Source organism: Nocardiopsis alborubida, assembly GCF_012396365.1.
GTDB classification, from domain to species: domain Bacteria; phylum Actinomycetota; class Actinomycetes; order Streptosporangiales; family Streptosporangiaceae; genus Nocardiopsis; species Nocardiopsis alborubida.
In genome coordinates this window covers 170615-221107 of record NZ_JAAXPG010000008.1, presented here as the reverse complement: position 1 = coordinate 221107, position 50493 = coordinate 170615, and the positions used below count along the sequence as shown (strand labels likewise).

The following is a 50493-nucleotide window of genomic DNA, read 5'->3' as shown; positions in this document are numbered from 1 at the left end:
GGTTGCGGGCGATTATTGAGGAGGTGTTGTTGTCGGTGATGTATGAGGTGCCCAGTCGTGAGGATGTGGGTCAGGTGATCATTACGCGGGAGACCGTGATCGACAACGTCAACCCCACCATCGTCCCGCGGGCCCAGCTGCGCCGGACCCGCCAGGAGAAGTCCGCCTAGCAGCATCCCCCGGATCCCCGCCAGACGAAGCTCCGCGCAGACGAGTCCTCCGCGCGTACGACGGGTCCGGCGGTGCCTTGCCGGGGCCCGGCCCCGTGCTCCGGCGGTTCGCCCGTACGGACGACGAGGCCCGGGTACACGCGAGGGGGCGCCCCGACCGGGGCGCCCCCTCGCGTGTACCCGGGGCCACTGTCCGCCCTCCGCGGGGGGCGGGGGTGCGCGGGCCCGCCGGGCCTAGCCCTCCAGCGCCTGCTCCATACGCGCGATGTCGGCCTTCTGCTCGGCGATCACGTCGTTGGCCATGCGCATCACCGTCTGGTCCTTGCCCTCGGACAGCACGTCCTCGGCCATGGTGACCGCGCCCTCGTGGTGGGTGGTCATCAGTTCCACGAAGAGGCGGTCGAACTCGTCGCCCTCGGCCGCCGCCAGCTGCTCCAGCTCCTCCTCGGTGGCCATGCCCGGCATGTCGCCGTGGTCGACCTCCAGTTCGCACGTGGGCACGTCACCGCTCTCGTCGTGATGGGTGCCGTCCCCCTCCAACCCGCAGAAGTTCTGGTGCGCCGGGTTCTCCCTGGCCGGGCCGAAGATGTTCTCCTCCAGCCAGCTCTCCATCGCGGTGATCTCCGGGCCCTGGGCGTCGGCGATGCGGTCGGCGATGAGTTCGATGTCCTCGCGCTCGTGGCGCTCGGGGACCAGGTCGGTCATCTCCAGGGCCTGAGAGTGGTGCTCGATCATCATCACCAGGTAGGTGACGTCGGCCTCGTTGTGGCCCTGTTCCTCGGCGAGGGCGGCGATCTGGTCGGCGGTGGCCGGGGAGGAGGACTCCCCGGGCGCGCCGGGGGCGATGACGTTGGCGGACTCCTGCTCCTGTCCGTCCCCGTCACCCGTACAGGCTGAGGCTCCGAGCAGGGCGAGAGCGGTTCCGGCCGCGAGTACCAGGCGACGCACGAGGTGTCCTCCGATGGGGTGGGGCTGCGGACGGGGCCGCTGTGCCGGTGGGCGTTGTGCCTTGGGGCAACGTCCTGCGGGCTTTCTTACTCACTCGACGGGTGTTCTGTCCAGCCCCGGGCGCGGGTTGGTGCCATCTCGTTCAACTTCGCGGTGTCGGGCGCGGAAGACGGGGTGCCCGTCACTCTGAGGGCTTCTGGGTGCTTTTGGTCTTCCGAAGTGCCATGTGTCCGATTCCGGCGTTTCGTCTGGTTATTGCCAATGGAGGTGAGTATAACCCATAGTAACAAGTTGGATGCTTTGGGTATTTCCGGGAGGTGTGCGGTGGTGTCGGAGACGCGAAGGCACGCGAACGGACTGCGCTGGGGGACGATCGGGACGGCGCCCCTCCTGGTCACCGCCCTCCTGGCCGTTCCGGGGGCGAGGGCCGACGGGGTGAGCACCGGCGGGGGCGTCGTGCACGTGGCCAACCTGCCCAGGCCGGAGGGCCTGGACGGTGTCGCCTCCTACAACACCGACCTGGCCTTCAGCGGTGACCACGCCATCGGCGGCAACTACGACGGCTTCGTCGTCTACGACATCTCCGATCCGGAGAACCCGAGCCGGGTGTCCACGGTCGTGTGCCCAGGAAGCCAGGGCGACGTGTCGGTCAGCGGCGACCTGCTCTACCTCTCGGTGGACTACCCGCGTGCCGGCAGCGAGTGCGGCGCGCCCTCGGTGCCGGCCACCGACCCGGACGGCTTCGAGGGCATCCGGATCTTCGACATCTCCGACAAGGCCAACCCGCGGTACGTGTCGGCGGTGCGCACCGACTGCGGCTCGCACACCAACACCCTGGTGCCGGGCAAGGACGGCGAGCACGAGTACGTGTACGTCTCCTCGTACTCGCCCTCGGAGGACTTCCCGAACTGCCAGCCGCCGCACGACAAGATCTCCGTCATCGAGGTGCCGCTGGCGGATCCGGCCTCGGCCCGGGTGGTCAGCGAGCCGGTGCTGCTGCCGGACGGGGGGCACGGAACCACCACCGGCTGCCACGACATCACCGCCTACCCCGAGAGGGACCTGGCCGCCGCTGCCTGCCTGGGGGACGGCCTGCTGCTCGACATCGCCGACCCGGTGAACCCGGTGGTGGTCGAGCGCGTGAGCGACCCCAACTTCGCGTTCTGGCACTCGGCGACCTTCACCAACGACGCCCGCACCGTGATCTTCACCGACGAGCTCGGCGGCGGGCACGCGGCCACCTGCGACACCGAGACGGGGCCCGAACGGGGAGCCGACGCGATCTACTCGCTGGACCAGAGCGGGGAGGATCCGAAGCTCGAATTTCGGAGCTACTACAAACTGCCTCGTCATCAGACCGAAACTGAGAACTGTGTGGCGCACAACGGCTCGCTGATTCCGGTGCCCGGCCAGGACTACTTCGTGCAGTCCTGGTACCAGGGCGGCGTCTCGGTGATCGACCTCAACGACCCGTCCGAGCCGCGGGAGATCGGCCACTTCGACCGCGGTCCCTGGAACCCCGACGCCCTGACGACGGCGGGCTCGTGGTCGGCCTACTACTACAACGGCTACGTCTACTCCTCCGACATCATGCGCGGGCTCGACGTGCTCCGGCTCACCGACTCCCGTCTGGCCGGGGCGGAGGAGGTGCGGATGGAGGAGTTCAACCCGCAGTCGCAGCCGCCCCCGCCCTCCGGCTGAGCCGTCGGGGCGCGGCGCGCCGGAGGGCTCCGGCGCGCCGCGCGGCACCCGGGTTAGGCGGGTTGTGTAGTCGAATCGGGCCAGCTCGACACCGTGTTAAGAACAAGGTTTCTTTTGTCTCCCCCTATACATATAGATGTTGAACTGTGTACCTTCTTCCTGTTTCGCTCCAATCAGAATCAGGAGTACACAGGATGGCGTCATCCCCCCCGACCCCCAGCTTCCGGCGTGCCAGACGCGGACTGACCGGAGTCTCCCTCGCCGGAGCGGCGGTGCTCATGGTCGGGCTCCTCGGCCCGGCCTCTGCCTCGGCGGACGAAGAGTTCGTCAGTGACGCCGACACCAGCGCCAACATCACCCATGTGACCAACGTCCCGAAGACCGAGGCCATGAGTGACTTCAACTCCGACCTCGCCTTCAGCGGCGACTACGCCATCGGCGGCAACTACAACGGCTTCGTCATCTACGACATCTCCGAGCCGGAGGAGCCGCAGGTCGTCTCCGAGGTCCTGTGCCCGGGCGGCCAGGGCGACGTGTCGGTCAGCGGAGACCTGCTCTACTTCTCGGTGGACTACCCCCGCGCGGGCACCGAGTGCGGCGCCCCCTCGGTGCCGACCACCGACCCGGACGGCTTCGAGGGCATCCGGATCTTCGACATCTCCGACAAGGCCAACCCGCAGTACGTGTCGGCGGTGCGCACCGACTGCGGCTCGCACACCAACACCCTGGTGCCGGGCAAGGACGGCGAGCACGAGTACGTGTACGTCTCCTCGTACTCGCCCTCGGAGCGCTTCCCGAACTGCCAGCCGCCGCACGACAAGATCTCCGTCATCGAGATCCCCGTCGACGAACCGTCTGAGGCCAGGGTCATCGACACCCCGGTGCTCTTCCCCGACGGCGGCAACACCGGCACCGCCGGCTGCCACGACATCACCGTCTACGCCGAACGCGACGTCGCCGCGGGCGCCTGCATGGGCGACGGCGTCCTGATGGACATCTCCGACCCGGCCGCGCCCGTCGTCACCGAGGTGGTCCAGGACGACAACTTCGCGTTCTGGCACTCGGCGACCTTCACCAACAACGGTCGGACCGTGCTGTTCACCGACGAGCTCGGCGGAGGCGGCGGCGCCACCTGCAACGAGGAGATCGGTTCCGAGCGCGGCGCCAACGCCATCTACGCCATCGGCGGCGGTCAGGAGTCCCCCGAGCTGGAGTTCGAGGGCTACTACAAGCTGCCCCGACACCAGACCGACACCGAGAACTGCGTCGCGCACAACGGTTCGCTGATCCCGGTCCCCGGACGCGACTACTTCGTGCAGTCCTGGTACCAGGGCGGCGTCTCGGTGATCGACTTCAACGACCCCAGCGACCCCCAGGAGATCGGCCACTTCGACCGCGACCCGATCAGCGAGGACGAGCTCGTCCTCGGCGGATCCTGGTCGGCCTACTACTACAACGGCTACGTCTACTCCTCCGACATCACCCGCGGGCTCGACGTCCTGAAGCTGGACGACCCCCGGTTCCGGGTGGCCGAGCAGGTGCAGATGGACGAGTTCAACCCCCAGTCCCAGGCCGAGTACCGGCCGGGACGCGGCAACGGCCGCTGACCGCACGGGCGCCCCGGATCCCCGAGGGGACCAGGGCGCCCGCCCGAACGCCGCCCGGCACGTGACCGGGTGACGAAGGACCGGGGCCGCGGCCGTGTACGCCGCGGCCCCGGTGCGTCCACCCCCACCCCCTAGTGCACACAGGAGAACCCATGCCCGCACCTCCCGCAGCACCACGGGCCAGGAAGGCTCTGCGCCGTACCGCGGCCCTCGCGTCCGCCGCGGCCGCGTCCCTGCTCGTCGGGCTCCTCGGCCCGGCCGCCGCGCAGGCGGACGAGGCGCCCGCCGAAGACATCCACAGCGACAACATCACCCACGTCGCCCACATGCCCAAGCCCTCGGCCGTGCGCAACGTCAACTCGGACCTGGCGTTCAGCGGCGACTACGCCATCGGCGGCAACTACGACGGCTTCGTCATCTACGACATCTCCGAGCCGGAGGAGCCGCAGGTCGTCTCCGAGGTCCTGTGCCCGGGCGGCCAGGGCGACGTGTCGGTCAGCGGAGACCTGCTCTACTTCTCGGTGGACTACCCCCGTGCGGGCACCGAGTGCGGCGCCCCCTCCGTCCCGGTGACCGATCCGGACGGCTTCGAGGGCATCCGGATCTTCGACATCTCCGACAAGGCAAACCCGCAGTACGTGTCGGCGGTGCGCACCGACTGCGGCTCGCACACCAACACCCTGGTGCCGAGCAAGACCGGTGACAGCGACCTGGTCTACGTGTCGTCGTACTCGCCCTCCGAGGCCTTTCCGAACTGCCAGCCGCCGCACGACAAGATCTCCGTCATCGAGGTGCCGCACGACGCGCCGGAGGAGGCCGCGGTCGTCAACGAGCCGGTCCTGTTCCCCGAGGGCGGCAACCACGAGCAGGACGGGCTGCTGCTGCCCACCCAGGGCTGCCACGACATCACCGTCTACGCCGAGCGCGACATCGCCGCGGGCGCCTGCATGGGCGACGGCGTGCTGATGGACATCTCCGACCCGGTGAACCCGGTCGTCACCGAGGTGGTCCAGGACGAGAACTTCGCGTTCTGGCACTCGGCGACCTTCACCAACGACGCCAGGACCGTGCTGTTCACCGACGAGCTCGGCGGAGGCGGCGCCCCGACCTGCACCGAGGAGGTCGGTCCCCAGCGCGGCGCCAACGCGATCTACGAGCTGGGCGGCGGCGACTCGCCGGAGTTGGACTTCGCCAGCTACTTCAAGATCGACCGCCACCAGGGCGACCAGGTGTGCGTGGCGCACAACGGTTCGCTGATCCCGGTGCCCGGCCAGGACTACTTCGTGCAGTCGTGGTACCAGGGCGGCATCTCGGTGATCGACTTCAACGACCCGAGCGCCCCGAGCGAGATCGGCTTCTTCGACGTGGACTCCCGCGTGGAGGAGGGCGTGCAGGACAACGACACCTGGTCGACGTACTACTACAACGGCTACGTGTACTCGTCCGACATCGAACGCGGCCTGGACGTGCTGCGGATCGACGACCCGCGCGTGCGCGCGGCCGAGCGGGTGCGGATGGAGGAGTTCAACCCGCAGAGCCAGGAGAGCTACCGGCCGGGACGGCACTGACGGCGGGTGGAGGGCTGACGGGCTCCCCGGGCCCGTGACACGGACGGGGGCGGTGCCGCGGCACCGCCCCCGTCGCCGTGGTGCGGCACCGCTTCGCCGCCCTGTCCGGGGAGAGGGCGCGGCGCAGCGGGGCGGGTCCGGGGACCCCCCGATTCCAGGAAAGCAGGCCGGAGCCCGGCACCGCCAGGGCCTCCTCCGCCCTGTGGACGGAGCGGGCGGCCGGGAGGCCGCGCGGCCTCAGCCGAAGAGGCGGTCGGTGGGGGCGTCCACGGCCTCCAGGACCCGGCCGGTGAAGTAGACCGTGCCCAGCGCCAGCACGCGTCCGCCGAGCGCGCGCAGGGCCGCGGGGGACAGGTCCGCGGCGTCCATACGGCCCCAGTGCTCCGGAAGGGCGTGCTCGAAGCGCAGGTGGGCCTCGGGCAGGCGCACCGCGGTCACGGGCAGGTCGCCGAGGACCTCCACCGCCCCCGACACGTCCTTGTGGTCGGGCAGGCACAGCAGTACGTGGTCCACCCCGCCCCACAGCCCGCGGGCGTGGGCCAGAGCGGCGGCGACCCCGTTGCGGTCGATGGCCGAGTCCACGACCACCTCGGCGCCCGCCTCCGCGCCGGGCACGGCGTGGCGGGACAGCCTCCCCGGCAGCCGGACGGTGCCCAGCACGGCGTGCAGCCGCTCCAGGTCCAGGGGCGGGCGGCCCAGGTGCCCCAGCATCCGCGCGGCCGCCGCCGTCCCCAGCACCCCCGAGGCCGCGGACAGCCCCGGCGGGCGCAGCCCGGGCGGCGGCTCCACCCCCGGCCGCTCCGGATCGACCACCTCGGCCCGGACCCGGCCGCCGGTGGCCTCGGCCAGGGCGGTGTCGACCTCGGCGGCCACCTCCGCGGTCTGCGGCAGGCGCACCAGCGCGCGGGTCCGCTCCCCGGCGACCCGGGCCTTCTCCCGGGCGATCTGCGCCACGGTGTCGCCGAGGACGCCCACGTGCTCGGCGAAGACCCTCCCCAGGGCGACGACCTCCGGGCCGACCAGGCGCAGCTCGTCGCGGTGACCGCCCATCCCGGCCTCCAGCACGCACACGTCGGCGTCCACCTCGCGGGCGCGCAGCAGGCCCGCCACCAGGAACAGTCCGCTCGGCGCCAGGTAGCCGCCCGTCTCCTCCACCGACGGCAGCTCCCGGCGGGCGGCCGCGATCCGCTCGCCCAGCGCGTCCAGTTCGCCGTCGGTCACCGACGTCCCGTCCACCCGCACGCGCTCGCGGTAGGAGCGAAAGCTCGGCCCGGTGACCAGCACCGTGCGCAGCCCGGCCGACGACAGCGCCGCCGCCGCCGTGGTCGCGGTGCTCCCCTTGCCCTTGGAGCCCACCACCCCCAGCACCGGCGGGCGTTCGGCGTCCAGGTCCAGCGCGCGCGTCAGCGCCGCGGCGCGCTCCAGGCTCCGGGTCTGTCCGGGGCGGCGCCGCGCCCACTCGGAGAAGAACAGGTCAAGGCTTGGCATGCTCCCAGTATGGTCTGCGCGACACGGGCCATCGGATCCTTTGCCCGGGGTCCGGGCCCAGGTGGGGGCGCGTAGACTGACGCGGGTGTACACCCCGAACACACGAGACACCGAGACACCGTGAGCGAAGCCAGCGCCGAGCAGCGCTACGCCGAGGTGACCGCGGAGATCCTCTCCCGTGCGCCCGAGTCCGACATCGATCCTCGACTGGACCGGGTCCGCACCCTGCTGGACCTCCTGGGAGACCCGCACCGCAACTTCCGGGCCATCCACGTCACCGGTACCAACGGCAAGACCTCCACCGCCCGCATGATCGACGCGCTCATGCGCGGGCGGGGTCTGCGCGTGGGCCGCTACACCAGCCCGCACCTGCGCACCGTGCGCGAACGCATCGTCATCGACGGGGAGCCCGTCTCCCAGGAGCGGTTCGTCGAGACCTACGACGACATCCGCCCCTACGTCGAGATGGCCGACTCGATGAACGACGCCCCGCTGTCGTTCTTCGAGATCCTCACGGTGATGGCCTACGCCGTCTTCGCCGACGCCCCCGTGGACGTGGCCGTCGTCGAGGTCGGCATGGGCGGCCGGTGGGACGCCACCAACGTCGTCGACGGAGACGTCGCCGTGGTGACCCCCATCGGGATCGACCACACCGAGTACCTGCCCGACACGGTGGAGGGCATCGCCGAGGAGAAGGCGGGCATCATCAAGCCCGGCTCCGTGGCGGTCCTGGCCCAGCAGCCGCTGCCCGCCGCCGAGGCCCTGATCCGCAACGCCGCGGAGGTCGGGGCACAGGTGGCCCGGGAGGGCCTGGAGTTCGGGGTCACCTCCCGCGAGATCGCCGTCGGCGGCCAGCAGATCGCCGTCAAGGGCCTCACCGGCAGCTACGAGAACCTGTTCCTGCCCCTGTTCGGGGCGCACCAGGCCGGGAACGCCGCCGTGGCCGTCGCCGCGGTTGAGGCGTTCGCCTCCTCCGGCGACGACGCCGGGGGCCTGGACCCCGCCATCGTCGGCGAGGCCCTCGCGGGAGTGGACTCCCCGGGCCGCATGGAGGTCGTGCGCACCAGCCCGACCATCATCGCCGACGCGGCGCACAACCCGGCCGGGATGACCGCCACCGCGGCGGCCGTGGAGGAGGCCTTCACCTTCTCCCGGCTGGTCGGAGTGGTCGCGATCATGGCCGACAAGGACGTCGAGGGGATTCTCGAACCCCTCGAACCGCTGCTCGACGAGATCGTCGTCACCCGTAACTCCTCCCCGCGTTCCCTCGACCCGGAGCGGCTGTCCAACGTCGCCCAGCACATCTTCGGTGAGGACCGCGTGCACGTGGAGCCCCGACTCGACGACGCCATCGACCGGGCCGTGGGCCTGGCCGAGGAAGGCGGGGAGTTCGGCGGCACCGGTGTACTGGTCACCGGATCGGTCGTCACCTCGGGTGACGCCGTCCATCTGTTGCGCGGTGTGCAGGAGTGACGGGCCAGGTCTACTACGAAGGGAACCCGCCGTGCGTGTAGTCTGCGCCGTCATCCTGGTGTTCGAGGTCATCGTGATCGGCCTCTTCATCCCCGTCGCCATCTCCCTGGAGGGGATGGACCCGGCCCTGGCCGGGAGCCTGTGGGGAGGGATGGCCGTCGCCGCCCTCGTGCTCTCCGGGCTCCAGAAGCACCGCTGGGCCCACTACGCGGCCTGGGCGCTGCAGGCCGCCTTCCTGTTCACCTCCTTCCTGGTCTCCGGGGCGATGCTGATCGCGGTGGTGTTCGTCTCGCTGTGGGTGACCGGCGTCATCATGGGCCGCCGCACCGACGAGATGAAGGCCGCCCACCTGGCCCGCGCCGAGGCGGAGGCCGCCGGGCAGGGCGGGCAGACCGCGGCCTCCGCGCCCACGCGCCAAACGCGATAGTGTGACGCAGGTCCGGGCGGGCGGCCCGGGGAGACCCCTCCTTCTGCGGCCCCCGCACCTGTGACCCATCACCCGATTCCTCCGCGTGCGGCCGCTGCCGTGGGCGGGTGCCCACGTGCGCCACGCGGAGCCCCAATGAGGAGTTGACACGCACGTGGAGCGCACTCTCGTTCTCATCAAGCCGGACGGCGTTCGCCGCAACATCGTCGGCGAGGTCATCTCGCGTATCGAGCGCAAGGGCCTGAAGCTGGTCGCCATGGAGCTGCGCACGCTCGACGCCGAGACCGCCAGGACGCACTACGAGGAGCACGCCGAGCGCCCGTTCTTCGGCTCCCTCGTCGAGTTCATCACCGGCGGCCCCCTGGTCGCCATGGTGGTCGAGGGCGAGCGCGCGGTGGAGGCGTTCCGCGCCCTGGCCGGCGCCACCGACCCGGTGACCGCCACCCCCGGCACCATCCGCGGCGACTTCGCGCTGGAGGTGCAGCAGAACATCGTGCACGGCTCGGACTCCACCTACTCCGCCGAGCGCGAGATCAAGCTGTTCTTCCCCGACCTGTAGGGGAAACGGAGCGGTCCGCGGGTCCCTCGGCATGTGGGACCCGCGGACACGGGCGACTTCTGTCGGTTCGTCCGCCGACGGGGCGACAATTCGGTGTGTTTGCGTAACGGACTAAGTGCTGACCGTTACGATACGGGGGACTGGATACCTATCGTGCCGGAACGACTACGTATGGTCGCCCCGGGTAACCACGTCCGACACGGCGCCTCTGAGGACGTTACATGCCGAACAACCTTGCTTTTCTCGGCCGGGACATGGCCGTCGACCTGGGTACCGCCAACACGCTCGTGTACGTGCGAGGACGCGGCATCGTTCTGAACGAGCCGTCGGTGGTCGCGCTCAACACCTCAACGGGCCGGATCGTCGCTGTCGGCATCGAGGCCAAGCAGATGATCGGCCGCACACCGACCAACATCACGGCCATCCGTCCCCTGAAGGACGGTGTCATCGCCGACTTCGAGATCACCGAGCGCATGCTGCGCTACTTCATCCAGAAGATCCACCGGCGGCGCCACTTCGCCAAGCCGCGTCTGATCGTGGCGGTTCCCAGCGGCATCACCTCGGTCGAGCACCGCGCCGTCAAGGAAGCGGGCTACCAGGCCGGTGCGCGCAGGGTCTACATCATCGAGGAGCCCATGGCCGCCGCCATCGGCGCGGGGCTCCCCGTCCACGAGCCCACCGGCAACATGGTCGTGGACATCGGCGGCGGCACCACCGAGGTCGCCGTGATCTCGATGGGCGGCATCGTCACCTCCCAGTCCATCCGCGTGGGCGGCGACGAACTCGACCAGGCCATCGCGACCTTCGTCAAGAAGGAGTTCTCCCTGATGATCGGGGAGCGCACCGCCGAGGAACTGAAGATGGCCATCGGCTCCGCCTACCCGACCGGGTCCGAGGAGATCCGCGCCGAGGTGCGCGGACGCGACCTCGTCAGTGGACTGCCCAAGACCATCGTCCTGGCCGAGAGCGACGTCCGCCAGGCCATCGAGGAGCCGGTCACCGCCATCGTCGACGCGGTCCGCACCAGCCTGGACAAGTGCCCTCCGGAGCTGTCGGGCGACATCATGGACCGCGGCATCGCCGTCACCGGCGGCGGAGCGCTGCTCCGCGGGATCGACGAGAGGCTCCTGCACGAGACCGGGATGCCCATCCACGTCGCCGACAACGCGCTGGACTCCGTCGCCGTCGGCTCGGGCACCTGCGTCGAGAACTACGAACGGCTCCACCAGGTACTCGTCCCCGAACGGCGGAGGTGACCCATGTTCCGCGACTCACGCAGATCCCGCGTACTCCTCGCCGTACTCGTCGCCGCGGCGGTGGCCCTGCTCGTCCTGGACGCCCGTCCCGGCGCCGATCCCGTCACCTCCGTCGCCCGCACGGGCGGCGAACTCGTCTTCGCGCCCGCCGCCGCGGGTGTCAGCTGGGCGACCGGGCCCGTGTCCGGCCTCTACGAGGGGCTGGTCCGGGGACCCGAGTCCGAGCGCGTCGCCGAGCTGGAGCAGGCCAACGCCGAGCTGGAGGACGACCTGCGGGCCGCCCGCATCGACAGCGCGCGCGCCGAGCAGCTCGACGCGATGCTGGGACTGGCCGGTCTGGGCGGCTACGAGATCGTCCCCGCCCAGTCCGTCACCCGCGTCACCGCGCGCGGCTACGCCGACACGGTCACCATCGACGCCGGCACCGACTCCGGTGTGCGCCCGGACATGACCGTGGTCAACGGCTCCGGTCTGGTGGGCAAGGTCATCGAGGCCGGTCCGAGCACCGCCACCGTCATGCTCGCCACCGACGTCAACTCCGCCGTCGGCGCCCGCCTGGAGGCCACGCGCAAGATCGGCGTGGTCCGGGGAGGCACCGTCCCCGGCGGTCCCGACGCCGAACTGACCCTGGAGCTGTTCGACCTCCAGGCACCGGTCGAGGCCGGGGACCGTCTGGTCACGCTCGGCTCGCACGAGGGCGCGCCCTTCGTGCCCGGCGTGCCGATCGGCACCGTCGAGAAGGTACAGGTGGCGCCCGGCGCGCTCAGCCGCCTCGCCCGCATCGCACCGGCCGTGGACTTCTCGTCCCTGGACGTGGTGGGCGTGGTGGTCGGGGGGCCCGAGGAGGACCCGCGCGACTCCGTGCTTCCGCCCCGACCCGACAAGGGGGAACGCTCATGAGGAACGCAGCGACCCTGGGCCTGGTGGCCGTCGCCGTCCTCGTCCAGGCCACCGTCGTCAACCGGCTCCCGTTCGAGTGGGGGGCCGGACCCGACCTCGTGGTCGCGGCGATCGTCGCGGTCGCCCTGACCACCAGCCCAGCCGCCGCGGCGGCCTGCGGTTTCGCCGCGGGGCTGGCCATGGACGTCCTGCCGCCCGCCGAGCACGCGCTGGGCCGCTACGCCCTGGTGCTGTGCGTCGCCGCCTACCTGCTGGCCCTGCTGCACAGGAACACCGGCTCGGCCGGAGCGCTGGGCGGCAGGCCCTCGGTGTGGGCCCTGATGGCCGCCACCGCCGTCACCGCCGTGGGAGTGGGCCTGGGCTACGCGCTGGTCGGCGTGCTCATGGGCGATCCGCGGGTGTCGCTGGCCGCCGTGGCGGTCAACACCCTCGTCGGAGCCGCCCTGACGACCCTGGTCTCACCGCTGGTCACGCTTCCGCTGCTGTGGGCGCGGGGGGCGCTCTCCGACAGCGAGCTCGCCGGCGTCCGGGACACCGTGTCCCCGCGGGGGTGGTGAACGTGCACATGTCACCCGTCGACGACGTCGAACTGCCCGGGCGCAGGCTCGGCCGGGCCGGACTGCTGCTCGCCCAGATCCTGGTCCTGGTGCTCTTCGCGGCCCTGGCCGTGCGGCTGTGGTACCTCCAGATCCCGATGTGGGACCACTACCGTGAGCTCGCGGTGGCCAACCACCACCAGCAGCTCCTCGTCCCCGCCACGCGGGGGCAGATCCTCGACGCCACCGGCCGACCGCTGGTCAACAACAGCACCGAGCTGGTGGTCTCCGCCGACTACCACGAGATCGTGGGCATGGAGGACGGCGGCGAGAAGGTCCTGACCGACCTGTCCGAGGTGCTCGACGTCCCGCTGGAGGAACTCCAGAAGCGCATGCGCCTGTGCGGGCCCGAGGTGAGCCGCCCGTGCTGGCCCGGCTCGCCCTACCAGCCCGTCACCCTCGCCGACGACGTGGAGCCGTCCGTCGCCCTCCAGATCATGGAGAGCGCCGATCGCTTCCCGGGGATCAGCGCCCAGGCCCACGCCGTGCGCGAGTACCCGCAGGGCGAGCACGGTTCCCAGATGCTGGGCTACCTGCAACCGGTGACCCAGGAGGAGCTGGAGGCCCGCGAGGACCTGCGCACCCAGTTCACCGGCATCGACATGGTGGGACGCGACGGCGTGGAGGCGGTCTACGACGCCCAGCTGCGCGGCACCGCGGGCAAGCGCGTCCTGGGGGTGAACAACCACGGCGAGGTCATGGAGGTCATCTCCGAGACGCCTCCCGAGCCGGGGATGCACCTGGTCACCCACGTCGACCTGGGCGTGCAGAAGATCGCCGAGGAGGCGCTGGCCGAGGGGATGGCGGGCGCACGACCCCGCTACAAGGCCGACTCCGGCGCCGCCATCGTCCTGGACGTGCGCACCGGCGGAGTGGTGGCCATGGCGAGCCTGCCCACCTACGATCCCGCCATCTGGCGCGGCGGCATCGACCAGGAGACCTTCGACGAGATGCTCAGCGAGGAGGCGGGCGAACCACTGCTCTCCCGCGCCGTGCAGGGCACCTACCCGCCGGGTTCCACGTTCAAGGTCTCCTCGCTCTCGGCGGCCGCGGAGAACGGGTACTCGCTGCGCAGCACCTACGCCTGCCCGGGGTCGGTGAACCTGGCGGGGCAGAACTACCAGAACTACGAGGGCCAGGGCCAGGGGCCGATCAGCCTGCACCAGGCCATCGTGGTCTCCTGCAACACCGTCTTCTACAACTTCGGTTACCAGATGTGGAAGGACGACGGCGGGCTCTACCCCGACGGCGAGGCCGACGAGGCGATGGCCGAGATGGCCAAGGGCTTCGGCTTCGGCTCCCCGACCGGGATCGACCTTCCCTACGAGACCTCCGGGCGCATCCCCGACCGCGAGTGGAAGCGCACCTTCTGGCAGGAGACGCGCGAGAACAACTGCAACCGGGGCGAGCACGGCTACCCCGAGGTCGCCGAGACCGACCCGTCGCGCGCCGCCTACCTCAAGCTGCTGGCCTACGAGCAGTGCGTGGAGGGCTTCCAGTGGCGGGCCAACGAGGCCGTCAACTTCGCCATCGGCCAGGGCGACGTCCTCGTCACCCCGCTCCAGCTCGCCAGTGCCTACGCGGCCATCGCCAACGGCGGCACGCTCTACGAGCCCCGCATCGGCAGGGCGCTGGTCTCCGCCGACGGGACGGAGACACGGGAGGTCGAGCCGGTCGTGCGCGGTGAACTGCCGGTCAGCGACGAGACGCTGGAGTACCTCCAGACCGCGCTCACCGCGGTCCCCAAGGAGGGGACCGCACGCGGCGCCTTCGCCGGGTTCCCGCAGGACAAGGTGTCCGTCGCGGGAAAGACCGGTAGCGCCGACGTGGAGGGGCGCCAGGTCTCCTCCTGGTTCGCCTCCTACGCGCCCGCCGACGACCCGCAGTTCGCCATCGTCGTCCTGGTCTCCCAGGGCGGTACCGGTGGTATGACCGCGGCGCCCATCGCGCGCGCCATCTACGACGGCATCTACGGCTTCGACTCCCCGGCGCAGGGGGCCGAGGCCGCGGAGGAGGAGACAGGCGGCAGGGAACCGCTGATCCCGGGCGGCGCGCCGCCCGAGCAGCTGCCCGCGGTCCGTCCCGACGGTTCCATCGACCTGCTGGATCGGTAGCCATGAGCACCTACGTGGGAGCGCCCGGTTCACGGGGCGCCGAGATCGGACGCAGCGCGGCGGGCCTGGCCCGCCGACTGGACTGGACGCTGGTCGCGTCGGTGGCGGCCCTGTGCGCCATCGGCTCGCTGCTGGTGTGGTCGGCGACCATCCCGGGCGACGGCAGCGACCCGCTCGAATCCACCGAACACCTGACCCGCCACCTGCTCCACCTGGTGGTGGCGTGGGCGCTGTGCCTGGTGGTCGCCGCGGTGGACCACCGCACGATCCGCGCGTACGCGCCGATCGTCTACCTGGTCACGGTGATCACGCTGGTCCTGGTGCTCACCCCGCTCGGCGAGGTGATCAACGGGTCGCGCGGCTGGATCGTGGTCGGCGGCTTCCAGTTCCAGCCCAGTGAGCTGTCCAAGGTCGGACTCGTCCTGGTCCTGGCCACGCTGCTGGGGGAGCCCCGCGACGGCGAGGCCCGGCCGATGACGCGGGACGTGGTGTTCTGCCTGGTGGTCCTGGCGGTGCCGCTGGCCCTGGTGATGTCGCAGCCGGACCTGGGCACCACGCTGGTGCTCGCCATGATCTTCCTGGGCATGCTCACGCTGTCGGGCGCCCCGATCGTGTGGGTGGCGGGCATGCTGGCATGCGGGGTGGTCGGCGCGCTGTGCGTGTGGTGGTTCGACATGCTGGAGCCCTACCAGCTGGACCGCATCGCGACCCTGATGGACCCGACCGCCGACCCGCAGGGCGCGGGGTACAACTCCAACCAGGCGCTGATCGCGGTGGGATCGGGCGGGTTCAACGGGACCGGGCTGTTCCAGGGCGAGCAGACGCACGGGCAGTTCGTGCCCGAGCAGCACACCGACTTCATCTTCACGGTGGCGGGCGAGGAACTGGGGTTCGTGGGGTCGGTGGTGGTCATCGGCCTGTTCGCGTTGATCCTGTGGCGGATCCTGCGCATCGCCCGGGGATGCGAGCAGCCCTACCCGCGCCTGCTGTGCGTGGGCGTGGTCGCCTGGTTCGGGTTCCAGGCCTTCATCAACATCGGGATGGGACTGGGGGTCGTGCCGGTGACGGGCCTGCCGCTGCCGTTCATGTCCTACGGCGGTACCGCGATCGTGGCCAACATGGTCGCCCTGGGACTGGTGCTGGGCGTCGACTCGCGGGACCGGGGCTTCGCCTAGCAGGGGCCCCGGGAAACGGACCGGAACGCCTGGGGGCGGGCGCGGCGGAGAAGCCGGGCCCGCCCCCAGGGGCGTCCGCGGGGACGGACCGGGCCCGCGGCGCTCCGAGCGGGCCTGTGGACGGAGCGGTCCGGAGCCCGGGTCGCCGGTAGCCTGGGGGCATCCGCGCGGGCGCGCTCCACGCGTCACGGCGCCGACTCCCGCCACGACGGGGGTCCACGCACACCCGACACGATGTCCGCCGAACGAAGGCCCACACCATGTCCGTCGAAAGCCTCTTCCCGCGGCTGGAACCCCTGCTGACGCAGGTGGCCAAGCCCATCCAGTACGTCGGTGGCGAGCTCAACTCCGTGGTCAAGGAATGGGACGAGACCCGGGTGCGCTGGGCGCTGATGTACCCGGACGCCTACGAGGTGGGAGTGCCCAACCAGGGCGTCCAGATCCTGTACGAGGTCCTCAACGAGCGCGAGGGAGTGCTGGCCGAGCGCGCCTACGCGGTGTGGCCGGACCTGGAGAAGCTCATGCGCGAGCACGGCGTGCCCCACTTCACCGTGGACGCGCACCGGCCGCTGGCCGCCTTCGACGTGCTCGGGCTGAGCTTCGCCAGCGAGATGGGCTACACCAACATGCTCACCGCGCTGGACCTGGCGGGCATCCCGCTGCGCTCGGCCGACCGCACCGACGACCACCCGGTCGTGCTGGCGGGCGGGCACTCGGCGTTCAACCCCGAGCCGATCGCCGACTTCCTGGACGCGGTGGTCCTGGGCGACGGCGAGGAGATCACCCTCGCCGTCACCGAGATCATCCGCGAGTTCAAGGAGGAGGGCGAGCCCGGCGGGCGCGACGGCCTGCTGCTGCGCCTGGCCGCGACCGGCGGCGTGTACGTGCCCCGCTTCTTCGACGTGGACTACCACGAGGACGGGCGGATCGCCTCCTACACGCCCAACCGGCCCGGGGTGCCCGCCACGGTGCAGAAGCACACCGTGATGGACCTGGACCAGTGGCCCTACCCCAAGAAGCCGATCGTGCCGACCGCCGAGTCCGTGCACGAGCGCTACAGCGTGGAGATCTTCCGCGGCTGCACGCGCGGCTGCCGGTTCTGCCAGGCGGGGATGATCACCCGGCCGGTGCGCGAGCGCAACAAGGAGACCGTCACCAAGATGGTCGAGGACGGCGTCAACGCCTCCGGTTTCCAGGAGGTGGGGCTGCTGTCGCTGTCCAGCGCCGACCACAGCGAGATCGGGCAGATCGCCAAGGGGCTCGCCGACCGGTACGAGGGCACCAACACCGGCCTGTCGCTGCCCTCCACCCGGGTGGACGCGTTCAACATCGACCTGGCCAACGAGCTGACCCGCAACGGGCGCCGCTCCGGCCTGACGTTCGCGCCGGAGGGCGGCAGCGAGCGGATGCGCCGGGTGATCAACAAGATGGTCACCGAGGAGGACCTCATCCGCACCGTCACCGCCGCGTACGCGGCCGGGTGGCGGCAGGTGAAGCTGTACTTCATGTGCGGACTGCCCACCGAGGAGGACGAGGACGTCCTGGCCATCGCCGACCTGGCCACCGAGGTGATCCGGACGGGCCGTGAGGTGACCGGGCGCAAGGACATCCGCTGCACGGTGTCCATCGGCGGGTTCGTGCCCAAGCCGCAGACCCCGTTCCAGTGGGCGGCGCAGACCTCGTACGAGGCCGTCGACGCCCGGCTGCGCAAGCTGCGCGACAGGCTGCGGGGCGACCGCAAGTACGGCAAGTCGATCGGTCTGCGCTACCACGAGGGTCGCCCCTCCATCATCGAGGGCCTGCTCTCCAGGGGAGACCGCAGGGTCGGCCGGGTGGTCGAGGAGGTGTGGCGCTCGGGGGGCCGTTTCGACGGCTGGAGCGAGCACTTCTCCTACGACCGGTGGTCCAAGGCCGCCGAGGTCGGCCTGGCCGACCTCCCTGTGGACGTGGACTGGTTCACCACCCGCGAGCGCGACGAGGACGAGGTCCTGCCCTGGGACCACCTGGACGCGGGCCTGGACCGGTCGTGGCTGTGGCAGGACTGGCAGGACTCGCTGTACGGCGAGGAGTCGCTGGAGGTGGACGACTGCCGCTGGAACCCCTGCTACGACTGCGGGGTCTGCCCGAGCATGGGTACCGAGATCCAGATCAACGCACCGGCGGAGGGCCGCCCGCTGCTGCCGCTGAACGTGGTCTAGCCGGACCGGCGGCGGTCGCTGGGCGGGGCAGCAGGGGCCGTACGCCGCGCCCCGCCCGGAGGGCGGCCCCGGTCGCGGCGACATGTCGCGCGGAGCCCAGGAGGCTCCCGGACGACGCCGTACACGGACGAACCCCTGGTTCCACCGGTTGCCGGTGGAACCAGGGGTTCTGGCGTCCGTGCCGGGGACAGGGGTCGGCCCATGCGTCCCAGGAGGGGGTGAAGTAGGATTTCGCGCTCCGGGCGCTCTCTCGACCCTTGGGGGGAGAGTGGCCCGGGGGAGGAAGATGTACGGCCCGGCGCCCCGCTCGCGCCGGGCCGTACGTGTAATAGGACTCGCGGGTTACGCGGGGGGTTGCCATCGGATCCAGATTTTCTTCGGATTTTTTTCGGGGAACCCCGCGTTCTGGTGGTGAACACGGCTTCGGTATCCGCTCCGACCGCTCGGGGACTTTTCGACCGCAGGTCAGTGGGGGAGATACCGGTATGCGTAGTCCTGTTGGCGCATGTGCACCACGGCGCACCGTACGCTGAGCAGGACGAGGAACAGCCCCTTCAGGTCGCCCCGCCGACCGCACCAGGGGGCATGAGGAAAGGAGTTGAGCTGCCCCCCGCATCCGAGGGCACCACCTCACCCTCCACCGCCAAACCCGGACAACGGCTTCGCGTCCACTACGCCAAGCGCGGACGCATGAGGTTCGCCAGCCACCGCGACATCGCCCGGGCTCTGGAGCGCGCCCTGCGCAGGGCCTCCGTACCCGTGGCTTTCTCCGCTGGCTTCTCACCTCACCCCAAGGTCTCCTACACCGGAGCGGCCCCCACCGGGGTCGCCAGCGAGGCGGAGTACCTTGAACTCACTCTGGCCGAGCACCGTCCGCCCGAGAGGGTCCGAGCCGACATCGACGCGGCCATGCCCCAGGGCATCGACATCGTCGAGGTCGTCGAGGCCCGCCATCCCGGGCTGGCCGACCGGCTCCAGGCCTCCGAATGGCGTGTGGAGATGGCCGGCGTCGACCCCGACGACGCCGCCAGGGCGGTGGCCGCCTATCTGGCCGCCGACAGCGTCGAGGTGGAGCGGATGACGAAGAAGGGTCGTCGACGCTTCGACACACGGCCGGCAGTGGTCCGTATCGACGTGTGCGCTGATTCCCACGGGCGCGCCCCAGAGGAACATCACACGACATATGCCATACTTCGGATGGTCGTACGGCACACGACACCTGCTGTTCGACCGGACGACGTGCTGACCGGCCTTCGCCACGTGGCCGACCTCGCGCCGCCGTCATCGCCCATGATGACCCGGCTGGCGCAGGGGCCGCTGGACGAGACGACAGGTGCGATCGCGGACCCGCTCTCCCGGGACCGGCCCGAAGCCCACACGAGCTCCGGACCCGTGGAAGACAACGCGGAGGAGCGGCGCGACAACGCACCACGGCCGTCAACGCCCATGGCGGGACCGCACGGATGAGCGGCCCCGAAGCGGGGAACATGGGCGACACCACAGGACTTTGCCCCGACGGCGCCTCGGCGCCGCCGGCGCTGACACAGCGACGACAGTTCTCGTGAGCCGCGCCGCCGACCGAGAGGTCGCGGCGCGCCCGAGGACTCTGACGGGAGACCGCCCGGATGCTCGACAACGAGCCCAACAACGGTGCCGACGGCACCGCGGGTACAACTGAAACGACCAACAACACGGCGGCGCCCCCCGCGGGGGGCGGCGAGGTGCGCGTGACCACGCCCGCACCCGCCAAGGGCGTCCGCCGCGCCGCCGGACCACCCCCCGAACCCGACGACGTCTTCACTCCCCCCTCCGCGCCCGTCACCTCCCTCGCCGGGTCCGGCGAGGGAGGCACGGTCAAGACCTCGGTGGCCACCACCTCGCGCAGGCGCACCGTGAGAGCCGCGGGCCGTCCCGACGAGGACGCCGCTCCGCGCCGCACCCGCGTCTCCGCTGAGGAGGAGACCGCTCCGCGCCGTGCCCGCGCCTCCGCTGAGGAGGAGACCGCTCCGCGCCGTGCCCGCGCCTCCGCCGCGGAGGACACCGCCCCCTCCACGACCAGGAGTCGCGGCCGTGCGCGCGCCCGCTCCGCCGCGGCCGTGGAGACCGCCGAGCCCGCGCCTTCCGAGGCCGCCGACAAGGACGAGGAGACCGTGGAGTCGGGCGGCGGCAACGTCTTCCAGGCCCCCTCCATGCTCTTCCAGCCCCCGGTGGCCAGCACCGCCCCCGTGCCCGCCCGCAGCACCGCCGCGGCGGAGGCCGACGAGTACGAGGACGAGGATCCCGAGGAGGAGGGCGCCCAGGCCACCGGCGCCGAGGAGACCGGCGACGGGGACGACGACCGCCCCAGTCGCCGTCGCCGCCGCCGCGGAGGCCGGGGACGCGGCCGCTCCCGTGCGGACGAGGACGAGGCCGCCGAGGCCCCGGAGCCCGCGGAGGACAGGACCGAACAGCGCGGGGACAAGGACCGGGGCGAGGACGACGGCGTGGCCGACGAGGCCGCCGAGTCCGATGACCGCAGCAGCCGCCGTCGCCGCCGCCGTCGCCGCCGCTCCGGCGGGGGAGACGGCCCCGAGGCCACCGCGGACGACCCGCCCAACACCGTGGTCCGGGTGCGCGAGCCCCGCCAGGAGAAGCCGATCGAGGACGAGGTCCAGGCGGTCCGCGGCTCCACACGCCTGGAGGCCAAGAAGCAGCGCCGCCGCGAGGGCCGCGAGCAGGGCCGCCGCCGCGCCCCCATCGTCACCGAGTCGGAGTTCCTGGCCCGACGCGAGTCGGTCAAGCGGGACCTGGTGGTGCGCCGCGTCGAGGACCGCACCCAGATCGCCGTCCTTGAGGACGACATCCTCGTCGAGCACTACGTCGACCGGGCCACGCACCGCTCCTACGTGGGCAACGTGTACCTGGGCCGGGTGCAGAACGTGCTGCCCTCGATGGAGGCCGCGTTCGTCGACATCGGCAAGGGCCGCAACGCCGTCCTGTACGCGGGCGAGGTCAACTGGGACTCCTTCGGCCTGGACGGCCAGCCCAAGCGCATCGAATCGGTGCTCAAGTCCGGCCAGTCGGTCCTGGTGCAGGTCACCAAGGACCCCGTCGGCCACAAGGGCGCCCGCCTGACCAGTCAGATCAGCCTGCCCGGCCGCTACCTCGTGTACGTGCCCGGCGGTTCGATGACCGGTATCAGCCGCAAGCTCCCCGACAAGGAGCGCGCGCGTCTCAAGCAGATCCTCAAGAAGGTCATGCCCTCCGGCGCGGGCGTCATCGTGCGCACGGCCGCCGAGGGCGCCAGCGAGGAGGAGCTGGAGCGCGACATCAACCGTCTCGCCAAGCAGTGGGACTCCATCAAGCGCAAGTCCAAGTCGGCCAACGCCCCGTCGCTGCTCAACAGCGAGCCCGACCTGACGGTGCGGGTCGTGCGCGACGTGTTCAACGAGGACTTCTCCAGCCTCGTCGTGTCCGGTGAGGAGGCCTGGACCACCGTCCACGAGTACGTGGACTACGTGGCTCCCAACCTCGCCGAGCGCCTCTCCCACTGGGGCGAGGACCGCGACGTCTTCGCCGCCTACCGCATCGACGAGCAGATCAACAAGGCACTGGAGCGCAAGGTCTGGCTGCCCAGCGGCGGCTCGCTGGTCATCGACCGCACCGAGGCCATGACCGTGGTCGACGTCAACACCGGCAAGTTCACCGGCCAGGGCGGCAACCTGGAGGAGACGGTCACCAAGAACAACCTGGAGGCGGCCGAGGAGATCGTCCGCCAGCTCCGGTTGCGCGACATCGGCGGCATCATCGTCATCGACTTCATCGACATGGTCCTGGAGTCCAACCGCGACCTGGTGCTGCGGCGCATGCTGGAGTGCCTCTCCCGCGACCGCACCAAGCACCAGGTGGCCGAGGTGACCTCGCTGGGCCTGGTCCAGATGACCCGCAAGCGGGTCGGCCAGGGCCTGCTGGAGGCGTTCTCGCACAGCTGCGAGCACTGCAACGGCCGCGGCCTGGTGGTCGCCAGCGACCCGGTCGAGGGCAAGGGCGGCGGCAACGGCAACGGCCGCAAGAAGAAGAAGGGCAAGGGCGAGCCCGACCAGGCCGCCGAGAAGTCGGAGAAGGCGGAGAAGCCGTCCTCCGACAAGTCCGAGAGGACTGACAAGCCCGAGAAGGCCGAGAAGACGGGCAAGGACTCCGTGAAGTCCGCCGAGGCCGACGCGGCGCCGTCCGAGGAGTCCCCCGAGGTCCCGCCGGCCGCCGAGGCCCCGGTCCCAGAGCCCGCCAAGAAGACCCGTAAGCGGGCCTCCCGCTCCCGCAAGGCCGAGGCCGTGGCGGAGGAGCAGGAGGAGATCACCGCCGCCGAGGAGGCTCCTGAGGCGGTGGAGGCCGCGGAAGCCCCCGAGGAGGCCCCGGCCAAGAAGACCCGCGCCCGGCGCACCACCACCCGTCGTACCGCCCGCACGGCGGCCGACAGCGGTGAGGCCGAGGCAGCGGGCGGTGAGAGCGTCCCCGCCGAGGCGGACGCGACCGCCGCCGAGACGCCCGCCGAGGCCGGTGACGACGAGGCCGCCGAGCGGCCCAAGCGTCGCCGTACCCGGCGCACCAGGGCGGCGGCCACCCCGCCGACCGCCGTGGACGCGGGCTGAGTCAGGGGCGGTAGCCCCGCCGTGGCCCGGACCGGCGACAGCCCGGTCCGGACCACGGCACGTGTACAGGCCCGTGGCGGGCCGATGGTAATCTGAGGGACGGTGCGTCGGCGCGCTCCACCACAATCGCGCGCCCCGACACCGAAGTGCTCTCCACGCAGGGTTTGTTTCCCTCGGATCCCCGCGCCCCGCTACAGGCGATCAGTGGATCGTGGAACGAGGCACCTCCCCGCCCACACGGGGATGAGCCTCCCGGCCGATCTGGGCACAGGTGCGGCCGGACCCGGACCCCGGGCTCATGTCTCGGGGATGGTCCCGAGCATTATTCGTTGAGCGAGCAGGAAGAGAGTTACCCGGTGTACGCGATCGTGCGAGCGGGCGGCCGACAGGAGAAGGTGTCTGTCGATGACGTCCTGAACATCGACAAGGTCTCCGACGAGACCGGCGCCACCATCACATGGCAGCCCATCCTCGTCGTCGACGGTGACAACGTCATCAGCGACGGCGACAAGCTGAGCGGCTACACGGTCAGCGCCGAGATCCTCGGTGAGACCAAGGGCCCCAAGATCAACATCCTGAAGTACAAGAACAAGACCGGTTACAAGAAGCGCCAGGGTCACCGCCAGAAGCACACCCAGGTGCGGGTCACCGGCATCGCGGCGAAGTAGGAGGCCTGGAAGAAATGGCACACAAGAAGGGCGCTTCGTCCAGCCGTAACGGTCGTGACTCGAACGCTCAGCGCCTCGGCGTCAAGCGCTTCGGCGGCCAGAGCGTCTCGGCTGGCGAGATCCTGATCCGTCAGCGCGGCACCAAGTTCCACCCCGGCGCCAACGTCGGCCGCGGTGGCGACGACACGCTGTTCGCGCTGGTCGCCGGTCAGGTCAAGTTCGGCAACTTCCGCGGCCGCAAGGCCGTCAACATCGTTCCCGCCGCCGCCGAGTAGGCTCGCGCGCGGACGTTGTACAGGGCGGGCCAGGGAACACTGGCCCGCCTCTTGCGTTGTCACTGGATGACGCGTGTGTGTCCAGGCCCCCGCCCGGGGGCCGGAGAGTAACGGGGAGAGCTATGCCTGACTTCGTCGACGAGGCGGTCTTGCACGTCAAGGCCGGGAACGGCGGGCATGGCTGCGCCTCCGTGCACCGGGAGAAGTTCAAGCCGCTGGGCGGTCCGGACGGCGGCAACGGCGGTCACGGCGGGGACGTCGTCCTGGAGGTCGACACCCAGACCGCGACCCTGCTGGACTACCAGCGCCGCCCGCACCGCGCCGCCAGCAACGGCACGCCCGGCCAGGGCGGCCACCGCGCCGGGGCCAAGGGCGAGGACCTGGTCCTCAAGGTGCCCGACGGCACCGTGGTCACCCGTGTGGACGGCGAGGTCATCGCCGACCTGGTCGGCCACGGCACCCGCCTGGTGCTCGCCGAGGGCGGTCACGGCGGCCTGGGCAACGCCGCGCTGGCCACCAAGCGGCGCAAGGCCCCCGGTTTCGCCCTCAAGGGCGAGGAGGGCCAGGGCTTCGACGTGCGCCTGGAGATGAAGACCATCGCCGACGTCGGCCTGGTGGGCTTCCCCAGCGCGGGCAAGTCGTCCCTGATCGCCGCCATGTCCGCGGCCCGCCCCAAGATCGCCGACTACCCGTTCACCACCCTGGTGCCCAACCTGGGCGTGGTGGAGGCGGGCAACGTCCAGTACGTCATCGCCGACGTGCCCGGCCTCATCCCCGGCGCCAGCGACGGCAAGGGACTGGGCCTGGAGTTCCTGCGCCACATCGAGCGCTGCTCCACCCTCCTGCACGTGCTGGACTGCGCCACCTACGAGCAGGGCCGAGACCCGGTCAGCGACCTGGAGGCCCTGGAGGCGGAGCTGTCCGCCTACGGCCGCAGCACCGGGGTGGACCTGTCCGACCGGCCGCGCCTGGTCGCCCTGAACAAGGTGGACGTCCCCGAGGCCCGCGAGCTCGCCGAGCTGGTCACCCCGATGCTGGTCGAGCGCGGCTACCGCGTCATGGAGGTCTCCGCGGCCTCCCGCGAGGGGCTGCGTGAGCTGTCCTTCGCCCTGGGCGAGCAGGTGGCCGCGGCCCGTCAGGCCGCACCGCCCGCGGAGCCCACCCGGGTCGTGATCCGTCCGCAGGCCATCGGCGACGTGCCCTTCCAGGTTGTGCCTCTGGGCGGCAACGCCTTCCAGGTGCGCGGGGACAAGCCCGCCCGCTGGGTGCGCCAGACCGACTTCGCCAACGACGAGGCCGTGGGCTACCTCGCCGAGCGCCTCAACCGCCTCGGCATCGAGGCCGAGCTGGCCAAGGCGGGCGCCACCGAGGGCGCCGAGGTGCACATCGGAACCGAGGAGGACTCCGTGGTCTTCGACTGGGACCCCTCCATGGACGCCGAGGTCGTCCCGTCCGGCCCGCGCGGGTCCGACGCCCGGCTGGGCTGACCCGCGCGGGGTCCGGCGGCCCGGCCGACAGGCACGAGCGCGGCGCCCGGTGCCGCGCCACTGGATGGAAAGTTCCACACGGTGCACAGCGCAGGACTCGAACAGACCGACTCCCTGGAGGCCTCCGGGCGCGCGGCGGTGGCCGCCGCGCGCCGGGTCGTGGTGAAGGTGGGGTCGTCGTCCCTGACCACACCCGACGGCAGGATCGACTCCTGCCGCATCCGCGACCTGGTCCGGGTGCTGGCGGACCGCCGCGCCGCGGGCCAGGAGGTCATCCTGGTCTCCTCCGGTGCGGTCGCGGCCGGGATGACCCCGCTCGGCATGGTCCGCCGACCCCGTGACCTGGCCTCCCAACAGGCCGCCGCCAGCGTGGGCCAGGGGCTGCTGCTGGCCGCGTACACGGCCGAGCTGGCCGGGCACGGCCTCACCGCGGCTCAGGTCCTGCTCACGGTCGAGGACATGATGCGGCGGGTACAGCACCGCAACGCCCAGCGCACGCTGCGCCGCCTGCTGGACATCGGCGCCCTGCCCATCGTCAACGAGAACGACACCGTGGCCACGCACGAGCTCCGCTTCGGCGACAACGACCGCCTGGCGGCTCTGGTGGCGCACCTGATGCGTGCCGACGCGCTGGTGCTGCTCTCGGACGTGGACGCCCTGTACGACGGCAACCCCTCCGCCCCGGGATCGTCGGTGGTCAGCCTCGTGCGCGGCCCGGCCGACCTGGACGGGATCGACATCGGCAGTGCGGGCGGGCGGGGCGTGGGCACCGGCGGGATGGTCACCAAGGTGGCGTCGGCGCGGATCGCCACGGAGGCCGGCGTGTACACCCTGCTGACCTCCGCCGCGAACGCCCGCACGGCCCTGGAGGGCGGGTCCGCGGGCACCCTGTTCGCCCCGGGGCGCGGACGCCGCCCCTCGGCCCGCCAGCTCTGGCTGGCGCACGCCACCGCGGGCCGGGGCAGCCTGGTCCTGGACCCCGGCGCGGTCACGGCGGTGGTACGGGAGAAGGCGTCCCTGCTCCCGGCCGGTGTGGTGAGGGTGGCGGGCGACTTCAACGCGGGCGACCCGGTGGACCTGTGCGGCGAGGACGGCACCGTCGTCGCGCGCGGACTGGTCAACTACGACGCCGCCGAGGTGCCCGACCTGATGGGGCGGTCCACCCGGTGGCTGGCCAGGGAGATGGGCCCCTCCTACGAGCGCGAGCTGGTGCACCGGGACGACCTCGTCGTGCTCTAGGTCGCGTCCCCCGTTCCGCCGCGGTCCCGTCCCGCCGCGACACCTCTGTGGCAATGTCGGGGAAACCCCCCGAGGAGAGTGAAGACACCCATGCCTAGTCTGGTGGCGAGAATGCTCGCGGTGGCGTTCCGGGTGGCGCGCAAGCGCCCCATGGAGACCGTGGAGGGTGCGCGGGAGCGCATCGACGAGGCCAAGGACGACCCCGAGCCGCCGCTCTGGGTCGCCAAGCGCCACGAGATCACCCGGCGCGAGGTGGGGGGCTTCACGAGCTACACGGTCCTCGCCCGGGACCGGGAGGAGGACCCCGACAAGGCGGTCCTGTACGTGCACGGGGGCTCCTACATCAGTGAGATCTCCCCCTGGCACTGGGTCCTGATCTCGCGCATGGCGGACGTGGGATGCCGGGTGGAGGTGCCCGTCTACGGGCTGGCGCCCCAGCACACCTACCGCGAGGCGTTCGGCTTCCTCCACGCGGTGTACCGCGAGCTGCTGGAGCACGTGGTGCCCGAGCGCACGGTGTTCGCGGGGGACTCGGCCGGGGCGGGGCTGGCGCTCGCCCTCGCGCAGACGCTGCCGGAGGAGGGCCTGCCCCAGCCAGCACGGCTCATCCTGGTCTCCCCGTGGACGGACCTGACCATGTCCAACCCCGACATCGCCGAGGTGGAGGGCAGGGACCCCTGGCTCAGCCCGGTCGGCCTCAAGGAGGCCGCCAAGGTGTGGGCGGACGGCGACGACCTGTCCCTGCCCCGGCTCAGCCCCGTCAACGGAGTGCTCTCCGGCCTGCCGCCCATGGACCTCTACATCGGTACCCGTGACGTGTTCCTGCCCGACACCCGGCGCCTGCGCGCGCTCGTCGCGCGGGCGGGGGGAGAGGTGGACCTGCACGAGGAGGAGGGGGCCTTCCACGTCTACCCGCTGGTCCCGGTTCCCGAGGGCAGCCGGGCGCGGGCGCGCATCATCGGTACCGTCCAGGATCTGTGAGACCTCCCGGGCGGGACCGACGGAGCCGCGGGAGCGGGAGCGGGAGGGCGGGGCCCTGCGGGACCGGGAGGAGCCCGGTGCGCACGTGTCCCGCCTCGTGACGGGCGGCGTCCACCGCACACGCCCTAGGATGCGGACGTGAGTGAACGAACGACGCGCCGAAGCGAGGACCACCCCCACCGGGGCGAGGTCCGCGAGATCCCCACCGCCGCCAACGCCACCAGGCTCGTCTACGCGCCCGAGCGCGACGGCCTCGCCGACGCGGGCGAGATCGTGTGGACGTGGGTTCCCTACGAGGAGGACCCGGAGCGGGGCAAGGACCGTCCGCTGCTGGTGGTCGGCCGCAGGGGCAGGCGGCTGCACGGGCTGATGCTGTCCTCCCAGCGCCCCGAGGAGTGGGAGCGCCAGGACTGGCTGCCGATCGGCTCGGGTCCCTGGGACCGCGAGCAGCGCGACTCCTACGTGCGTGCGGACCGGCTCTTCGAGTTCGACGAGGACGACATCCGCCGTGAGGCGGCCGTCATGGACGAGGAGCTGTTCTGGATGGTCGCCGACGTCCTGCGCGCCCGCTACGGGTGGAGCTGAGAGCCGGGGAGGGCGGGCGTACCCGGGGCGCGCGGCGGTCCCGGGGCCGCGGGCGGGGTCCGCGCCGCTCCGGCGGAGCGCGCAGGATCCGGCCTGTGGACGACCGCGTCGACGACCGCGCGGCGCTATACGCTGGAGGTGTTCACCCCGGCGCATGCCCCTGGGACCCTTCGACGCCGCAGGGCGGGTACGCCGGGATGGCCTCCCAACCAAGAGAGAGCACCATGAGTGACATCGAGCGCGAGGTCCACGCGGTAGCCGGGCGGGCCAGGGACGCGGCGGCCGACCTCGCCCCGCTCAGCCGGGCGGTCAAGGACGCCGCACTGCTGGCGATCGCCGACGCCCTGGTCAAGCGGTCCGACGAGATCACCGCGGCCAACGCCGAGGACGTGGCGCGGGCCCGCGAGGAGGGCACCAGTCCGGCCATGGTCGACCGGCTCACCCTCACCCCGCAGCGGATCGAGGCCATCGCCGACGCCGTCCGCGAGATCGTCGAGCTCCCCGACCCGGTGGGCGAGTCCGTGCGCGGGTCCGTGCTGCCCAACGGCCTGGACCTGCGCCAGATCCGGGTGCCGCTCGGTGTCATCGGCATCATCTACGAGGGCCGCCCCAACGTCACCGTGGACGCCGCCGCCCTGTGCCTCAAGAGCGGCAACGCCGCCCTGCTGCGCGGCTCCTCCTCGGCCTACTCCTCCAACACCGCCATCGTCGGGGTCCTGCGGGACGCCCTGGAGGGCACCGGGGTCCCGGTGGACGCCGTCCAGATGGTGCCCGGCCGCACCCGTGAGTCCTCCACCGCGCTCATGCGGGCGCGCGGCCTGGTGGACGTGCTCATCCCGCGCGGCGGCGGTTCCCTCATCCAGGCCGTGGTGCGCGACTCCACCGTGCCGGTCATCGAGACCGGAGAGGGCCTGTGCCACGTCTACGTGGACGCCGACGCCGACCTCGACAAGGCCGTGGCCATCGCCACCAACGCCAAGGCGCAGCGCTGCTCGGTGTGCAACTCCGCCGAGACCCTGCTGGTGCACGAGGCCGTCGCCGAGGAGTTCCTGCCGCGCGTGCTGGAGGCCCTCGGCGAGAGCGGTGTGACCGTGCACGGCGACCCCCGGGTGCTGGAGGCCGCCGCCGCACGCCCGACCGGGGCCCGGGTGGTCGAGGCCACGGAGGAGGACTGGGCGACCGAGTACCTGTCCATGGACCTGGCCGTGCGTGTGGTGCCCAGCATCGACGAGGCGCTCGCCCACATCCGCAGGTACTCCACCCAGCACACCGAGGCCATCGTCACCGACTCGCTGAAGGCCTCCCGGTACTTCGTCTCCCGGGTCGACTCCGCCGCGGTCATGGTCAACGCCTCCACGAGGTTCACCGACGGCGGCGAGTTCGGCTTCGGCGCCGAGATCGGCATTTCCACCCAGAAGCTGCACGCCAGAGGTCCGATGGGCCTCACCGAGATGACCTCCACCAAGTACGTGGTCACCGGGGACGGCCACCTCAGATAGCCGCACGTGCCGGGGGCCGCCCGCTCGCGGGCGGCCCCCGGACAGCGGGAAGCCGTACACCACGGGGCCGTCCGCGGCGCCGGTCGCATCCGTGTGTTCGGCGCGGAACCGAGAGTGACGGGCGGGATGCGAGGGGTCGTTGGCATCTGGAGCGTTTTCCCGTTGGAAACCTGGACAGAAGCGAATCTTCGTCTAGCACGTATTCCCAAAGCGACGGCCGGTCGGTAATTTCACTGTGGTGTCTCACGGCGCGCCTCCGCATCGCTCGGAGTGTCGCCCCCCCACGGTCACAACGAAAGGAATCCCCCGAATGAAGCTCCGGAGCAAGGTCGCTGCCATCGCCACGACCGCCCTGGCCGTCGGTGGTGTCACGCTGATGGCCTCCCCCGCCCAGGCTGACCTGGTCACCCTCTGCTCGGGCCACGGCGGTGCCATCACCCTGCCCACGGACCTCGCGGTCCCCGCCGGCAAGAGCTGCTTCCTGGACGGCACGGTCATCCAGGGCGACGTCACCGTCCGCCAGGGTGGCAACCTGCACATCATCGGCGGTGAGATCGAGGGGAAGGTGACCGTCCAGCAGGACGCCTACTTCGACTCCCAGGAGAGCTCCGTCGGTGACCGCGTGGTCAACCGCGGTTCCTACGGCACCTACCTGGAGAACAGCTCCACGGGCGCGGCCCTGCGCGCCGTCCCGGTCGACGGCGGCAACACCGACGGCTTCGCCTACGTGGTGGACTCCTCCGTTCGCAGCATCAACGCCGAGGTCGGCGCCGTCTACGTCTCCGGCTCGCGCATCGGCGGCGCCGTCAAGGCCGACGGTGTCGAGTACGCCGACATCTACGACTCCGTGGTGCGCGGCGCCCTGACTGTCAACAACCCCGCCAGCGGCGGCATCCTCTGCGACAGCGAGGTGATCGGCGCGGCCACCTACAGCGGCGGCTCGGGTCCGGTCGCGGTCGGCGCCGGGGAGCAGGAGGGCTTCTGCTCCTCCGTCAACTACGTCGACGGCGACCTGAGCGTCACCGGCGTCAGCGGCGGCGTCTACATCGACAACAACATCGTCGGCGGCGACCTGGCCACCTCCGCCAACAGCCCGACCGCCCAGATCGGTGAGAACAACCGCGTCCGCGGCGACAACCTCACCGAGGAGATCGCCCTGCGCACCTTCTCCACCGCCGTGGTCGAGGAGTTCGAGGCCCACGAGGACGACCTCGCCAAGGAGGTCGAGGAGGCCCGTTCCACGACCATCGACGAGGCCATGGCCGCCGGTCCCGCCTTCTAGGACCTGGTCCCGGTCACTCCCGGACGCCCGACAGCGCCGACGGCCCCGCCGTCGGCGCTGCCGTGTGCCGGGGCCGTCCCGTCGGGGCGCTCCTCTCCCGCGACACGGGGCGCACGGCGGGCACACGTGGCGCAGACGCGCGGTGGGCGGGGCGGGGGAGGACTGTTACCGTCCGCGGGGAGCCGGACCGACGACGAGGGGAGCGGCGCGTGCCGACCACCGTGGCCTACGGAGACCACCCCAGCCAGATCGCGCACCTGTGGGAACCGCAGGGCGGCGCGCCCGCGCCCGTCGCCGCCCTGCTGCACGGAGGCTGGTGGCGCGACGGGTTCGGCGCCGGACTCATGGACCCGCTGGCACGCGACCTGGCCGCCGCCGGGTGGGCGGTGTGGAACGTGGAGTACCGGCGCACCGGCGGCGGCGGTGGCGGCTGGCCGCAGACGCTCGACGACGTCGACCGCGCACTGGGGGTGCTCGCCGAGGCCGCGGCCCGCGAGCCCGGCCGCTACGACCTGACCCGCACGGTGTCCGTCGGCCACTCGGCGGGCGGACATCTGGCCCTGCTCAACGCGCTCCACCCCCGCACGCCCGTGCGCGCAGTGGTCGCCCTCGCGCCCATCACCGACGTCGAGCGCTGTGCCCGGGAGGGGCTGGGCGAGGGCGCCGTGGAGCCGTTCCTCGGCTCCGACCCCTCCGCGCGGGTGTACGCCGCCAGCTCGCCGCTGCTGCGCGTGCCGTTGGGGGTGCCCCAGCTGGTCGTGCACGGTGACGCCGACCAGCGCGTCCCGGTCTCCCACAGCCGCGGCTACGTGACCGCCGCGCGCGCCGCGGGGGACACCGTGGACCACCACGAGCCGTCCGGGGCCGACCACTTCGCGGTCATCGACCCCGCCCACCCCGCCTGGCTGAGGGTGCGCGCCTACCTCGCCGACCGGCGCTGAGCCGCACGTGCGCGAGGGCGTCAGATCGGCTGGTGGGCCGGGTACGGGAAGGAACGCCGAGCCGCACGCGGGCGAGGGCGTACTGCGCCCGGGTGCCCGTTCGTGAGGTCGAAGGAGCGGGAGCGGAGCCGGGCAGGCGCCAGGGCGTAGCCACACGTCGCGATGGGCGGATCCTTCGTGCTCGGCTGAGCCGCGCGTGAGGGCGTGTGCCCGCCGGACACACCCGAGGGGCGGCCCGCGTCCACGGGCCGCCCCTCGCGGCAGGGCACCTGACTTCCCCGCGTGGGGGACCGGCGCCAGACTTCCGAGGGCACGTGCCCCGGACGGGTTCCGGTCAGGAGGAGGCGTCCGAGCCCTGGTTGGTGCGGGAGGAGCCGTTGCGCCACCGGTCGGCGACGGTGTCGAAGATCTTGCCGCCCGCGCTGGCCGCGCTGCCCGCGACGTCGCGCAGGGTGCCCAGCAGCGGGTCGCCCGTGCGGTTCCAGGACTCCTTGTAGGAGTTGGCGGCCTTGCGCGCCTCCTCGCCCACCTTGGCGTCTCGGTCGGTGGAGCGGCGCGGGTAGTCGCCGTCGATGATGCGCTGGTAGGAGCCCTCCTCGATCCACCGGTGCAGCTCGGCCAGGCGCACCACCGCGAACGGGTGCGTCTGCCCGACCAGGCTGATCAGCTTGATGAGGCTGTCACGGGCGTCACCGCCGGACTCGTACTCGCGGGCCTGCTCCAGGAAGGCGTCGGGGTTCATCTCCACGAGCTTGGAGCCGCCCGCCATCTTCATCAGGGCGCGCTTGCCCGCCTCGGGGTTCTGGCCGGCGAGGATCCCGGCGCGGTCGCAGGACAGCTCGGACTTGCGGTACCACTCCTCCAGCGCGGCCACGATGGCCTGGATGCCGATGAAGCCCAGCGGCACCCACGCCACGCGGGTGGCCAGCCGGATCAGGGCCAGCAGCATGGTGCGGTAGACGGCGTGGCCGCTGAGGATGTGGCCGACCTCGTGGCCGACGACGAAGCGCTGCTCCTCGGCGTCCAGCAGGTCGAACAGGCCCGTGGTCATCACGATGAACGGGCGGTTGCTGCCGATGGCCATGGCGTTCGGCTTCGGGTTCATCTGGATGTAGAGCTCGGGGACCTCGTCCATGTCCAGGACGTAGGCGGCGTCGCGCACGTAGTCGTACACGTGAGGGAACTGGGTGGGTCCGACCCGGACGGCACTGGACAGGAACATCAGTCGCAGGGCGCGCTCGTTGAACAGCCCCGACAGGCGCTTGAACACCTCGTCGAACCCGCGCAGCGAGCGCAGCGCGACCAGGGCGCCACGGTCGGCGGGGTGCTCGTAGGCACGGGGCGAGATCTCGGAGAGCCGGACGCGGACGCGGTCTGGTGTGTTGGCCATATCGGCATGCTATGCGCCGTGCCCGTGCTTGGCCACGGTTTCCGGCTTCGAGATATGACGCGATTTCCGGGCACCGCCGACATGACCCGGGAAGGAACCCGACACCGCGTTCGTTGTCCCAGTGCAAGGACCAAAAGGGAGGAAGGGGACAGCGGTGGTGCCCTCCGTCGGCTAATCTCGGTTGGCCGATCCCGGCAACGGCAACGTCCACGGCGAAACGGAGCGCACAGTGGCGCACGCAGCTTCCGACGCATCCCGCAACGAGGACTCCCCCGCGCCCCGGGGAGGAACCGGTCCGACCAAGGTCGGCATCATGGGCGGTACCTTCGACCCCATCCACCACGGCCACCTCGTGGCGGCCAGTGAGGTCGCCCACCTCTTCGAGCTCGACGAGGTGGTGTTCGTCCCCACCGGCCAGCCTTGGCAGAAGGACCTGGCCAAGGTGACGCCCTCCGAGGACCGCTACCTGATGACGGTCATCGCCACCGCCGAGAACCCCCAGTTCCGGGTGGACCGCATCGAGATCGACCGTCTGGGGCCCACCTACACCCTCGACACGCTGCGCGAGATGCGCGCCAAGTACGGTCCCGACGTGGAGCTGTACTTCATCACCGGGGCGGACGCGCTGGGCGCCATCCTGAGCTGGCACAACGTCGACGAACTCTTCGAGCTCGCGCATTTCGTAGGCTGTAACCGGCCCGGTCACCACCTCAGTGACACCGGACTGCCCGAGGGCAAGGTCTCCCTGGTGGAGGTCCCCGCGCTGGCCATCTCCTCGACCGAGTGCCGGGAACGTGTCCGCAAGGGCGAACCCATCTGGTACCTGGTCCCCGACGGCATCGTCCGCTACATCAACAAGACCGGGCTCTACCTAGAGAGCTGAAAGGCAGCAAGCACAACGTGACAGCCACCGACAGGGCACTGGAGCTGGTCAGGGTCGCGGCGGAAGCCGCCTCCGACAAGCTCGCCCAGGAGATCATCGCCTACGACGTCAGCGAGCAGCTGGTCATCACCGAGGCCTTCGTTCTGTGCTCGGCCCCCAACGACCGGCAGGTCCGCGCGATCGTCGACGAGGTCGAGGACCAGATCCGCCTCCAGTCCGGGGCCAAGCCGATCCGGCGCGAGGGCGAGCGTGACGGTCGCTGGGTCCTGCTGGACTACGCCGACATCGTCGTGCACATCCAGCACGAGGAGGAGCGCGGCTACTACGGCCTCGAACGGCTGTGGAAGGACTGCCCCGAGATCGACCTGCCCGAGGGCGCGCGCGGTGCCGAACGCACGCCGCTGGACGAGCTCTGACACCGACCACACTCCGAGCGGAGAGACACATCACGTGAGCGACACCCCCCGTGTGCTGTTCTGGCGGCACGGACGCACCTCCTGGAACGCCGAGAACCGTTTCCAGGGGCAGACCGACATCGCACTCGATCCGGTCGGCCACGCCCAGGCAAGACGGGCGGGTGAGCTGCTCGCCTCGATGCACCCCGACGTCATCGTCGCCTCCGACCTGACCAGGGCCGCCGACACCGCCGGATACCTCTCCCAGGCCTCCGGGGTGTCCGTGGAGTTCGACGAGGGGCTGCGCGAGCGCTTCGGCGGCTCCTGGGAGGGGCTGACCGGGGCGGAGCTGTCCGCGCGCTGGCCGGTCGAACACGCGCGGATGGCCATCCCCGACGGCGAGGCCATCGCCGAGGTCGGTGACCGGATGCGCGCCGCCGTCGAGCGAGGGCTGGGCAAGACCCCGTCCGGGGGGCTGCTCGTCGTGGTCAGCCACGGCGCCGCCCTCAGGGTGGGGATCGCCCGGATGCTGGGGATCCCCGACGAGCAGCGCGAGATCCTGGGACCGATCAGCAACTGCTGCTGGTCGGTGCTCCAGGAGCGCCGGGGGCAGTGGCGGCTCATGGAGCACAACGCGGCCAGCCTCCCCGAGCCGGTCGTCCTCAGCGACGACGCGTAAACCGTTTCGACGTTCGGGCCGGATTCCGCTATGGTTCAGGGAGTCGGCAGGACCCCGACAGGTCCGATCGACTCCCTTGAGGGGCTATGGCGCAGTTGGTAGCGCGCCTCCATGGCATGGAGGAGGTCTGGGGTTCGAATCCCCATAGCTCCACGTGATGCGGGCTGCTGCTCGCCGGTCTTCGACCGGCTCGCCGCAGCCCGCTCTGCTTTCCGGGGGGGGAGACCCCCGAACCCCCCGAGGTACCCCCCTGTGGTCGGGGCTGCGGTGATCGGTGGGGTGGGCGGGGTGTTCTCCCGTGAGGTGGGGCCTCGCCTCCGGATCCCCTGTGGCGGGGGTCGCGGGTAGTGGTGGCCGAACCTTCCGAGGTATCCCCCTGTGGTCGGGGTCGCGGTGGTCACTCCCGGTGCAGCCACACCGCCGCGTTCCCCGGGAGCCGCCCGTCCAGCTCCGTGCTGGCCACCAGCACCCGGCCCTGCGGCAGCTCCACCGCCTCCTCGCCCGTGTTGACCAGCACCAGCACGTCCTCGCCCCGCCAGTAGGCCAGCACCGGCCCCCGGTTCAGCGTGTCGTCCCACGTCAGGGTCTCGTCCGAGGAGAACTCCCCGCGGTGCGCCAGAGCCCGGCGGTACAGGGAGAGCACGGATCCGGGATCGTCGGTCTGGGCCTGCACCGACAACCGGCCCCACCCCTCGGGCTGGGGCAGCCACGGAGCGCTCCCGCCGCCGAACCCGTACGACGCCCCCTCCACCGTCCACGGCAGCGGCACCCGGCACCCGTCCCGTCCCTTGTCGGTGTGTCCGCTGCGCACCCACCGCGGGTCCTCCAGAGCCTGCGCGGGCAGGTCCGCGACCTCCGGCAGCCCCAGCTCCTCGCCCTGGTACACGTACGCCGACCCCGGCAGCGACAGCTCCAGCAGGGCCAGCGCCCGCGCCCGCCGCGTGCCCAGCTCCAGGTCCGGTTCCGGATCGCGCCCGTCCGAGAGCAGCCACGCCCTCTGGTCGGTGCCCGGGGGCAGCCCCAGCACCGACACCGGGCGCACCACGTCGTGGTTGCCGATCACCCACGTGGGCACCGTGCCCACCCGCGCGGCGTCGGCGATCGAGGAGTCGACCACCCTCCGGTAGGCGTCGGCGTCCCACGCGGTCCTCAGGAAGTCGAAGTTGAACGCCTGGTCCAGCTCGTCCGGGCGCGTGTACAGCACCCGCCGCTCACCGGGCAGCCACACCTCGCCCACCGTGACCCGGGGCGGGTCGAACCCGGCCAGCACCCGCCGCCAGTCCCGGTACACCTCGTGCACCTCGGGCCGGTCCAGGAACGGGTGGTCCGGGTTGGCCGCGATGTCCTCGAACCGGCCGCCCTCCACCAGCACCAGGTCGCGCAGCGGCTCTTCCAGGTCCTTGACCAGCGCGTACGCCACGTCGATCCGGAAGCCGTCCACCCCGCGCCCGCTCCAGAACCGCAGGATGCCGCGGAACTCCTCGCGCACCCGAGGGTCGTCCCAGTTCAGGTCCGGCTGCTCGGGCGCGAACATGTGCAGGTACCACTGACCGTCCGCCGCGCGGGTCCACGCCGGGCCGCCGAACGTCGACCGCCAGTTGGTCGGCGGCAGCTCGCCGTCCGCGCCCCGCCCGTCGCGGAACACGTACAGCTCCCGCTCGGGTGATCCGGGAGCGGCCTCCAGCGCCTCCCTGAACCACGGGTGCTCCTCGGAGGTGTGGTTGGGCACGATGTCGACCATCACCCGCAGGCCCAGCGCGTGCGCGGCCGCCACCATCGCGTCGAAGTCCTCCAGGGTGCCCAGGCGCGGGTCCACGTCGCGGAAGTCGGCCACGTCGTACCCGCCGTCGGCCCACGGGGAGGTGTAGAACGGCGACAGCCAGATCCCGTCCGCGCCCAGCTCGGCGACGTGGCCCAGGCGCGCGGTGATCCCCGCGATGTCACCGGTCCCGTCCCCGTCGGCGTCGGCGAAGCTGCGCGGGTAGACCTGGTACAGGACCGCGTCGCGCCACCACTGCTGCATGTTGGTTCCCCCAGGTGTTCGGTCATGAGAACAGGCCGCGCGTGCCCCGGGGCGCGGCGGTGGACTGCCTCAGGATGAGCTGGGTGGGCATCTCCACCTGGAGGCGCCCGGCCGTCCCGCCGAGGATGTCCACGGTGAGCCGACCCGCGGTCAGCCCGGTGTCGTAGGGAGCCTGGTCGACGGTGGTCAGATCCATCACCGCCGCGGTGTCGTGGTTGTCGAAGCCCATGAGGGAGATCGAGTCCGGCACGCGCACGCCCGAGCGGCGCAGCGTGCGGTACGCGCCCAGCGCGATGTCGTCGAACTCCGCCAGCACGGCCGTGGGCGGATCGTGGTCCGACAGCAGTTCTCCCATGGCCAGCTCACCGCCCGTGTGCCCGGTGGCCTTGGCCACGCTCCGCGGTGCCAGCCCCGCCTCCACCATGGCCGCCTCGTGCCCCTCCAGCCGGTGCCGTGAGCTGGTGCTGGACCAGGTTCCGGACAGGGAGGCGATGTAGGCCACGCGCGTGTGCCCCAGGTTGAGCAGGTGCCGGGTGGCCCCCGCGGCACCGGCCCGGTCGTCGATGTACACGCTGGCCCGACCGGGCACCCTCTGCCCGACCAGCACCACGGGCACGCCCACGTCGTCCAGCCGGTGGCACTCCTCCTCGGACAGGTCCATGGACACGGTGACCACGGCGTCGGTGTTGCGCCGCAGCGGCAGCGCCCGCGTCCAGCCCTGCCGGGCCCGCGTCTCGCCGACCTGGTAGACGAGCATGTCCAGGTCCGCCTCGCGCAGCGCGTCGCTGATACCCGCGAGGACCACCCCGAAGAACCACGGCTGGAGGAAGGGCACGACCACCGCGACCCGCCCCGTGCGGCCGGTGACCAGACCCGAGGCGTTGCGTGAGACCACGTAGGCCAACTCGTCCGCGGCCCGCTGGACGCGCTGGCGGACCTCCGGGGCGACCCCGGGGGCCCCGCGCAGCACACGGGAGACCGTCGAGAGGGAGACCCCCGCTCGACGGGCGACGTCCCGCATGCTCGCGGGTTGGCTGGCCATGCCGTCCACGGTAGGAGCGTGACCCGGGTTATGGCAACGTTTTCAGCAGGATGTTCGGACGGCACACCGTTCCTTTCCGTGCATGGCGTATATCGAGACGCATTCTCTGTTGACTAGGTCACACAGTCGGTGGCATCGTTTGCGCACGACCACGGGGGGATGACCCAGCACACACTCGACGCCGCGCGCCCGGACACCCACCCGGCGCGGAAGGAGAGAGCCATGCCAGTGCATTCACACCAGAAGAGGTACACGGTGCGCGCATGCGCTGCCGGGCTCGCCGCACTGAGCCTCACCCTGGCCACCGCGTGCGGCGAACCCCCGGGTGAGGAGACCGCCGGGGAGGGCGGCGAGACCGCGGGCCTCGCCGAGGACCCGGCGTTCGTCTGGGCGGTCACCGGGGCCGACCGCGCGATCCACGAGGAGGTCGCGCGCCTGTGGAACGAGAACAACCCCGAGCAGCAGGTCGACATCTTCTTCCTGGCCCCCACCGCCGACGAGCAGCGCCAGGCCATGTTCCAGGACCTGCAGAACCAGGCGGGGGAGTTCGACGTCCTGGGCCTGGACGTCATCTGGACCGGTGAGTTCGCCGAGTACGGCTACGTCGAGAGCCTGGAGGACCTGCGCGGCGAGGTCGAGGGCGTCAGCCTGGAGGGAGCCGTCGACAGCTCCCAGTGGCAGCAGGAGCTGTACGCACTGCCCTACTCCTCCAACGGCGCGTTCCTCTACTACCGCACCGACCTCATCGAGGAGCCGCCCACGACCTGGGACGAGCTCTACGAGACCGGCATGGCGGCCGCCGAGGAGGAGGGCATCTCCGCCTACGTCGGCCAGGGCGACCAGTACGAGGGCTTCGTCGTCAACTACCTGGAGATGTACTGGTCCGCGGGCGGCCAGCTCTTCGACGACGCCCAGGAGCAGAGCACCTTCCTGGAGGGCGACGCCGCCACCACGGCCCTGGACTTCATGACCGAGGCCTACGAGAGCGGGTTCTACGCCGACGGCTTCGACACCATGGTCGAGGACGACGCGCGCGCCCTGTTCCAGGCGGGCGAGGCCGTCTACATGCGCAACTGGCCCTACGCCATCCCGCTCCTGGCGGGAGAGGGGGACGAGGAGAGCGCGGTCACGGACGACTTCGCGGTCGCCCCGCTTCCCACCTTCAGCGGTGAGGGCACCACCAGCGCGCTGGGCGGGCTCAACAACGCGGTCAGCACGCTGAGCGACAGCAAGGAACTGGCCCGCGAGTTCGTTCTGTGGGCGGCCACCGACCCCGAGGCGCAGGACATCCTGCTCCAGAACAGCCTGCCGCCGACCATGGCGAGCGCCTACGAGAACACCGACGACCCCGACTTCCAGATGCTCGGCGACATCCTCGCCCAGGCCCAGGCCCGCCCGCCGGTGCCCGGTTACAACTCGCTGTCCCTGGCCATGCAGGACAGCCTGCACCCGGCCTTCCGGGGGCAGGAGGAGTCCGACGCGGCCCTGGAGGCGGTCGACCAGGCGGCCAACGACGCGCTTGAGCAAGAGTAGGCCGCATGGCGACGACCCAGACAGTCCGCGTGGGCAGGGGCCTGGGTGAGCGTGCGATGGGGCGGATATTCCTCGCCCCGTCGTTCGCCTTCATGGCCGTGATCGCGCTCTTCCCGGTCTTCTACGCGATCGGGATGAGCCTCTACCAGATCCGGGGGTTCCGCCAGGAGTTCACCGGAGTCGACAACTACGTCCGGGTCCTGACCGACTCGGGCTTCTTCAACGCCGTCTGGAACACCCTGGTGTTCACGGTCGCGTCGGTGTCGCTGGAGTTCCTCGTCGGGATGGCCTTCGCGCTGATCATGCACCAGGCCTTCTTCGGGCGGGGCCTGACCCGCGCGGTCATCCTGATCCCGTGGGTCATCCCGACCGCCGTGGCCGCGCAGGTGTGGCGGTTCATGTTCGACCCCAACCCGGGCTTCGTGAACGCCGTCCTCGGCACGGACATCAACTGGCTGCGCGACCCGGTCTGGTCGATGGTCGGCATCATCAGCGCCGACGTGTGGAAGACCGCGCCGTTCGTGGCCCTGCTGCTGCTGGCGGGCCTCCAGACCATCCCGAAGGACTACTACGAGGCGGCCAGGGTGGACGGGGCCAACGCGCTCCAGCGGTTCTGGAACATCACCCTGCCGCTGCTGCGCCCGTCGATCGTCGTGGCCCTGCTGTTCCGCACGGTGGACGCCCTGCGCATGTTCGACTTCGCGTACGTGTTCACCGGCTACTCGAACTCGCTGGCCACCCTGTCGGTCTACGCGCAGCGCTACCTGGTCCGGGACCCGGACCTGGGCTACGCCAACGCGTTGTCCACGGTCACGTTCGTCATCGTCATGCTCGTCGGCCTGGCCTTCATCAGCCGGATGGGTCGCCACATGATCGGTGAGGCGCCGCGGAAGGAGAAGCGATGACGGCCGAGACGGTGAGGCCGAGCGGGTCGGTGCACAAGCCGCGCCGACGCGTCCACCCGGCGGTGGGCAACACCCTCAAGCTGCTCGGGCTGGCCGTGGTGCTGCTGTGGTGCCTGTTCCCGTTCCTGTGGATGGGCATGACCAGCCTGCGGTCGGGGTCGGCGGCGATCACCGACCCGAACATCCTCCAGGGACCCTTCGACCTCAGCAACTACCGGGAGATCTTCAACCAGGGCTTCCAGTTCGCGCTGCGCAACTCGCTGATCGTGGCGACGGTGACCACGCTGATCTGCATCCCGGTGGCCTCGCTGGCGGGCTACGCCCTGGCCCGGCTGCCGCTGGCGGGCAAGTTCGCGATCCTGGCCGCCACCCTGGTCGCGACCCTGTTCCCGCCGGTGGCGCTGGTCAACCCGCTCTACCAGATGTACCTCCAGCTCAACGAGTGGACCGGGATCAACCTGCTCAACTCCTTCGCTGGCATGATCATCCCGTACGTGGCGCTGACCCTGCCGCTGGCCGTCTTCATCCTCACCACGTTCTTCGCGGGCATCCCGAAGGAGATCGAGGAGTCGGCGAAGGTGGACGGGGCCACCCCGTTCCAGGCCTTCCTGCGCGTGGTGGCGCCGCTGGCGGCGCCGGGCGTGGGCGCTGCGGCCATCCTGACCTTCGTGTACTCCACCAACGAGTTCCTGCTGGCCTTCTCCTTCGCCCCGAACGACCTGAACGTGCAGACGGTCCCGGTCTTCGTGGCGACCTTCCAGCGGGTCGGCTACGAGAACCCGATCGGGCAGATCATGGCCGCGTCGGTCCTGGTGTCGGTCCCGCTGATCATCTTCGCCCTGCTCCTGCAACGCAGGATCGTGGCGGGCCTGACCTCCGGAGCCGTCAAGGGCTGACACCGCGGTCGGAGGGACCGGAAGCAAACGGACCGGTCCCGGGGGCGCACGCCGCCTCCGGGGCCGGGTCCCTCTTCAGGGTCGCGTCCGCCGGGTCCGGGCCCGGCGCCGCCAGCAGCCCCCGGCCGGTGCGGTAGAGCTCCACCAACAGCGGCCGCAGCAGCAGCCCGCGGGCGGTGAGCGTGTACGTCGTGCGGACCGGGAACCCGGCGGTCTCCCGGCGCTCGGCCAGCCCCAGGTCCACCAGGGTCCGCAGCCGGTCGGAGAGCACCTTGTCGCTCAGCCCGGGCAGCGCCCGGCGCAGCCCACCGTAGGAGCGCGGGCCGTGCATCAGCTCGCGCAGCACCAGGGTCGTCCAGCGCCCCGAGACGGCGCCCAGTGCGGCCTCCACCGGGCAGGCCGCCGAGGGCTCGCGGGTCTCGCCCGCGGCGTCGGGCACCAGTTCGCGGTCCCAGGGGCCGCTTTCCCCTTGGTGAGCCGCGGGGGCGTCTGCTTGGCTGTGGCCATGAGCGATCGAAGCACGGAGCATGGTGACATTCTGCCCCTGACGACCGAGGCGGCGCAGCACCCCCACGTGTTCGCCAGCGCCTTCAACTCCGGCGACCCCGACCAGCTGGAGAGGGTCTACGAGGAGGGCGGCATCCTCGTCCTGGACCCCGCCCGCCCCCTGACCGGAACGGAGCGGCGCGACGCCAACGCGCGCCTGATGGGCCTGGGCGTGCCCATCAGAGTCATCCCCCGGCGGACGCACGTGGCGGACGACATCGCCTTCCTCATCGTGGACTGGGCGATCCGGGGGACCGGCCCGGACGGCACCGAGGTCGACATCCGGGGGACCGCGACCGACGTGGCCCGGCGGGGCGCGGACGGGCTGTGGCGCTACGTCGTCGACAACCCGTTCGGCACCGCCGAGTCCCCGGCCGCCTCCTGAGCGGCGGACGGCCGTCCTCTTGCGCCGGGGCCCATGAGACCGGGCCCCGGCGCGTGGTCTCCGCCCTCGTCCGCACGCGGGCGGCGCCTCCGGGACCGGCCGTGGGTCAGCGGCGCACGACGTCGCTCCCGTCCAGGTCCGCCGCGTCCTTGCCCATCAGCTCGGCGGTGATCTGCAGCTCGGCCAGCGTCGCGCGCAGCACGTGCTCCACGCCCGCGGCGCCGCCCACGGCCAGCCCGTACACCCACGGACGCCCCAGCAGCACCGCCCTGGCGCCCAGCGCCATCGCCACGGCCACGTCGGCACCCGAGCGCACACCCGAGTCGAACAGCACCGTGGCGCGGTCGCCGACCGCGTCCACCACCTCGGGCAGGGCGTCCAGCGCCGCCACGGCGTTGTCGATCTGCCGCCCGCCGTGGTTGCTGACCACGATCCCGTCCACGCCCGCCGACACCAGGTCGGCTGCCTCGTCCCCGCGCACGACTCCCTTGACCAGCACCGGCAGGTCCGTCCACCGGCGGATGCGGGCGATGTTGTCGGTGCTCAGGGACCTGCTGGCGAACGCGCCCAGGAAGTGGAACACCGCCTCGGTGAACACCCCGCCCGGTTCCGGGTCGGCCTTGAGCCGGGACCGGAACTCGGGGTCGCTGAAGTAGTTCGCCGTGCCCTGGCTGCGCAGGAACGGCAGGTGGCCCAGAGCCAGGTCGCGGGGCCGCCACCCCAGTCGCTTGGTGTCGGCGGTGACGACGACCGCCTCCGCCCCCGCCGCCGTCGCCCGCCGCACGAACGACTCCGCCAGCGCGTCGTCGCTGGGCCAGTACAGCTGGTACCACCAGGAGCCGGCCGCCTCGGCCACCCGCTCCATCGGGGTGGAAGCGGCCGTGGACAGCACCATCGGCACGCCCAGGGCGTTGGCGCCCTCGGCCACGGCGAGCTCGGCCTCCTCGTGCACCTGCTCCAGGACGCCGATCGGCGCGGTCAGCAACGGTGTGGCGTACTCCCTGCCGAACAGGGTGACCCCCAGCCCCCCGGACTCCCCGGCTCCCGGCCGCAGGCTGCGCGGGCGCAGCGCGTAGCGGGCGAACGCGTCCACGTTGGCGCGGGCGGTGCGCTCCCGCCCTGCGCCGCCCTCCACGTAGCCGAACGGCCCCGGCTCCATGGCCCTCTCGGCCAGGTCGCGCAGGTCCTCGTGGTGGTAGGGCAGCTCGGGCAGGCGGCCGTTGGTCGCGTCGGCGTAGACGCCGTCCTGGTACTGGGCGAAGTCGGTCATGGATCCCTCGCTGGCGCCGCGGCGCCGGGTACGGGCACCGCGGGGCACGGCGCACGGGACGAAAAGGAGGCGGACCGGACCGCGGGGAGCGGTGCCCCCGCGGCCGTGGCCGTCGAACCGTTCGCGCCGTCCGGTTCTGGCCGGATGCTACCGCGCGCTCACGTGACCGGGGTCACCCGGTCCGCCTCCGTCCGGTCGCCGTCGGGGTCCGGAGCCCCGGATCCGGCGATGTGCAGTGCCGCGATCAACTCCCGGTACAGCTCGTCCCGGTCCATCAGCTCCCGGTGCGTGCCCCTGGCCCGCACCCGTCCGTCCTCCATCAGCACGATGGTGTCGGCGTGGATCACGGTGGACAGCCGGTGCGCGATGGTCACCACGGCCGCCCGGGCGGCGTGGGCGCGCACGCTCTCGGTGATGGCGGCCTCGGTGATCGCGTCCACCTGCGAGGTGGCCTCGTCCAGCAGCAGCACGTCCGGCGAGCGCAGCAGAGCGCGGGCCAGGGCGATGCGCTGGCGCTGGCCCCCGGAGAAGGACGTGGCGTCCAGCGGGGTGTCCAACCCCTCCTCCAGGGCGTCGACCTTGTCGGCCAGCCGCACCTGGCCCAGGACCCGGCGCACCTCCTCCTCGGTGGCGTCGGGGTGGCTGAACAGCAGGTTCTCCCGGATGGTGCCGGGGATGACCGGGGTGTCCTGCTCCACATAGGCGAAGCGGCCGCGCACCTGGCCCGGGGTGAGCTCCCGGTAGGGGGTCCCCTCCAGGAACAGCTGCCCCTCCTCGGGTTCGAGGAAGCGCAGCAGCAGCGAGAACACGGTGGTCTTGCCCGCGCCCGAGGGCCCCACGATCGCGGTGTGCCCGCGCCGGGGGACGGCCAGGTCCACTCCGTCCAGGGCGGACTCGGCGCCGGGCGCGTACCGGGCGGTGACCCCGCGCAGTTCCAGCAGCGCGCCCCCGCGCTCTGCGTGCGCGAGGCCGTCCGCGCCCTCACGCACGGCGTCGTCCGCGGGGACGGCCGGCGCGGGCGCCGCCTCGGAGGAGGGTTCGAGCGGGATGGCCTCCACCTCACGGATGCGCCTGGCCGCGGCGACACCCGACTGGAGGGTGGTGACGCTCTGGGACAGCTCCATGACCGGGGTCATCAGGGTGAACGCGTAGAGCAGGAAGGCGATGAGGGTGGAGACGTCGATCGCGCCCGAGGACACCCGCAGCGCGCCCACGCCCAGGATGGCGATGATGGCGAGCTGGATCCCGCTGAACGCGATCGTCCAGGCGACCGCCTCGCGCCGCACCGAGCGCATGCCGTGCCGCGCGGACTCCCGGGCGTGTTCGAGGATCTGGCCGCTCAGGCGCTCCTCGGCCCGGCTGACCTTGACCGTGCGGACCGCCCGCAGCGCGCCGTCGAGCATGCCGCCCATCAGGCCCAGGGAGTTCTGCGCCCTCTCCTGCGCCTTGGCCAGGGCGGGCATCAGCGTCAGGAACAGGACGGTGACCACGAGCACCGCGACGAAGGTGACCGTGAGCAGGAACAGGTCCAGCACGCCCATCATGACCAGCGTTCCCACCAGCAGCACGCTGCCGTTGATGAGGCTGATGACGCTGCTGGAGGCGGCCTCGCGCAGGAGGACCGTGTCGGAGGTCGCCCGGGTGACGAGCTCGCCGGAGGAGCGGCGCGACAGCGGGATGAGCGCGGCTCGGAAGTAGCGGCGCACGAGCGAGGTGCGCGCGTCCAGCACCACCTTCTCGGCGACGGTGCCCAGGAGGATCCAGTGCCACAGGCCGGACACCGTGCCCAGCACGAACAGGCCCAGCAGCAGGGAGATCGGCACGAGCAGGCCGCCCCCGCCGGAGACGGTGTCCAGGACGAGCTTGATCACCATCGGGTTGGCGAGTTCGAGCGCCGAGCCGAACAGGGCCAGGACCAGGCCCAGCACCAGCTTGTTCCGGTGCGGGCGCACGAACGACCACAGCACCCGGAGCTGGGCGAACCGGGGTTCGGGCGCGCCCGGGTTCGAGTCGGTATCTACCTTTGATGGATCAGTCATGCTTTGAAGTAGGTCATATGTGACCGATTATTGTCAACCAATTACCGACAAGCCTAGGATGAGGGCATGGTGAAGAGCGCTCCCTCAGACGAAGAGACGAGGACCCGCGCCCGGACCCGGCGCGCGATCCTCGAGGCGGCGGTGAAGGTGCTCGGGGAGAACTCCTCGGCCCCCCTGTCCCAGGTGGCCAGAACCGCGGGTGTGGCGCGCAGTACGCTCCAGCGCTACTTCGCCGAACGCGCCGACCTGGTGTGCGCACTCGGCGAGTACGCCGACGAACTCGTCAACGAGGCCACCGAGCGGGCGCGCACCACCGAGGGCACCGGGCTTGAGGCCTTCCGGCGGCTCGTGCCCGAGTACTTCGGGCTCCAGAAGGTGGTCATGCTGGCCTTCGGGGCCGACGACTCCTGGGACGAACTGCTGGAGGAGGAGTGCGGGGAGGCGGACCGGGCCCTGTTCGCCCTGGTCGAACGCGGCCACGCCGACGGCAGCATCGACCCCAGGATCACGCCGATCTGGGCGCAGCAGCTCCTGTGGTCGGGGCTCTACGCGGCCTGGGCCTACGTGAGCGTCAGCCGCACGCCCGCCTACGAGGCCCTCAACCTGTGCGTGCACTCGCTGGTCAAGGCCGTCGCGAACCCCGACGCGAACGGCGCGGGCGCCTGAATCGGGACTGCGCGCGAAGGGCCCGCCGGGCGGGCGCGGCGGCTACAGGTACAGGCCGGTGCCGTGCTCGGGGGCCTCGTTGGCGACGGCGTGCACGTCGCGCTCGCGCAGGATCACGTAGCGCTCGCCGTTCAGTTCGACCTCGCCCTGCTCCTCGGGGTCGAAGAGCACCCGGTCCCCGGTCTTCACGTGGCGGGCGCTGGTTCCGGCGCCGACGACCTCTCCCCACGCGAGCCTGGTCGCCAGCTTGACCGTGTCCGGGATGACCAGTCCGGCGCTGCTGCGCCGCTCGGTCCTGTCCGGGACCGTCCTCACCAGCAGGCGGTCGTGGAGCATCTGGATCTCAAGCTTTGATTCGGGCACCACTCCAGGGTATTCGGCGCGGAAACCGGCCACCGCACGTCCATCCACAGGCCCTGACGTCGCAACCCACTCCCAACCTCCGGTACAGTAATTCCATCGCCGAGCGGGGGAACCGCCCGGCATACAAGGGGCTATGGCGCAGTTGGTAGCGCGCCTCCATGGCATGGAGGAGGTCTGGGGTTCGAATCCCCATAGCTCCACGGACTCGGGACGATCCTGCTCGGCGGCCTTCGGCCGCCTCGCCGGGTCGTCCTTCGTGTTTCCCGGGGGGGGCGACCCCCGGACCCCCGAGACGACCCCGCGGCCCGGGTCGCGCTGATCGCCGGGGCAGATGAGGCACTTCCTCGCAACGCGGGGCTTCGCCCCACGGGTTGTGGTGGGTGCGCCCGAGATCTGTGTTCGAGGCCGGTACGGAAGGTGGACGGGGTCCACCGACCGCGCGGGCCTGTTCCTTCGGGGAAGACCCCTGGTGCGCCGTTCGTGCGGCTGCGCTCCGTCACCCCGGCGGCGGTACCGGTCAGGGAGTCGGAGGAGGGCTGGCCCGACCGTCCACGAAGGCGAGGAGGTCCGGGTCGCCGGAGACCAGGCGCTCCACCTCCTCGCCCCCGTCGCACCGGCACAGGGCCACCGTCACCTCGGAGGCGGTCCGCCCCACCACCCGCCACACGGCGCCGTGGTCCTCCCAGCGGACCAGGGTGTCGACCGGGTTCTGTCGTGGTCTGTCGCTCATGTCCTCTCATGTGCCCGTTCGGGGGCCGTTGAAGAGGATTCCGGTGCGTGCGGTCGGGCTGCGTCCCGGGCGTTCCGGAACGCCTGCGGGGCACCGGAGGCGCGGGGGCGTGTGGGGTGGCCGACACCGCGGCTGGTCATCCCACCCTCGCACGTCCGATAGAATCGAACCGTCGCCGCAAGGCACACGGGGCTATGGCGCAGTTGGTAGCGCGCCTCCATGGCATGGAGGAGGTCTGGGGTTCGAATCCCCATAGCTCCACATCGAGGCCCGCGTGGTCGGTGGACCTGGTCCGCCTTCCCCGCGGGCCTGTTTCCTTTGGGGGATACCCCCTAGACCCTCCAGGCCCCCGGCGCACCGCTCGGCCTTCGCGCTTCGCGGCGCGCCCCTGGCCGTGGGGCTGCTGCCCGCGATGCTCTCCGGGGCAGACCCCGAACCCCCGAGGCGCTCCCCCTGTGGCCGGGGCCGCGGGATCATTCCGCGGGGATGGTGAACGGCGTGCCGGTGAGCTCCTCGGAGAGGGCCCACAGGCGGTCGCCGGCCCCGGGATCCGTGCTCGCTGCGGGGGGCTGTACGGGTTCCGGCCTGCCGACCACCAGACGTGAGGGTCCGTAGTACCCGCCGCCGACGCCCTCGGGGTCGAGCGCCGCGCGGACGACCGGCCAGGCGCCCCGGTGCTTGCCCTGGACGAACGCGGAGGCGAGCGAGTACAGCGCGCGAGTCACCCCGGAGGACCCGTTGACCCCCTCGCGGCGGGGCGACAGTTGGTCTAGGGCGGCTCCCGGATGCGCCACGAGCGAAGCGGTGCCGGATCCGGCCGCGCGCAGACGGCGGTCCAGTTCGAAGCCGAAGACCTCGGTCGCCTGCTTGGAGCGGATGTAGGCTCCGCGCCCGCTGTAGTCGTCCGCGCTCATGAGCTGGTCGAGGTCGAACACGCCTTTGCGGGTGACGTAGCTGCCGAGGGACACCACACGGCTGCCCGGCGTCGACAGGAGCGAGGGCAGGGTCCGCGCGATGAGCGCGAAGTGCCCCAGGTGATTGGTCCCCACGGTCAGTTCCAGGCCCTGGGCGGTGGTCCGGCGCAGAGGGCCTGCGGAGATGACGCCCGCGTTCGCCACCAGCACGTCGATCCCTCCTCGGCCGCCGAGGGCCTGCGCCGCCCGGGAGACCGAGTCCAGGTCCGCCAGGTCGAGCGTGACGGCCGACAGGTCCGCGTCGGGGACCAGCGCGCCGATCGACCGCATCGCCGTCTCCAGGCGATCGGCCCGGCGCCCCAGGAGCACCACGTGTGCTCCGGTGGCGGCGAGCTGTTCGGCGACGAAGTAGCCGATCCCGGAGGTCGCTCCGGTCACGGCCATCGTCCTGCCCCGCTGCCTGGGCGGTCGGCGGGGATCCCACGCGGACATGGCCCCCTCCTTTCGCTTCGAGGGTCGAAGTACCTCCCGAGAGGCTATCACTTCGATACTCGAAGCGATTTTTCTCGCTCCGCTCTTGATCCGATGGTGTGCCGCGAGTCATAATCAACGTATCGGTTGATTAACAGGAAAGTTGAATACGCAGATGGCGACCGACCCGTTGAGTCTCACGTTCGCGGCACTGGCCGACCCGACCCGTCGGGCACTGCTGGCGAGGCTCGCCGAGGGTGAGGCCACCGTCAACGAGCTGGCGGAGCCGTTCCCCATCAGCCTCCAGGCGGTCTCCCGGCACCTGAAGGTGCTGGAGCGGGCGGGGCTGGTCAGCCGGGGCCGCGACGCGCAGTGGCGCCCCTGCCGACTGGAGACCGCCCCCCTGGAGGAGGCGACGGGGTGGATCGAGCGCTACCACCGCCAGTGGGAGGACCGCTTCGACCGGCTCGACGCGGAGATCCGCCGAATCCAGCAGACACAGAACACAGGAGAGCAGTCATGAGCGACCTCACGGTGATCGCCGAGCCCGGACAGCACGACATCGTCATCACGCGCAGCTTCGACGCGCCCCGTGACGTGGTGTTCAGGGCCATGACCGATCCCGAGTACCTCGCCCGGTGGTGGGGGCTCAAGGAGAACGAGACCGTCATCGACCGTGCGGACCTGCGCCCGGGCGGCTCCTGGAGGTTCGTCGAGCACGCCCCCGACGGCCGGGAGTACGGCTTCCACGGCGTGGTCCACGACATCGTCGCGCCCGAGCGCTTCGTGCAGACCTTCGAGTTCGAGGGCATGCCCGGGCACGTGTGCCTGGAGACCACCACCCTGGAGGAGCGGGACGGCCGTACCCTCTACACGTCGACCACGGTGTTCCAGAGCGTCGAGGACCGCGACGGCATGGTCGAGTCCGGCATGGAGTACGGCCTGAAGCAGTCCATGGGCGTTCTGGACGAGCTCCTGGCCACGATGGCCTGAGAGCCTCCGGGGAAGGACCGGCCGGGGCCCGGGGACCCGGCCGGTCCGGCCTGTGGACAGCGCCCGCCCTGTCCCTCGCGGCCGGTACTGTCGATCCGTGGCAGATCTCCCCGACGTTCCCACCCTGCTCGACGCGGCCGTCGCCGCCCTGGGCGGCAGCCGCCGCGAGGGCCAGGCGACCATGGCCGGTGCCGTGGCCGAGGCGGTGGACAAGCGCGAACACCTGGTGGTCCAGGCCGGTACCGGCACCGGAAAGTCCCTGGCCTACCTGGTACCCGCGATCAGACACGCGATGGCCAGGGAGAGCACGGTGGTGGTCTCCACCGCCACCATCGCCCTGCAGAACCAGCTCATCGAGCGCGACCTGCCGCGCCTGGCCAAGGCCCTCACACCGATGCTGCCCCGCGAGCCCACGTTCGCCGTGCTCAAGGGCCGCCGCAACTACCTGTGCCGCAACCGGCTCCAGACCGCGGGCGAGGAGGCCGAGGACACCGAGCTGTTCGACCCGCGCCAGCTCTCCTCACTGGGCCGTCAGGTGGCCCGCCTGCACGAGTGGGCCGAGGACACCGTCACCGGCGACCGCGACGAACTCGTCCCCGGCGTCA

45 protein-coding genes, 3 tRNA genes and 1 pseudogene (1 of these 49 running past the window's edge) are annotated in these 50493 nt (G+C 71.4%); 38 read left to right on the top strand and 11 right to left on the bottom strand.

Features of this window, described 5'->3' with window-relative positions:
- A pseudogene (locus HGB44_RS31905) lies at positions 1 to 170 on the top strand (ATP-dependent Clp protease ATP-binding subunit ClpX); the annotation flags it as partial.
- Positions 171 to 404: 234 nt separating this feature from the next.
- Here the strand turns inward: HGB44_RS31905 and HGB44_RS11075 are convergent.
- Positions 405 to 1118, bottom strand: a complete 714-nt coding sequence (locus HGB44_RS11075; protein WP_061078854.1) for a DUF305 domain-containing protein — start codon at positions 1116 to 1118, stop codon at positions 405 to 407.
- Positions 1119 to 1442: 324 nt separating this feature from the next.
- Between HGB44_RS11075 and HGB44_RS11070 the strand changes: the two genes are divergently transcribed.
- The 3 genes from HGB44_RS11070 (at position 1443) to HGB44_RS11060 (ending at position 5994) form a co-directional block, all read left to right on the top strand.
- Entirely contained in the window at positions 1443 to 2819 is a 1377-nt protein-coding gene (locus HGB44_RS11070; protein ID WP_061078855.1) for an LVIVD repeat-containing protein, read from the top strand.
- A 194-nt stretch (positions 2820 to 3013) separates the two neighbouring features.
- The gene (locus tag HGB44_RS11065; RefSeq protein WP_061078856.1) at positions 3014 to 4426 is read left to right on the top strand and encodes a hypothetical protein; all 1413 of its coding nucleotides are present in this window, start codon (positions 3014 to 3016) and stop codon (positions 4424 to 4426) included.
- 152 nt (positions 4427 to 4578) lie between these two features.
- On the top strand, positions 4579 to 5994 hold the full coding sequence (locus tag HGB44_RS11060; RefSeq protein ID WP_061078857.1) for an LVIVD repeat-containing protein: 1416 nt from the start codon (positions 4579 to 4581) through the stop codon (positions 5992 to 5994).
- Positions 5995 to 6231: 237 nt separating this feature from the next.
- On the opposite strand, the gene HGB44_RS11055 is transcribed toward HGB44_RS11060, so the two are convergent.
- Positions 6232 to 7482, bottom strand: coding sequence for a folylpolyglutamate synthase/dihydrofolate synthase family protein (locus tag HGB44_RS11055; protein WP_061078858.1), 1251 nt, complete (start codon positions 7480 to 7482; stop codon positions 6232 to 6234).
- A gap of 120 nt (positions 7483 to 7602) precedes the next feature.
- Between HGB44_RS11055 and HGB44_RS11050 the strand changes: the two genes are divergently transcribed.
- The 20 genes from HGB44_RS11050 to HGB44_RS10955 all read left to right on the top strand — a co-directional run bounded on the left by HGB44_RS11050 (position 7603) and on the right by HGB44_RS10955 (position 31765).
- Positions 7603 to 8955 carry a bifunctional folylpolyglutamate synthase/dihydrofolate synthase gene (locus HGB44_RS11050; RefSeq protein ID WP_061078859.1) on the top strand — a complete coding sequence of 451 codons (1353 nt, stop codon included), beginning with the start codon at positions 7603 to 7605 and terminating at the stop codon, positions 8953 to 8955.
- Positions 8956 to 8986: 31 nt separating this feature from the next.
- Complete coding sequence (locus HGB44_RS11045) at positions 8987 to 9382, top strand: DUF4233 domain-containing protein (RefSeq protein ID WP_061078860.1); 396 nt, start codon at positions 8987 to 8989, stop codon at positions 9380 to 9382.
- A 154-nt stretch (positions 9383 to 9536) separates the two neighbouring features.
- Positions 9537 to 9941 (top strand): nucleoside-diphosphate kinase, encoded by a 405-nt coding sequence (gene ndk, locus HGB44_RS11040; protein ID WP_061078861.1) that lies wholly within the window; start codon positions 9537 to 9539, stop codon positions 9939 to 9941.
- A 221-nt stretch (positions 9942 to 10162) separates the two neighbouring features.
- Positions 10163 to 11197 (top strand): rod shape-determining protein, encoded by a 1035-nt coding sequence (locus HGB44_RS11035; protein ID WP_026115390.1) that lies wholly within the window; start codon positions 10163 to 10165, stop codon positions 11195 to 11197.
- Between the two features lie 3 nt (positions 11198 to 11200).
- Positions 11201 to 12097, top strand: coding sequence for a rod shape-determining protein MreC (gene mreC, locus HGB44_RS11030; RefSeq protein WP_061078862.1), 897 nt, complete (start codon positions 11201 to 11203; stop codon positions 12095 to 12097).
- The gene (gene mreD, locus HGB44_RS11025) at positions 12094 to 12654 is read left to right on the top strand and encodes a rod shape-determining protein MreD (RefSeq protein WP_061078863.1); all 561 of its coding nucleotides are present in this window, start codon (positions 12094 to 12096) and stop codon (positions 12652 to 12654) included. The genes mreC and mreD overlap by 4 nt, the downstream gene beginning before the upstream one ends.
- 8 nt (positions 12655 to 12662) lie before the next feature.
- Positions 12663 to 14807 carry a penicillin-binding protein 2 gene (gene mrdA / locus HGB44_RS11020; protein ID WP_061078998.1) on the top strand — a complete coding sequence of 715 codons (2145 nt, stop codon included), beginning with the start codon at positions 12663 to 12665 and terminating at the stop codon, positions 14805 to 14807.
- A gap of 2 nt (positions 14808 to 14809) precedes the next feature.
- On the top strand, positions 14810 to 15982 hold the full coding sequence (gene rodA / locus HGB44_RS11015) for a rod shape-determining protein RodA (protein ID WP_061078864.1): 1173 nt from the start codon (positions 14810 to 14812) through the stop codon (positions 15980 to 15982).
- 260 nt (positions 15983 to 16242) lie between these two features.
- On the top strand, positions 16243 to 18180 hold the full coding sequence (locus HGB44_RS11010; protein ID WP_061078865.1) for a TIGR03960 family B12-binding radical SAM protein: 1938 nt from the start codon (positions 16243 to 16245) through the stop codon (positions 18178 to 18180).
- Between the two features lie 690 nt (positions 18181 to 18870).
- A complete protein-coding gene (locus tag HGB44_RS11005) occupies positions 18871 to 19647 on the top strand; it encodes a TIGR03936 family radical SAM-associated protein (RefSeq protein ID WP_061078866.1) in 777 nt (258 codons plus the stop codon).
- Positions 19648 to 19805: 158 nt separating this feature from the next.
- Positions 19806 to 22808: an Rne/Rng family ribonuclease gene (locus HGB44_RS11000; protein ID WP_061078867.1), complete on the top strand. Its 3003-nt coding sequence runs from the start codon at positions 19806 to 19808 to the stop codon at positions 22806 to 22808.
- A 356-nt stretch (positions 22809 to 23164) separates the two neighbouring features.
- A complete protein-coding gene (gene rplU, locus HGB44_RS10995; protein ID WP_017568486.1) occupies positions 23165 to 23476 on the top strand; it encodes a 50S ribosomal protein L21 in 312 nt (103 codons plus the stop codon).
- A 14-nt stretch (positions 23477 to 23490) separates the two neighbouring features.
- On the top strand, positions 23491 to 23751 hold the full coding sequence (rpmA, locus tag HGB44_RS10990) for a 50S ribosomal protein L27 (RefSeq protein WP_061078868.1): 261 nt from the start codon (positions 23491 to 23493) through the stop codon (positions 23749 to 23751).
- 122 nt (positions 23752 to 23873) lie between these two features.
- Positions 23874 to 25238, top strand: coding sequence for a GTPase ObgE (gene obgE, locus HGB44_RS10985; protein WP_061078869.1), 1365 nt, complete (start codon positions 23874 to 23876; stop codon positions 25236 to 25238).
- 81 nt (positions 25239 to 25319) lie between these two features.
- The gene (proB, locus tag HGB44_RS10980; protein ID WP_061078870.1) at positions 25320 to 26477 is read left to right on the top strand and encodes a glutamate 5-kinase; all 1158 of its coding nucleotides are present in this window, start codon (positions 25320 to 25322) and stop codon (positions 26475 to 26477) included.
- Positions 26478 to 26567: 90 nt separating this feature from the next.
- Entirely contained in the window at positions 26568 to 27458 is an 891-nt protein-coding gene (locus tag HGB44_RS10975; RefSeq protein WP_210751450.1) for an alpha/beta hydrolase fold domain-containing protein, read from the top strand.
- A 138-nt stretch (positions 27459 to 27596) separates the two neighbouring features.
- Positions 27597 to 28043, top strand: coding sequence for a type II toxin-antitoxin system PemK/MazF family toxin (locus HGB44_RS10970; protein ID WP_061078872.1), 447 nt, complete (start codon positions 27597 to 27599; stop codon positions 28041 to 28043).
- Positions 28044 to 28267: 224 nt separating this feature from the next.
- Entirely contained in the window at positions 28268 to 29542 is a 1275-nt protein-coding gene (locus HGB44_RS10965) for a glutamate-5-semialdehyde dehydrogenase (RefSeq protein ID WP_061078873.1), read from the top strand.
- 310 nt (positions 29543 to 29852) lie between these two features.
- Positions 29853 to 30824 (top strand): hypothetical protein, encoded by a 972-nt coding sequence (locus HGB44_RS10960; RefSeq protein ID WP_061078874.1) that lies wholly within the window; start codon positions 29853 to 29855, stop codon positions 30822 to 30824.
- Between the two features lie 209 nt (positions 30825 to 31033).
- Positions 31034 to 31765: an alpha/beta hydrolase family protein gene (locus tag HGB44_RS10955; RefSeq protein ID WP_061078875.1), complete on the top strand. Its 732-nt coding sequence runs from the start codon at positions 31034 to 31036 to the stop codon at positions 31763 to 31765.
- A gap of 334 nt (positions 31766 to 32099) precedes the next feature.
- Here HGB44_RS10955 and HGB44_RS10950 read toward each other — a convergent pair whose 3' ends face one another.
- Positions 32100 to 33155 (bottom strand): M48 family metallopeptidase, encoded by a 1056-nt coding sequence (locus HGB44_RS10950; protein ID WP_061078876.1) that lies wholly within the window; start codon positions 33153 to 33155, stop codon positions 32100 to 32102.
- Between the two features lie 229 nt (positions 33156 to 33384).
- On the opposite strand from HGB44_RS10950, the gene nadD reads away from it, so the two are divergent.
- The 4 genes from nadD (at position 33385) to HGB44_RS10930 (ending at position 35265) form a co-directional block, all read left to right on the top strand.
- Entirely contained in the window at positions 33385 to 34038 is a 654-nt protein-coding gene (nadD, locus tag HGB44_RS10945) for a nicotinate-nucleotide adenylyltransferase (RefSeq protein WP_269458459.1), read from the top strand.
- Between the two features lie 17 nt (positions 34039 to 34055).
- Positions 34056 to 34454, top strand: coding sequence for a ribosome silencing factor (rsfS, locus tag HGB44_RS10940; RefSeq protein WP_061078877.1), 399 nt, complete (start codon positions 34056 to 34058; stop codon positions 34452 to 34454).
- A gap of 34 nt (positions 34455 to 34488) precedes the next feature.
- Positions 34489 to 35112 (top strand): histidine phosphatase family protein, encoded by a 624-nt coding sequence (locus tag HGB44_RS10935; RefSeq protein ID WP_061078878.1) that lies wholly within the window; start codon positions 34489 to 34491, stop codon positions 35110 to 35112.
- 80 nt (positions 35113 to 35192) lie between these two features.
- Positions 35193 to 35265 (top strand) — tRNA-Ala (locus HGB44_RS10930).
- A 244-nt stretch (positions 35266 to 35509) separates the two neighbouring features.
- On the opposite strand, the gene HGB44_RS10925 is transcribed toward HGB44_RS10930, so the two are convergent.
- Both HGB44_RS10925 and HGB44_RS10920 read right to left on the bottom strand, forming a co-directional pair.
- Entirely contained in the window at positions 35510 to 37135 is a 1626-nt protein-coding gene (locus tag HGB44_RS10925; RefSeq protein WP_061078879.1) for a glycoside hydrolase family 13 protein, read from the bottom strand.
- A gap of 22 nt (positions 37136 to 37157) precedes the next feature.
- On the bottom strand, positions 37158 to 38177 hold the full coding sequence (locus HGB44_RS10920; protein ID WP_061079000.1) for a LacI family DNA-binding transcriptional regulator: 1020 nt from the start codon (positions 38175 to 38177) through the stop codon (positions 37158 to 37160).
- Between the two features lie 222 nt (positions 38178 to 38399).
- Here HGB44_RS10920 and HGB44_RS10915 point away from each other — a divergent pair, with 222 nt between their 5' ends.
- From HGB44_RS10915 to HGB44_RS10905, 3 genes are read left to right on the top strand one after another with little or no spacing between them, the layout of a single operon-like run.
- Entirely contained in the window at positions 38400 to 39710 is a 1311-nt protein-coding gene (locus HGB44_RS10915) for an ABC transporter substrate-binding protein (RefSeq protein ID WP_210751449.1), read from the top strand.
- A 56-nt stretch (positions 39711 to 39766) separates the two neighbouring features.
- Positions 39767 to 40615, top strand: a complete 849-nt coding sequence (locus HGB44_RS10910; RefSeq protein WP_017568469.1) for a carbohydrate ABC transporter permease — start codon at positions 39767 to 39769, stop codon at positions 40613 to 40615.
- Positions 40612 to 41511, top strand: coding sequence for a carbohydrate ABC transporter permease (locus HGB44_RS10905; protein ID WP_061078881.1), 900 nt, complete (start codon positions 40612 to 40614; stop codon positions 41509 to 41511). The genes HGB44_RS10910 and HGB44_RS10905 overlap by 4 nt, the downstream gene beginning before the upstream one ends.
- Here the strand turns inward: HGB44_RS10905 and HGB44_RS10900 are convergent.
- Positions 41501 to 42040: a winged helix-turn-helix transcriptional regulator gene (locus tag HGB44_RS10900; RefSeq protein ID WP_082768212.1), complete on the bottom strand. Its 540-nt coding sequence runs from the start codon at positions 42038 to 42040 to the stop codon at positions 41501 to 41503. The two genes, HGB44_RS10905 and HGB44_RS10900, sit on opposite strands and share 11 nt — an antisense overlap.
- Here HGB44_RS10900 and HGB44_RS10895 point away from each other — a divergent pair.
- Complete coding sequence (locus HGB44_RS10895; RefSeq protein ID WP_061078883.1) at positions 42017 to 42442, top strand: YybH family protein; 426 nt, start codon at positions 42017 to 42019, stop codon at positions 42440 to 42442. The genes HGB44_RS10900 and HGB44_RS10895 overlap by 24 nt on opposite strands.
- A 106-nt stretch (positions 42443 to 42548) precedes the next feature.
- Here the strand turns inward: HGB44_RS10895 and HGB44_RS10890 are convergent, their stop codons facing one another.
- The gene (locus tag HGB44_RS10890; RefSeq protein ID WP_061078884.1) at positions 42549 to 43712 is read right to left on the bottom strand and encodes an alpha-hydroxy-acid oxidizing protein; all 1164 of its coding nucleotides are present in this window, start codon (positions 43710 to 43712) and stop codon (positions 42549 to 42551) included.
- Between the two features lie 158 nt (positions 43713 to 43870).
- Positions 43871 to 45679 carry an ABC transporter ATP-binding protein gene (locus tag HGB44_RS10885; RefSeq protein WP_061078885.1) on the bottom strand — a complete coding sequence of 603 codons (1809 nt, stop codon included), beginning with the start codon at positions 45677 to 45679 and terminating at the stop codon, positions 43871 to 43873.
- 138 nt (positions 45680 to 45817) lie between these two features.
- Between HGB44_RS10885 and HGB44_RS10880 the strand changes: the two genes are divergently transcribed.
- On the top strand, positions 45818 to 46417 hold the full coding sequence (locus tag HGB44_RS10880) for a TetR/AcrR family transcriptional regulator (RefSeq protein ID WP_061078886.1): 600 nt from the start codon (positions 45818 to 45820) through the stop codon (positions 46415 to 46417).
- Between the two features lie 42 nt (positions 46418 to 46459).
- On the opposite strand, the gene HGB44_RS10875 is transcribed toward HGB44_RS10880, so the two are convergent.
- Positions 46460 to 46753 (bottom strand): GroES family chaperonin, encoded by a 294-nt coding sequence (locus HGB44_RS10875; RefSeq protein ID WP_061078887.1) that lies wholly within the window; start codon positions 46751 to 46753, stop codon positions 46460 to 46462.
- Positions 46754 to 46907: 154 nt separating this feature from the next.
- Between HGB44_RS10875 and HGB44_RS10870 the strand changes: the two genes are divergently transcribed.
- A tRNA-Ala gene (locus tag HGB44_RS10870) sits at positions 46908 to 46980 on the top strand.
- Between the two features lie 317 nt (positions 46981 to 47297).
- Here the strand turns inward: HGB44_RS10870 and HGB44_RS10865 are convergent.
- The gene (locus HGB44_RS10865) at positions 47298 to 47510 is read right to left on the bottom strand and encodes a hypothetical protein (RefSeq protein WP_061078888.1); all 213 of its coding nucleotides are present in this window, start codon (positions 47508 to 47510) and stop codon (positions 47298 to 47300) included.
- Between the two features lie 188 nt (positions 47511 to 47698).
- On the opposite strand from HGB44_RS10865, the gene HGB44_RS10860 reads away from it, so the two are divergent.
- Positions 47699 to 47771 (top strand) — tRNA-Ala (locus HGB44_RS10860).
- Positions 47772 to 47983: 212 nt separating this feature from the next.
- Here the strand turns inward: HGB44_RS10860 and HGB44_RS10855 are convergent.
- Positions 47984 to 48916 carry an SDR family NAD(P)-dependent oxidoreductase gene (locus HGB44_RS10855; RefSeq protein WP_061078889.1) on the bottom strand — a complete coding sequence of 311 codons (933 nt, stop codon included), beginning with the start codon at positions 48914 to 48916 and terminating at the stop codon, positions 47984 to 47986.
- A 154-nt stretch (positions 48917 to 49070) separates the two neighbouring features.
- On the opposite strand from HGB44_RS10855, the gene HGB44_RS10850 reads away from it, so the two are divergent.
- The 3 genes from HGB44_RS10850 to HGB44_RS10840 form a co-directional block, all read left to right on the top strand.
- Positions 49071 to 49418 carry an ArsR/SmtB family transcription factor gene (locus HGB44_RS10850; protein ID WP_061078890.1) on the top strand — a complete coding sequence of 116 codons (348 nt, stop codon included), beginning with the start codon at positions 49071 to 49073 and terminating at the stop codon, positions 49416 to 49418.
- The gene (locus HGB44_RS10845) at positions 49415 to 49888 is read left to right on the top strand and encodes an SRPBCC family protein (RefSeq protein WP_061078891.1); all 474 of its coding nucleotides are present in this window, start codon (positions 49415 to 49417) and stop codon (positions 49886 to 49888) included. The genes HGB44_RS10850 and HGB44_RS10845 overlap by 4 nt, the downstream gene beginning before the upstream one ends.
- A 97-nt stretch (positions 49889 to 49985) precedes the next feature.
- Positions 49986 to 50493, top strand: the start of a protein-coding gene (locus HGB44_RS10840; protein WP_061078892.1) for an ATP-dependent DNA helicase. 1634 nt of this gene lie beyond the right edge of the window; 508 of the gene's 2142 nt are visible here — the first part of the coding sequence; it begins with the start codon at positions 49986 to 49988; its stop codon lies off the right edge, out of view.

Excerpts from the sequence above, each read along its gene's own strand:
- HGB44_RS10875 (WP_061078887.1), bottom strand. The coding sequence starts at position 46,753 with ATGCTCCACGACCGCCTGCTGGTGAGGACGGTCCCGGACAGGACCGAG.
- HGB44_RS10915 (WP_210751449.1), top strand. The coding sequence starts at position 38,400 with ATGCCAGTGCATTCACACCAGAAGAGGTACACGGTGCGCGCATGCGCT.
- HGB44_RS10965 (WP_061078873.1), top strand. The coding sequence starts at position 28,268 with ATGAGTGACATCGAGCGCGAGGTCCACGCGGTAGCCGGGCGGGCCAGG.
- HGB44_RS11000 (WP_061078867.1), top strand. The coding sequence starts at position 19,806 with ATGCTCGACAACGAGCCCAACAACGGTGCCGACGGCACCGCGGGTACA.
- HGB44_RS10905 (WP_061078881.1), top strand. The coding sequence starts at position 40,612 with ATGACGGCCGAGACGGTGAGGCCGAGCGGGTCGGTGCACAAGCCGCGC.
- HGB44_RS11005 (WP_061078866.1), top strand. The coding sequence starts at position 18,871 with ATGAGGTTCGCCAGCCACCGCGACATCGCCCGGGCTCTGGAGCGCGCC.
- HGB44_RS10920 (WP_061079000.1), bottom strand. The coding sequence starts at position 38,177 with ATGGCCAGCCAACCCGCGAGCATGCGGGACGTCGCCCGTCGAGCGGGG.
- HGB44_RS10865 (WP_061078888.1), bottom strand. The coding sequence starts at position 47,510 with ATGAGCGACAGACCACGACAGAACCCGGTCGACACCCTGGTCCGCTGG.
- HGB44_RS10900 (WP_082768212.1), bottom strand. The coding sequence starts at position 42,040 with ATGCTCCGTGCTTCGATCGCTCATGGCCACAGCCAAGCAGACGCCCCC.
- HGB44_RS11035 (WP_026115390.1), top strand. The coding sequence starts at position 10,163 with ATGCCGAACAACCTTGCTTTTCTCGGCCGGGACATGGCCGTCGACCTG.
- HGB44_RS10855 (WP_061078889.1), bottom strand. The coding sequence starts at position 48,916 with ATGTCCGCGTGGGATCCCCGCCGACCGCCCAGGCAGCGGGGCAGGACG.
- HGB44_RS10960 (WP_061078874.1), top strand. The coding sequence starts at position 29,853 with ATGAAGCTCCGGAGCAAGGTCGCTGCCATCGCCACGACCGCCCTGGCC.
- HGB44_RS10895 (WP_061078883.1), top strand. The coding sequence starts at position 42,017 with ATGAGCGATCGAAGCACGGAGCATGGTGACATTCTGCCCCTGACGACC.
- HGB44_RS10845 (WP_061078891.1), top strand. The coding sequence starts at position 49,415 with ATGAGCGACCTCACGGTGATCGCCGAGCCCGGACAGCACGACATCGTC.
- rpmA (WP_061078868.1), top strand. The coding sequence starts at position 23,491 with ATGGCACACAAGAAGGGCGCTTCGTCCAGCCGTAACGGTCGTGACTCG.
- mrdA (WP_061078998.1), top strand. The coding sequence starts at position 12,663 with ATGTCACCCGTCGACGACGTCGAACTGCCCGGGCGCAGGCTCGGCCGG.
- obgE (WP_061078869.1), top strand. The coding sequence starts at position 23,874 with ATGCCTGACTTCGTCGACGAGGCGGTCTTGCACGTCAAGGCCGGGAAC.
- HGB44_RS11065 (WP_061078856.1), top strand. The coding sequence starts at position 3,014 with ATGGCGTCATCCCCCCCGACCCCCAGCTTCCGGCGTGCCAGACGCGGA.
- HGB44_RS10975 (WP_210751450.1), top strand. The coding sequence starts at position 26,568 with ATGCCTAGTCTGGTGGCGAGAATGCTCGCGGTGGCGTTCCGGGTGGCG.
- mreC (WP_061078862.1), top strand. The coding sequence starts at position 11,201 with ATGTTCCGCGACTCACGCAGATCCCGCGTACTCCTCGCCGTACTCGTC.
- HGB44_RS10890 (WP_061078884.1), bottom strand. The coding sequence starts at position 43,712 with ATGACCGACTTCGCCCAGTACCAGGACGGCGTCTACGCCGACGCGACC.
- HGB44_RS11055 (WP_061078858.1), bottom strand. The coding sequence starts at position 7,482 with ATGCCAAGCCTTGACCTGTTCTTCTCCGAGTGGGCGCGGCGCCGCCCC.
- HGB44_RS10925 (WP_061078879.1), bottom strand. The coding sequence starts at position 37,135 with ATGCAGCAGTGGTGGCGCGACGCGGTCCTGTACCAGGTCTACCCGCGC.
- mreD (WP_061078863.1), top strand. The coding sequence starts at position 12,094 with ATGAGGAACGCAGCGACCCTGGGCCTGGTGGCCGTCGCCGTCCTCGTC.
- HGB44_RS10880 (WP_061078886.1), top strand. The coding sequence starts at position 45,818 with ATGGTGAAGAGCGCTCCCTCAGACGAAGAGACGAGGACCCGCGCCCGG.
- rodA (WP_061078864.1), top strand. The coding sequence starts at position 14,810 with ATGAGCACCTACGTGGGAGCGCCCGGTTCACGGGGCGCCGAGATCGGA.
- HGB44_RS10950 (WP_061078876.1), bottom strand. The coding sequence starts at position 33,155 with ATGGCCAACACACCAGACCGCGTCCGCGTCCGGCTCTCCGAGATCTCG.
- HGB44_RS10850 (WP_061078890.1), top strand. The coding sequence starts at position 49,071 with ATGGCGACCGACCCGTTGAGTCTCACGTTCGCGGCACTGGCCGACCCG.
- HGB44_RS11060 (WP_061078857.1), top strand. The coding sequence starts at position 4,579 with ATGCCCGCACCTCCCGCAGCACCACGGGCCAGGAAGGCTCTGCGCCGT.
- HGB44_RS10910 (WP_017568469.1), top strand. The coding sequence starts at position 39,767 with ATGGGGCGGATATTCCTCGCCCCGTCGTTCGCCTTCATGGCCGTGATC.
- HGB44_RS11010 (WP_061078865.1), top strand. The coding sequence starts at position 16,243 with ATGTCCGTCGAAAGCCTCTTCCCGCGGCTGGAACCCCTGCTGACGCAG.